This is a genomic window from Hymenobacter psychrophilus, from assembly GCF_900107135.1.
Lineage (GTDB): Bacteria > Bacteroidota > Bacteroidia > Cytophagales > Hymenobacteraceae > Hymenobacter > Hymenobacter psychrophilus.
The window spans coordinates 55,889-111,809 of record NZ_FNOV01000006.1 but is presented as its reverse complement, the minus strand read 5'-3'; the positions used below and the strand labels follow the sequence as shown (position 1 = coordinate 111,809).

At 61.9% G+C, this 55,921-nt stretch carries 57 protein-coding genes (2 of these 57 cut by a window edge); 26 read left to right on the top strand and 31 right to left on the bottom strand.

Going from position 1 to position 55,921, the window contains the following annotated elements; translation table 11 throughout:
• From prmC to BLW21_RS10460, 9 genes are all read left to right on the top strand, one after another.
• Positions 1–717 carry the 3' portion of a peptide chain release factor N(5)-glutamine methyltransferase gene (gene prmC, locus BLW21_RS10495; protein WP_092739753.1) on the top strand. It extends 159 nt beyond the left edge of the window, so 717 of the gene's 876 nt are visible here — the last part of the coding sequence; the start codon falls outside the window, past its left edge; it ends in the stop codon at positions 715–717.
• Between the two features lie 156 nt (positions 718–873).
• The gene (locus BLW21_RS10490) at positions 874–1,470 is read left to right on the top strand and encodes an acyltransferase (RefSeq protein ID WP_092739751.1); all 597 of its coding nucleotides are present in this window, start codon (positions 874–876) and stop codon (positions 1,468–1,470) included.
• A gap of 64 nt (positions 1,471–1,534) precedes the next feature.
• Positions 1,535–2,833, top strand: a complete 1,299-nt coding sequence (locus BLW21_RS10485; protein ID WP_092739749.1) for a nucleotide sugar dehydrogenase — start codon at positions 1,535–1,537, stop codon at positions 2,831–2,833.
• 100 nt (positions 2,834–2,933) lie between these two features.
• Positions 2,934–3,953, top strand: coding sequence for a UDP-glucose 4-epimerase GalE (galE, locus tag BLW21_RS10480; protein ID WP_092739747.1), 1,020 nt, complete (start codon positions 2,934–2,936; stop codon positions 3,951–3,953).
• Positions 3,954–4,121: 168 nt separating this feature from the next.
• Complete coding sequence (gene rfbB, locus BLW21_RS10475; protein ID WP_092739745.1) at positions 4,122–5,174, top strand: dTDP-glucose 4,6-dehydratase; 1,053 nt, start codon at positions 4,122–4,124, stop codon at positions 5,172–5,174.
• Between the two features lie 162 nt (positions 5,175–5,336).
• Positions 5,337–5,828: a hypothetical protein gene (locus BLW21_RS21155; protein WP_139255170.1), complete on the top strand. Its 492-nt coding sequence runs from the start codon at positions 5,337–5,339 to the stop codon at positions 5,826–5,828.
• Between the two features lie 91 nt (positions 5,829–5,919).
• Positions 5,920–6,927 carry an SDR family oxidoreductase gene (locus BLW21_RS10470; RefSeq protein WP_092739743.1) on the top strand — a complete coding sequence of 336 codons (1,008 nt, stop codon included), beginning with the start codon at positions 5,920–5,922 and terminating at the stop codon, positions 6,925–6,927.
• 152 nt (positions 6,928–7,079) lie between these two features.
• Entirely contained in the window at positions 7,080–7,952 is an 873-nt protein-coding gene (gene rfbA / locus BLW21_RS10465; protein WP_092739741.1) for a glucose-1-phosphate thymidylyltransferase RfbA, read from the top strand.
• A 253-nt stretch (positions 7,953–8,205) separates the two neighbouring features.
• The gene (locus tag BLW21_RS10460) at positions 8,206–8,742 is read left to right on the top strand and encodes a hypothetical protein (protein ID WP_092739739.1); all 537 of its coding nucleotides are present in this window, start codon (positions 8,206–8,208) and stop codon (positions 8,740–8,742) included.
• Positions 8,743–8,856: 114 nt separating this feature from the next.
• Here BLW21_RS10460 and BLW21_RS10455 read toward each other — a convergent pair whose 3' ends face one another.
• The 5 genes from BLW21_RS10455 to BLW21_RS10435 form a co-directional block, all read right to left on the bottom strand.
• On the bottom strand, positions 8,857–10,413 hold the full coding sequence (locus BLW21_RS10455; protein ID WP_092739737.1) for a hydroxymethylglutaryl-CoA reductase: 1,557 nt from the start codon (positions 10,411–10,413) through the stop codon (positions 8,857–8,859).
• Between the two features lie 92 nt (positions 10,414–10,505).
• On the bottom strand, positions 10,506–11,036 hold the full coding sequence (locus tag BLW21_RS10450; RefSeq protein ID WP_092739735.1) for an energy transducer TonB: 531 nt from the start codon (positions 11,034–11,036) through the stop codon (positions 10,506–10,508).
• A gap of 1 nt (position 11,037) precedes the next feature.
• On the bottom strand, positions 11,038–11,484 hold the full coding sequence (locus tag BLW21_RS10445) for an energy transducer TonB (RefSeq protein ID WP_092739733.1): 447 nt from the start codon (positions 11,482–11,484) through the stop codon (positions 11,038–11,040).
• Positions 11,477–12,259, bottom strand: a complete 783-nt coding sequence (locus tag BLW21_RS10440; RefSeq protein ID WP_092739731.1) for an energy transducer TonB — start codon at positions 12,257–12,259, stop codon at positions 11,477–11,479. The genes BLW21_RS10445 and BLW21_RS10440 overlap by 8 nt, the downstream gene beginning before the upstream one ends.
• A gap of 67 nt (positions 12,260–12,326) precedes the next feature.
• A complete protein-coding gene (locus BLW21_RS10435; RefSeq protein WP_139255169.1) occupies positions 12,327–13,127 on the bottom strand; it encodes a WG repeat-containing protein in 801 nt (266 codons plus the stop codon).
• Positions 13,128–13,351: 224 nt separating this feature from the next.
• On the opposite strand from BLW21_RS10435, the gene BLW21_RS10430 reads away from it, so the two are divergent.
• Both BLW21_RS10430 and BLW21_RS10425 read left to right on the top strand, forming a co-directional pair.
• Complete coding sequence (locus BLW21_RS10430) at positions 13,352–14,167, top strand: phytanoyl-CoA dioxygenase family protein (RefSeq protein ID WP_092739727.1); 816 nt, start codon at positions 13,352–13,354, stop codon at positions 14,165–14,167.
• Between the two features lie 153 nt (positions 14,168–14,320).
• The gene (locus BLW21_RS10425; RefSeq protein ID WP_092739725.1) at positions 14,321–15,100 is read left to right on the top strand and encodes an SDR family NAD(P)-dependent oxidoreductase; all 780 of its coding nucleotides are present in this window, start codon (positions 14,321–14,323) and stop codon (positions 15,098–15,100) included.
• A gap of 133 nt (positions 15,101–15,233) precedes the next feature.
• Here BLW21_RS10425 and BLW21_RS10420 read toward each other — a convergent pair whose 3' ends face one another.
• Complete coding sequence (locus BLW21_RS10420) at positions 15,234–15,929, bottom strand: phosphatase PAP2-related protein (protein WP_092739724.1); 696 nt, start codon at positions 15,927–15,929, stop codon at positions 15,234–15,236.
• A gap of 139 nt (positions 15,930–16,068) precedes the next feature.
• Here BLW21_RS10420 and BLW21_RS10415 point away from each other — a divergent pair, with 139 nt between their 5' ends.
• Positions 16,069–17,391 (top strand): amidohydrolase, encoded by a 1,323-nt coding sequence (locus BLW21_RS10415; RefSeq protein WP_175470927.1) that lies wholly within the window; start codon positions 16,069–16,071, stop codon positions 17,389–17,391.
• Between the two features lie 142 nt (positions 17,392–17,533).
• On the top strand, positions 17,534–18,409 hold the full coding sequence (locus BLW21_RS10410) for an ATP-grasp domain-containing protein (protein ID WP_092739722.1): 876 nt from the start codon (positions 17,534–17,536) through the stop codon (positions 18,407–18,409).
• 69 nt (positions 18,410–18,478) lie between these two features.
• On the opposite strand, the gene BLW21_RS10405 is transcribed toward BLW21_RS10410, so the two are convergent.
• Entirely contained in the window at positions 18,479–19,270 is a 792-nt protein-coding gene (locus BLW21_RS10405; protein WP_092739720.1) for an SDR family oxidoreductase, read from the bottom strand.
• A 298-nt stretch (positions 19,271–19,568) separates the two neighbouring features.
• Here BLW21_RS10405 and BLW21_RS10400 point away from each other — a divergent pair, with 298 nt between their 5' ends.
• Positions 19,569–22,037, top strand: a complete 2,469-nt coding sequence (locus BLW21_RS10400) for a M4 family metallopeptidase (protein ID WP_092739718.1) — start codon at positions 19,569–19,571, stop codon at positions 22,035–22,037.
• 161 nt (positions 22,038–22,198) lie between these two features.
• On the opposite strand, the gene BLW21_RS10395 is transcribed toward BLW21_RS10400, so the two are convergent.
• Both BLW21_RS10395 and BLW21_RS10390 read right to left on the bottom strand, forming a co-directional pair.
• The gene (locus tag BLW21_RS10395) at positions 22,199–22,966 is read right to left on the bottom strand and encodes an outer membrane beta-barrel protein (RefSeq protein ID WP_092739716.1); all 768 of its coding nucleotides are present in this window, start codon (positions 22,964–22,966) and stop codon (positions 22,199–22,201) included.
• Between the two features lie 186 nt (positions 22,967–23,152).
• Entirely contained in the window at positions 23,153–23,863 is a 711-nt protein-coding gene (locus BLW21_RS10390) for a tetratricopeptide repeat protein (protein ID WP_092739714.1), read from the bottom strand.
• A 233-nt stretch (positions 23,864–24,096) separates the two neighbouring features.
• On the opposite strand from BLW21_RS10390, the gene BLW21_RS10385 reads away from it, so the two are divergent.
• Positions 24,097–24,987, top strand: coding sequence for an alpha/beta hydrolase (locus BLW21_RS10385; protein WP_092739712.1), 891 nt, complete (start codon positions 24,097–24,099; stop codon positions 24,985–24,987).
• A gap of 30 nt (positions 24,988–25,017) precedes the next feature.
• Here the strand turns inward: BLW21_RS10385 and BLW21_RS21950 are convergent, their stop codons facing one another.
• Positions 25,018–25,548 carry a methylated-DNA--[protein]-cysteine S-methyltransferase gene (locus tag BLW21_RS21950; protein WP_092739710.1) on the bottom strand — a complete coding sequence of 177 codons (531 nt, stop codon included), beginning with the start codon at positions 25,546–25,548 and terminating at the stop codon, positions 25,018–25,020.
• A gap of 220 nt (positions 25,549–25,768) precedes the next feature.
• Here BLW21_RS21950 and BLW21_RS10375 point away from each other — a divergent pair, with 220 nt between their 5' ends.
• A complete protein-coding gene (locus tag BLW21_RS10375) occupies positions 25,769–27,367 on the top strand; it encodes a PA14 domain-containing protein (protein WP_139255167.1) in 1,599 nt (532 codons plus the stop codon).
• 92 nt (positions 27,368–27,459) lie between these two features.
• On the opposite strand, the gene BLW21_RS10370 is transcribed toward BLW21_RS10375, so the two are convergent.
• From BLW21_RS10370 to BLW21_RS10360, 3 genes are all read right to left on the bottom strand, one after another.
• Entirely contained in the window at positions 27,460–28,218 is a 759-nt protein-coding gene (locus BLW21_RS10370; protein ID WP_092739706.1) for a phospholipase D-like domain-containing protein, read from the bottom strand.
• A 114-nt stretch (positions 28,219–28,332) separates the two neighbouring features.
• Complete coding sequence (locus BLW21_RS10365) at positions 28,333–29,529, bottom strand: type 1 glutamine amidotransferase family protein (RefSeq protein WP_092739704.1); 1,197 nt, start codon at positions 29,527–29,529, stop codon at positions 28,333–28,335.
• 116 nt (positions 29,530–29,645) lie between these two features.
• Positions 29,646–30,608 (bottom strand): cation diffusion facilitator family transporter, encoded by a 963-nt coding sequence (locus tag BLW21_RS10360; RefSeq protein WP_245711868.1) that lies wholly within the window; start codon positions 30,606–30,608, stop codon positions 29,646–29,648.
• A gap of 154 nt (positions 30,609–30,762) precedes the next feature.
• Here BLW21_RS10360 and BLW21_RS10355 point away from each other — a divergent pair, with 154 nt between their 5' ends.
• Both BLW21_RS10355 and BLW21_RS10350 read left to right on the top strand, forming a co-directional pair.
• Positions 30,763–32,130 carry an APC family permease gene (locus BLW21_RS10355; RefSeq protein ID WP_092739700.1) on the top strand — a complete coding sequence of 456 codons (1,368 nt, stop codon included), beginning with the start codon at positions 30,763–30,765 and terminating at the stop codon, positions 32,128–32,130.
• Between the two features lie 33 nt (positions 32,131–32,163).
• The gene (locus BLW21_RS10350; protein ID WP_139255166.1) at positions 32,164–32,745 is read left to right on the top strand and encodes a hypothetical protein; all 582 of its coding nucleotides are present in this window, start codon (positions 32,164–32,166) and stop codon (positions 32,743–32,745) included.
• Between the two features lie 5 nt (positions 32,746–32,750).
• On the opposite strand, the gene BLW21_RS10345 is transcribed toward BLW21_RS10350, so the two are convergent.
• The 5 genes from BLW21_RS10345 to rocD form a co-directional block, all read right to left on the bottom strand.
• Positions 32,751–33,269 carry a GNAT family N-acetyltransferase gene (locus BLW21_RS10345; protein WP_245711867.1) on the bottom strand — a complete coding sequence of 173 codons (519 nt, stop codon included), beginning with the start codon at positions 33,267–33,269 and terminating at the stop codon, positions 32,751–32,753.
• Between the two features lie 86 nt (positions 33,270–33,355).
• Entirely contained in the window at positions 33,356–34,348 is a 993-nt protein-coding gene (gene hemB / locus BLW21_RS10340) for a porphobilinogen synthase (RefSeq protein ID WP_092740097.1), read from the bottom strand.
• 625 nt (positions 34,349–34,973) lie between these two features.
• Positions 34,974–35,504, bottom strand: coding sequence for a hypothetical protein (locus BLW21_RS10335; protein ID WP_092739694.1), 531 nt, complete (start codon positions 35,502–35,504; stop codon positions 34,974–34,976).
• Between the two features lie 89 nt (positions 35,505–35,593).
• A complete protein-coding gene (locus BLW21_RS10330; protein WP_139255165.1) occupies positions 35,594–35,824 on the bottom strand; it encodes a hypothetical protein in 231 nt (76 codons plus the stop codon).
• 275 nt (positions 35,825–36,099) lie between these two features.
• A complete protein-coding gene (gene rocD, locus BLW21_RS10325) occupies positions 36,100–37,371 on the bottom strand; it encodes an ornithine--oxo-acid transaminase (protein ID WP_092739690.1) in 1,272 nt (423 codons plus the stop codon).
• A gap of 107 nt (positions 37,372–37,478) precedes the next feature.
• Here rocD and BLW21_RS10320 point away from each other — a divergent pair, with 107 nt between their 5' ends.
• The 4 genes from BLW21_RS10320 (at position 37,479) to BLW21_RS10305 (ending at position 40,312) form a co-directional block, all read left to right on the top strand.
• On the top strand, positions 37,479–37,868 hold the full coding sequence (locus BLW21_RS10320; protein WP_092739688.1) for a Rid family detoxifying hydrolase: 390 nt from the start codon (positions 37,479–37,481) through the stop codon (positions 37,866–37,868).
• Positions 37,865–38,065, top strand: coding sequence for a C1orf53 family protein (locus tag BLW21_RS10315; RefSeq protein ID WP_092739686.1), 201 nt, complete (start codon positions 37,865–37,867; stop codon positions 38,063–38,065). The genes BLW21_RS10320 and BLW21_RS10315 overlap by 4 nt, the downstream gene beginning before the upstream one ends.
• Before the next feature lie 97 nt (positions 38,066–38,162).
• Positions 38,163–38,402, top strand: a complete 240-nt coding sequence (rpmB, locus tag BLW21_RS10310) for a 50S ribosomal protein L28 (RefSeq protein WP_019946872.1) — start codon at positions 38,163–38,165, stop codon at positions 38,400–38,402.
• Between the two features lie 287 nt (positions 38,403–38,689).
• Positions 38,690–40,312: an aminopeptidase P N-terminal domain-containing protein gene (locus BLW21_RS10305; RefSeq protein WP_092739684.1), complete on the top strand. Its 1,623-nt coding sequence runs from the start codon at positions 38,690–38,692 to the stop codon at positions 40,310–40,312.
• A gap of 10 nt (positions 40,313–40,322) precedes the next feature.
• Here the strand turns inward: BLW21_RS10305 and BLW21_RS10300 are convergent, their stop codons facing one another.
• Positions 40,323–40,751, bottom strand: coding sequence for a thioesterase family protein (locus BLW21_RS10300; RefSeq protein WP_092739682.1), 429 nt, complete (start codon positions 40,749–40,751; stop codon positions 40,323–40,325).
• A gap of 145 nt (positions 40,752–40,896) precedes the next feature.
• Between BLW21_RS10300 and mnmD the strand changes: the two genes are divergently transcribed.
• Complete coding sequence (gene mnmD / locus BLW21_RS10295) at positions 40,897–41,577, top strand: tRNA (5-methylaminomethyl-2-thiouridine)(34)-methyltransferase MnmC2 (RefSeq protein WP_092739680.1); 681 nt, start codon at positions 40,897–40,899, stop codon at positions 41,575–41,577.
• 20 nt (positions 41,578–41,597) lie between these two features.
• On the opposite strand, the gene BLW21_RS10290 is transcribed toward mnmD, so the two are convergent.
• Positions 41,598–42,011, bottom strand: coding sequence for a rod shape-determining protein (locus BLW21_RS10290; protein ID WP_092739678.1), 414 nt, complete (start codon positions 42,009–42,011; stop codon positions 41,598–41,600).
• Positions 42,012–42,101: 90 nt separating this feature from the next.
• On the opposite strand from BLW21_RS10290, the gene BLW21_RS10285 reads away from it, so the two are divergent.
• Entirely contained in the window at positions 42,102–43,349 is a 1,248-nt protein-coding gene (locus BLW21_RS10285; protein WP_092739676.1) for a DUF2157 domain-containing protein, read from the top strand.
• Positions 43,346–43,924: a GDYXXLXY domain-containing protein gene (locus BLW21_RS10280; protein WP_092739674.1), complete on the top strand. Its 579-nt coding sequence runs from the start codon at positions 43,346–43,348 to the stop codon at positions 43,922–43,924. The genes BLW21_RS10285 and BLW21_RS10280 overlap by 4 nt, the downstream gene beginning before the upstream one ends.
• Positions 43,925–44,049: 125 nt before the next feature.
• On the opposite strand, the gene BLW21_RS10275 is transcribed toward BLW21_RS10280, so the two are convergent.
• From BLW21_RS10275 to BLW21_RS10235, 9 genes are all read right to left on the bottom strand, one after another.
• Entirely contained in the window at positions 44,050–44,547 is a 498-nt protein-coding gene (locus tag BLW21_RS10275) for an ExbD/TolR family protein (protein WP_092739672.1), read from the bottom strand.
• Between the two features lie 117 nt (positions 44,548–44,664).
• Positions 44,665–45,249, bottom strand: a complete 585-nt coding sequence (locus tag BLW21_RS10270; protein WP_092739670.1) for a 5-formyltetrahydrofolate cyclo-ligase — start codon at positions 45,247–45,249, stop codon at positions 44,665–44,667.
• A gap of 44 nt (positions 45,250–45,293) precedes the next feature.
• The gene (locus BLW21_RS10265) at positions 45,294–46,178 is read right to left on the bottom strand and encodes a carboxypeptidase-like regulatory domain-containing protein (protein WP_175470926.1); all 885 of its coding nucleotides are present in this window, start codon (positions 46,176–46,178) and stop codon (positions 45,294–45,296) included.
• 75 nt (positions 46,179–46,253) lie between these two features.
• Positions 46,254–47,846: a bacillithiol biosynthesis cysteine-adding enzyme BshC gene (gene bshC, locus BLW21_RS10260; RefSeq protein WP_092739666.1), complete on the bottom strand. Its 1,593-nt coding sequence runs from the start codon at positions 47,844–47,846 to the stop codon at positions 46,254–46,256.
• Between the two features lie 169 nt (positions 47,847–48,015).
• Entirely contained in the window at positions 48,016–49,329 is a 1,314-nt protein-coding gene (gene rimO / locus BLW21_RS10255; RefSeq protein WP_092740095.1) for a 30S ribosomal protein S12 methylthiotransferase RimO, read from the bottom strand.
• 217 nt (positions 49,330–49,546) lie between these two features.
• Positions 49,547–50,524, bottom strand: a complete 978-nt coding sequence (gene ftsY / locus BLW21_RS10250; protein WP_092739664.1) for a signal recognition particle-docking protein FtsY — start codon at positions 50,522–50,524, stop codon at positions 49,547–49,549.
• Between the two features lie 242 nt (positions 50,525–50,766).
• On the bottom strand, positions 50,767–50,928 hold the full coding sequence (locus BLW21_RS10245) for a DUF4295 domain-containing protein (RefSeq protein ID WP_019946887.1): 162 nt from the start codon (positions 50,926–50,928) through the stop codon (positions 50,767–50,769).
• An 8-nt stretch (positions 50,929–50,936) separates the two neighbouring features.
• Positions 50,937–51,119, bottom strand: a complete 183-nt coding sequence (gene rpmG / locus BLW21_RS10240) for a 50S ribosomal protein L33 (protein WP_019946888.1) — start codon at positions 51,117–51,119, stop codon at positions 50,937–50,939.
• Positions 51,120–51,333: 214 nt separating this feature from the next.
• Positions 51,334–53,097, bottom strand: a complete 1,764-nt coding sequence (locus BLW21_RS10235; protein ID WP_092739662.1) for an LIC_10190 family membrane protein — start codon at positions 53,095–53,097, stop codon at positions 51,334–51,336.
• A gap of 124 nt (positions 53,098–53,221) precedes the next feature.
• Here BLW21_RS10235 and rlmN point away from each other — a divergent pair, with 124 nt between their 5' ends.
• The gene (gene rlmN / locus BLW21_RS10230) at positions 53,222–54,298 is read left to right on the top strand and encodes a dual-specificity RNA methyltransferase RlmN (RefSeq protein WP_092739660.1); all 1,077 of its coding nucleotides are present in this window, start codon (positions 53,222–53,224) and stop codon (positions 54,296–54,298) included.
• A 97-nt stretch (positions 54,299–54,395) separates the two neighbouring features.
• On the opposite strand, the gene BLW21_RS10225 is transcribed toward rlmN, so the two are convergent.
• On the bottom strand, positions 54,396–55,103 hold the full coding sequence (locus tag BLW21_RS10225) for a hypothetical protein (RefSeq protein ID WP_092739658.1): 708 nt from the start codon (positions 55,101–55,103) through the stop codon (positions 54,396–54,398).
• 31 nt (positions 55,104–55,134) lie between these two features.
• On the bottom strand, positions 55,135–55,921 hold the 3' portion of the coding sequence (locus BLW21_RS10220; protein ID WP_092739656.1) for a YihY/virulence factor BrkB family protein. 185 nt of this gene lie beyond the right edge of the window; 787 of the gene's 972 nt are visible here — the last part of the coding sequence; its start codon lies beyond the right edge, outside the window; the stop codon is at positions 55,135–55,137.

Sequence of the window (55,921 nt, the reverse complement as noted above, 5' to 3'; positions counted from 1 at the left end):
GACATCCGGTTGGCTGCGCTGCCCGGAATGCAGGCGCGGCTGCTGCGCCACGAGCCGCTGCAGTACGTGCTGGGTACGGCCCATTTCGCCGGCCTGGAACTGGAAGTAACGCCCGCCACCCTCATTCCGCGCCCTGAAACGGAGGAGTTGGTGGAGTTGATTGCGCGCGAGCAGCAGGAGGGGCGCACCGGTCTGCAGGTGCTGGATGTGGGCACTGGCTCGGGCTGCATCCCGCTGGCGCTGGCGGCGCGCCTGCCCGGTGCTCGGTTCACGGCCGTCGATGTATCCGCTGAAGCCCTGGCGGTGGCCCGGCGCAATGCGGTGCGCTGCGGCGTAACTATCGATTTTCAGCAGGTGGATATTCTGGCTGCCGTGCCTGTTCTGGCCGGGCCGCTGGATGTGCTGGTGAGTAACCCGCCCTATGTGCTGGAGAGTGAGCGGGCCCTGATGCGGCCCAATGTGCTGGCCTATGAACCCGCTACTGCCCTGTTCGTTCCCAACCACGACCCGCTGCTGTTCTACCGTCGCATTGCCCAACTGGGCCGGGCGCTGCTGGGGCCCGGTGGGGTGCTCTACTTTGAAATCAACGAGCAGTTTGCCGCCGAAACCGAGGGGCTGTTGCGCGGGCTGGGCTACGCGGCTGTAGTAAGCCACGAGGATATTTTCGGCCGGGCCCGCCTGGTGCGAGCCACCTGGACGGGGGCACTTACAGGCTAGAAAATGGAGCAGCCGGGGTATGAGACGCCCCTTTGGCGACCTGCTTTCGGTGCCTGACCCGCTGAGCTGTAAACCGCTCAGGTTTTTAAGGTAGAAAACTTCCCCGCCCAAAGCCTTACCTTTGCCGGCTCAATTATTGCCGGCCCCGCCTGCCCTATGCCCGAAACGCCACCCGCCTACTACGCCCACCCGACTGCCATCCTCGACGAGGGGTGTCGTATCGGGGCAGGGTGCCGCATCTGGCACTTCTGCCACGTAAGCGCCGGGGCAGTGCTGGGCGCAGGTTGTAACCTGGGCCAGAACGTTTTCGTAGCCGATGGCGTGCGCCTGGGCCGTAATGTAAAGGTACAGAACAACGTGAGCCTCTACGCCGGTGTAGAGTGCGCCGACGACGTATTTGTGGGCCCTTCCGTAGTGTTTACCAACGTGCGCAACCCTCGCGCCGCCGTACCCCGCCGCGGTGATGCCCACTACCAGCCCACCCGCCTCGGACGAGGCGTGAGCATCGGGGCCAACAGCACCGTGGTATGCGGCGTGGTGTTGGGCGAGTATGCCTTCGTGGGGGCCGGCTCGGTAGTAACGCGCGACGTACTGCCCTATGCCTTGGTGTATGGTAATCCGGCCCGCTCCCGCGGCTGGATGAGCACGCACGGTCACCGGCTGGCCTTCGATGACGCCGGCCGCGCCACCTGCCCCGAAAGCCAGCAGCAGTATCAGCTTACCGATGGCCACGTTTCGCTACTCAGCAATTAGTGCCCGTTGTCAGAAAAACAGATAGCACCTCATTCCAGACCTCAAGTCCCCAAGACCCTATACCGTGTACGACCAACTAGTTAACAAGCAGGCCAAGCTGGCCGTTATCGGCCTCGGGTACGTGGGCCTGCCCATTGCGCTGGAGTTTGCCCGCAAAATCGAGGTTATTGGCTTCGATATCAACGCCAAGCGGGTGGAGATGATGCGCAACCACGTGGACCCGAGCGGCGAACTGGTGGCCGCCGATTTCGACGGTTGCGACATTGCCTTCACTGACTCGCTCGACGTGCTGCGCGAGGCCACGTTCTTCATTGTCGCCGTGCCCACGCCCATCGACGAGCACGCCCAGCCCGACCTGCGGCCGCTACTCGGCGCGTCGTCGTCGGTGGGCAAGGTGCTGAAAAAGGGAGACTATGTGGTGTTCGAAAGCACTGTATATCCCGGCTGCACCGAGGACGACTGTATTCCAGTGATGGAAAAACACTCCGGACTGAGCTTCGCCAACGGCGACTTCAAGGTGGGCTACTCACCCGAGCGCATCAACCCCGGCGACAAGGAGCACACGCTCAGCAGCATCGTGAAGGTGGTAGCTGGCTGCGACGCCGAGTCGCTGGAGGACATTGCCAAAACCTACGAGCTGGTGGTAAAAGCCGGCGTACACCGGGCCAGCAGCATCAAGGTGGCCGAGGCCGCTAAAATCATCGAAAACACCCAGCGCGACGTGAACATTGCGCTGATGAACGAGCTGTCGATGATTTTCGACCGCATGAACATCAACACTTACGAGGTGCTGGAAGCAGCCGGTACGAAGTGGAATTTCCTGAAGTTCTCGCCCGGTCTGGTGGGTGGCCACTGCATCGGCGTCGACCCGTACTACCTTACCTACAAGGCCAAGGAGCTGGGCTACGATGCCAAGGTGATTCTGAGTGGCCGCACCACCAACGACAACATGGGCGCCTACATCGCGCGCAAAACCGTGCAGATGATTATCAAGAAGGGCAAGGACGTGGCCAAGAGCCGCGTGCTGGTAATGGGCGCGACCTTCAAGGAAAACGTGGAAGACATTCGCAACTCCAAAGTCGCCGATGTGATTCAGGAGTTGAAGAACTTCTCGGTGAATGTGGACATTGTAGACCCGCACGCTGACTCCGACGAGCTGTTTCACGAGTACGGCTTCCGCCTGACGCCCGCCGCCGACGTGCGTACCGACTACGACGCCGTAGTGGTGGCCGTGAGCCACCAACCCTACACCGAGCACGACGAAGCCTACTTCCAGTCCATCACGTCGGACAATGCCGTGCTGGTCGACATCAAGGGCCTGTTCCGCGGCAAGGTGCAGGAAATGCAGTACTGGAGCCTGTAAATATTCAGCTGTTAGCTGAGAGCTATCGGCTGTTAGCTTCCGTGGGGAGGCCCAGCCGATAAGCCAACAGCTAAGAGCTCTCAGCTAACAGCTAAAGACAATGCAAAAGATACTGGTAACGGGCGGAGCAGGCTACATTGGTTCGCACGCGGTGGTTGAGTTGTATCAGGCCGGTTTTCAGCCGGTCATTGTGGATAACTTCGTCAACTCCCAAGAGTCGGCCCTGGCTGGCGTGGAGGAAATTCTGGGGGTGAAAGTGCCGCTGCACCGCATCGACTGTAATGATGCGGAGGCGTTGCGCGCCGTGTTTGCCGAGGAAGGCAGCCTGCGCGGTGTCATTCACTTTGCAGCCTACAAAGCTGTGGGCGAGTCGCTGGAAAAGCCGCTGGAGTACTACCAGAACAACGTGGGCTCCTTGCTGACGCTGCTGACGGTGATGCGCGAGTTCGGCGTGGAAGCCTTAGTGTTCTCCTCTTCCTGTACCGTATATGGCGTGCCCGACGCGCTGCCCGTAACCGAGCAAACGCCCACCAAAACGGCCAGCTCGCCCTACGGCGCTACCAAACAGATGTGCGAGGATATCCTGCGCGACGTGGCTGCCGCGCCGGGTAACACGCTGCGTACCATTCTGCTGCGCTACTTCAACCCCATCGGGGCGCACGCTTCGGCTAAGATTGGGGAGCTACCGTTGGGCGTGCCTCAAAACCTGATTCCGTACGTGACGCAGACGGCCGCCGGTATCCGCGAGCAGCTAACCGTGAACGGCGACACGTACGACACGCCCGATGGTACCAACATCCGCGACTACGTGCACGTGGTGGATCTGGCCAAGGCGCATGTGGTGGCCGTGCAGCGCTTGCTCGACCAGCAGGGTGACACGGTAGAAACCTTCAACGTGGGTACCGGCCGCGGCAACTCGGTGCTGGAAGTGGTGCAGGCTTTCGAGCGGGCCACGGGCGTCAAGCTCAACTACAAAATTGGCCCGGCCCGCGCCGGCGACGTACCGGCCATCTACGCCGACGTCACCAAGTCGGTGGAAACCCTTGGTTTCCAGACCTCCACTTCCCTTGAAGAGGCGCTGGCCAGTTCCTGGAAGTGGCAGCTTGCTTTAGGTAAATAAATGAAAAAGGATGTGTCATGCTGAGCGAAGGCGGAGCCGTAGTCGAAGCATCTCGCGTGCAGTAGTAACTCTGTCGTTTTGTTACCATTGCAGAGCCTGCACGCGAGATGCTTCGACTACGGCTCCGCCTTCGCTCAGCATGACACCGTTCTATAAATCAATAAGACCATGAAAATCATCATCACCGGCGGGGCCGGCTTCATCGGGTCGCACGTGGTGCGCCTGTTCGTGACCAAGTACCCGGAGTACCAGATTCTGAACCTGGATGCGCTGACCTATGCCGGCAACTTGGAGAACCTGCGCGACGTGGAAACCGCGCCTAACTACCGCCTGGTAAAAGGTGACATCACCGACCAGGCCTTTGTGGACGAGCTGTTCGCCCGTGAGGAGCCCGACGCCGTGATTCATTTGGCCGCTGAGAGCCACGTAGACCGTAGCATTACCGACCCGCTGGCTTTCGTGAAGACCAACGTGCTGGGTACTGTGCATCTGCTGAACGCCGCCAAAAACCTGTGGAAGCCGCTGGGCTACGAGGGCAAGGTGTTCTACCACGTGAGCACCGACGAGGTGTACGGCTCGCTGGATTTCGGCCCCGAAATGTTCACCGAGGACACCAGTTACGACCCCCGCTCGCCCTACTCGGCCAGCAAGGCGGCTTCCGACCACTTCGTGCGGGCCTGGCACCACACCTACCACATGCCCATCAAGCTGAGCAACTGCTCCAACAACTACGGCCCCAACCACTTCCCCGAGAAGCTGATTCCGCTGGCCATCCACCGCATTCAGCACGGCGAGGCCATTCCGGTGTACGGCAAGGGTGAAAACGTGCGCGACTGGCTGTTCGTGAAAGACCATGCCACCGCCATTGATGCCGTGTTCCACAAGGGCACCGTGGGCGAAACTTACAACATCGGCGGCGTAAATGAGTGGGCCAATTTGGAGCTGATTCACCTGCTCTGCGACACGCTGGATGAGAAAACAGGCAAGGTGCAAGGCACCTCCCGCCAACTTATCAAGTTTGTAACCGACCGCGCCGGCCACGATTTGCGCTACGCCATTGATTCGAGCAAGATCATGAACGAGCTGGGTTGGAAACCGTCCGTTACGTTCGAGCAGGGCCTGCGTCAGACTGTCGACTGGTACCTCGAAAACGAATCCTGGCTCAACAACGTGACCAGCGGCGCCTACCAGGATTACTACCAGAAACAGTACAACCGCTAGGCCAGAAAGAGCGTCAGTATTAGAGCTTGTTGAAACAGCTCTAATACTGACGTTTGAGCCGTATTCAAAAAATGCGGTAAAGGATAAGATGAATGTGGTAAAAGCAAAGCCAACCTTTTGCTAGATGAAATATTAAATATTTAATATTTAATATTTGTTAATATGAAAAGTCAAATAAAAAAATTAATCATCTTTGCAATTTTTTCTTTTGGATGTAACAGAGCTGATTCTGATAATTCACAAGTTGATAATTCAAAATTATTTCAAACATCAAATGAATTGTCGCATAATTCGCTGGATATTCTGTTGAGTGTAGAAAATGAGAGTGTAAACAATTCCAAAATCACACTCTCTAAATGTAAAACAATTTATGATACTAATCTTAATCCTATAAAGTATATCACAATTTCAAATAATACGAGTAGATCAATAAATGGAATAGAAGCCCTTGCTGACAAAGAAGAGGAAAGAATTAAAATAAAAATACTGTTAGCGCCTAAATCTAGTAGATCAATCAGGAACTCCCTCATAAGCTGCTCTTCTTCTTTGACCGGTATTTTCTACGCAGATGGAGAGTATGAAAGTATAGCTTCCGCTGAATCCATACTTGGGATAAAAAAGAATAAACGTCCTAATACCTATCGGGTTAACTAATTTTAATGTAATTAATTGTAAGCCATTTATTTTCAATTAATTAAATATGTATTATTCTATTGATATTTGTACCTCTTAACACATTGAACTCGTGTACGAAACTCCTTTCCACGACCGGCCGCTTGATGATCTGGCGTTCCTCGTAACCGGCGGGGCCGGCTTCATCGGCTCGAACCTGGTGGAATACTTGTTGAAGTACGGCGCCAAAGAGGTGCGCGTGCTCGACAACTTCTCCAATGGCTTCCGCAAGAACGTGGCGCTGTTTGCTAACAACCCGGCTTTGCGCGTTATCGAGGGCGACATCCGGGACCGGCAGACCTGCATTGACGCCTGCCAGGGCATCGATGTGGTGCTGCACCAAGCGGCTCTGGGCTCCGTGCCGCGTTCCATCAACGACCCCATCACGAGCAACGACGTGAACGTGGGCGGCTTCGTGAACATGCTGGTGGGGGCCAAGGAAGCAGGCGTGAAGCGCTTCGTGTACGCGGCTTCCAGCTCCACCTACGGCGACCACCAAGCCCTGCCCAAAGTGGAGGACCGCATCGGTAAGCCCCTCTCGCCCTACGCCGTGACCAAATATGCCAACGAGCTCTACGCCGACGTGTTCGGCAAGACCTACGGCATGGAAATCATTGGCCTGCGCTACTTCAATATCTTCGGCCCGCGCCAAGACCCGAACGGGGCTTACGCGGCCGTTATTCCGCTCTTTATTGACGCCGTGCTGGAGGGCCGGCCGCCCCGCATGAACGGCGACGGGGGCCAGACCCGCGACTTCACGTTCGTGGAAAACTGCGTGCAGGCCAACATCAAGGCAGCGCTGGTCGACAGCAAGGAGGCCGTGAACCAGGTGTACAATGTGGCCGTGGCCGACCGCACTTCCCTCAACGACCTGTTCAACATCCTCAAGCAGGAAGCCGGCTCCAACATCGTACCCGAGTACGGACCCGACCGCGCTGGTGACATCCGCGACTCCCTGGCCGATATCAGCAAGGCCAACAACCTGCTCGGCTACCAGCCCCAGATCCGCATTCAGGAAGGTCTGCAGAAGACGCTGGAGTGGTTCAAAACCCACCAGGAGTTCATTGCGGAGCGGAATTAGTCGTTCGCCCCACCTGTCATCCTGAGCTTGCGAAGGATCTTATTGCGTTAGCACAAGTCGTTAGAACGATTGTCGTTCAGGCGTGATAGGATCCTTCGCAAGCTCAGGATGACAGACGTTATCCAATTCCCTAAGCCCCTAAGACCCTACTTATGAAAGGTATCATCCTCGCCGGCGGTTCCGGCACCCGACTGCATCCGCTTACCCTGGCCGTATCCAAGCAGATGATGCCGGTGTACGATAAGCCGATGGTGTACTACCCGCTGTCCATTCTGATGATGGCCGGCATCCGGGAAATCCTCATCATCACCACGCCCCACGACCAGGAGCAGTTCAAAAAACTGCTCGGCGACGGTTCCAAGTTGGGCTGCCGCTTCGAGTATGTGGTGCAGGAGGTGCCCAACGGGCTGGCCCAGGCCTTCGTGCTGGGCGCTGATTTCATCGGCCAGGATAAGGTGGCGCTGGTGCTCGGCGATAACATCTTCCACGGCGAAGGCATGGAAGAACTGCTCAAGAGCAACAACGACCCCCAGGGCGGCGTGGTGTACGCCTACCACGTGCACGACCCTGAGCGCTACGGTGTGGTGGAATTCGATGCCAACAATAAGGCGCTCAGCATCGAGGAGAAGCCCGCCACGCCCAAGAGCAATTACGCTGTACCAGGCCTGTACTTCTACGACAACGACGTGGTGCAGATTGCCCGCGACCTGAAGATGAGCCCGCGTGGCGAGTACGAAATTACCGACGTCAACCAGGAGTACCTGCGCCGGGGCAAGCTGAAAGTGGGCATTCTGGGCCGCGGCACCGCTTGGCTCGATACGGGTACCTTCGAGAGTCTGATGCAGGCCGGCGAATTCGTGCGCGTACTGGAGCAGCGCCAGGGCCTGAAGGTGGGCTCGATTGAGGAAGTGGCCTACCGCCAGGGCTTCATTGACGCCGACCAACTGCGCAAAATTGCTGAACCCCTGCGCAAAAGCGGCTACGGCGACTACCTCATGCGCCTGCCCGAGCAGCTGCTGATGTAGTTTTTCAGAGGTAAGCTACAAGAAGTGAGAGGTGAGATGCTTGCGCTGACGGTCCGTTTAGGCCATTAGCATAAGCGTCTCACCTCTCACTCTTACAAAGCTGTTGACAAAACACTTGCAAGCAATTAAAACGTCATACTTTCGCAAGCGGACGCCAGATGGAGCATGACGTTCTTTTGACTTTGCTTTTATAGCTCAGTTCCAAAAAACTCCGAGGCATGATTTTCGTGAGTCGCTGTTAAATCTCAATTCTATGAAAAAGCTTCTTTTTCTCGCGCCCCTGCTTGTGGCCTTTGCGCTGCTGGGCAGCTGCAAGAAAATCCTGGACCTGCTTGAATTCAACGTCGAAGACTCGCAGACGGTGGTGGTGCCCAGAACCCTGCCCCTGGGTTCGTTGGTGCCACTGCCGCCGGTTTCGGTGTCGTCGAGCAGCAAATCAACTTATGCCAACAATGGCACCACGGCCGACTACGTGCAGGACGTGACGCTCGATAACCTCACGCTCACCATCACCAACCCGGCCAGTCAGAACTTCAACTTCCTTAAGCGCATCGAAATCTATATCAGCACCGATGCCAACAGCCCCGACCAGTTCCTGCTGGCTTCCCTCGACCAAGTTCCGGCCAACGTCAGCACCATTTCCCTGACGCCCTCAAGCCAGAAGCTGGACCTGTTTCTGAGCCGGGACTCCTACACGCTCACGACCAAAGTGCAACTCAACAGCCTGCTGACCCAGGATGTGACCATCCGCGCCGATGAGCGGTTTAAAGTGAAAGCCCGCAAGCCGTAGCCTGGAAGTAAGAGGTAAGAAGTGAGAGGGTAGACTTTCGTGCTGAGGGCCCTGTTTTCAGGATGCCAGCACGAAAGCCTACCCTCTCACTTCTTACCTCTTACTTCTGAAAACCTACCGGTTGCGGCCGTACTGCTCGTGGCTGCTGACCCAGTCGGAGCTGCTGATGGCCGAGCCCAGGCTCAGCTCGCCGGCCAGCACCACGCCGGCCACTATTTCGGCGAACTTATTCACCGTGCCGCGGCCCACGCAGCCCAGCATCCGTAGGTACTCGTTCTGGGTGGCCAGGCCGGTGCCGCCGCCGTGGGTGGCCACAATAAGGCTCGGAATGGTGATGCTGATGTAGAGGTCTTTTTCGGGCGTGATTTCGGAGTAGAAAATGCCCGCCGACGATTCGCTGACATTGGCCACATCCTGGCCGGTGGCGATAAACAGGGCCGTGATGCCGTTGGCCGAGTGCGCCCCGTTGTTGTTGGCGCCCGACATGAATGCGCCCACGTTGCTTACCTGCCCGTGGTAGGCCAGCTGCTCGGGCGTCACGCGCATGCGCTGCTGCAGCAGGTTGCGCGGAATCACGGCCTCGGCTACCACGCGCTTGCCGCGGGTACGCATCACGTTTATCTGGGAAGCCTTTTTGTCGGTGGCGAAATTGGATTCGAGGTAGAAATGGCGCACCGGGGCGCCCTTGTAGTTCTCCAGAATCCAGGAGCAGGCGGCGAAGGTGGCGCGGCCCACCATGTTCTGGCCGGCCGCGTCGCCGGTGCTGTAGTTGAAGCGCAGGAAGGCAAACTTGTTGCTCAGGTAGGTGTCGATGTACTGCAGCTTGGCAATGCTGGAGGTGCTTTCGGCCTCGGGCCGGATGCGGCCGATTTCCTCCTCCACCCAGCGCCCAAAGTCGCGGGCCCCGCGGGCATCGTCGAACACGAACACCGGCGCCCGCTGCATGGCGTCGCCGATGACAGTGCATTTCACGCCGCCGCTGAGGTTGAGTAGTTGAATGCCGCGGTTGTAGCTGGCCACCAGCGTGCCCTCGGTAGTGGCCAGCGGAATCAGGAAGTCGCCCTGGGCGTGCTCGCCATTCACGTGCAGCGGCCCGGCCAGCCCCACCGGAATCTGGGCGATGCCCGTGAAATGCTCGCAGTTGCCCTGCAGGGCGTGGGCATCGAAGGAGTACTGCTTAAGGTGCTCGAACTGCTGGCCCGAGAACTCCTCGGCAAAGGCCTGACGCTTGCGGATGGCCTCGTCGGAGTAGTCGTCGTGGGCGTCGCGCGGGATCCGGGGACGGTTGTCGGGCTTGAGGATGATGCTGTCCTCCACTTCCACGTTCAGGTCGCCAAACGGATCGGCCGCAAACTGCACCTGAATGGTGTGCAGGCCCTCGGTGAGTTGCTCGGTAGCCAGATAAAACGTGGCCGACTGGCCCACTGGCAGCGTGAAGCCCGCGCTGTCGGCGTTGAACACCACGGCCGGCCGCACGTCGCCTTCGCCCAAGTCAATCGCAATTTCGCTGATGCCCAGCCGCACGTCGTCGATCTGCACGTGGTCGATGCGGGTGATGCGCACCGTATCGAGGCGGTTTTTGATGCTGAAGGCCACGCCCTCGGGCGTGTTGCGCAGGCTGCCGCGGGTGTAGAGCAGCTTCAGCAGCATGGGGCTGGGCGTGAAAACCATGGGGGTGGGCGTTAGGAGGTTGGGATTCGGAAGGGGTAAAATAGAAATGTTTTCGGTTATAAGCTTGACGGTAGCGCGGAAAGTCACGATACCTATTGTATCCAGAACGTAACGGGCACGACCATTTCGTGGGGCCGGGCTTTTCCGCTGCAGACTGCCGGAGTGAGATGACCGCTCAATAACTGCACGACCCGCAACGCCTCGGCGTCGAAGAGTGGATGCAGCTTGTTCAAGACCTTTGCCCGGTAAACCTGGCCATCGACGCCCACGATGAAGGAAACGAATAACCGCCCATCAATACACAACCGAGGGTTGGGCCAGCGTAGATTTTGCTGGATAAACAGCCCGAGGCTGTCCTTGCGGTTACGTGCTCGGTAAGTCGGCAGCTCCTCACAAATCATCACTGGCCCGCCATGCGCAATGGCCCAATAGGTTTCGGCCGTAATTACATCATAGAGGCCGTCATCTTCGTCCAGCACAACGGCAGGAGGATGGGCAGATTTGCTGTGTAGGCCGACTGTATCAATACCCGCCTGGGGCACCCGATAGGGCTCCACAACTTGCGCAGCGACGGGCAGGCCACTCAGCAGCAACAGGTACAGCAGTAACAGCCGGTTACGCATCTCACTTGACGCTGAAGGTGATGGGAATAGTCTGCTTTACAGCAATAGGCCGGCCTCGCGGGTCCAGGGCGGGGGAAAAGCGACCCAGCAGCCTGACGGCCCGTACGGCAATTGAGTCGGCCTCCGGGTAGAAAGCCTGCTGTACGATGACGTTCTGGACCTGACCGGTTTTGTCGATAGTAAACCGCACGAACACCCGACCATCTGTTTGAAGACCGGGCGGAAAGTGCAGATTTTTACCAATAGCCCGCATCATCCCATCCAGCCCGCCATCCTTATACACCGGAAACTGGCAGCTGTGGCAGTGCCACAACGGGTCGTCGCCCAAAAAGCCGAAAGGCAATGACGAATTCGTCTTTGTCGGGGCCACCTGCGCCACGGCAGACAAGCCACTCAGCAGCAACAGGCACAGTAGGTCTACAACTGTCAGCGAAGGAGGCCTACTCATCTCCGCCAAAACTGATGCGTACCGTATAGCTCACTTTCACTGTTCGTCCGTTTTGGCGGCCCGGAGTAAAAGGCGGCAGCAGGCGTACTACCCGAAGCGCCTCCGTATCGGCCGCCTCGTTTAGGCCTCTCAGAATATGAGAGTTAGTGACTTGTCCCTGCTCGTCAATCACAAACTTTACAAAGACTCTTCCTTCATAGAGAGCGTCTTTCGGTTGCCGCACTTGGCCAGCAATAAAGCGTCTCAGGTCCTCATTGCCACCACGAAAAACCGGCATCTGCTCCACATAGGTAAAGATTTCTTGTCCCGTTAAAGTCTTTACAGAGGTTTTAGGGTATTCATGCTCATAGAACACAAGGCCGCCATAGGTAATTAGTAGTGTGGGGGCTTGTTCCGGTGTATTGATAACCGGGGTCCTTGGTTCCGTCTGCACCGCCTGCCGCACCTGCGCCACCGCCTCCCGCCCCGACAGCCCCAGCCCGCATACCAGCACCAGCGCCACCAGAAACCGCCGCAGCTTCGGTCGTAGCGCGGGGCGGGCGGGCAGTGGGGCAGGCTGGTCGGCGGCCAGCTGCTCGGCCCGAAACCGGCCGCAGACCCGGCCGTCGGGGGCCGACTGAAAAGCGGCTTCCAGGTCGGCCGGGGTGGCCTGGGTGAAGTCGAGCACCGTCCGGTTGCAGTGGGCGCAGTGGCGGCCCCGGGCGGCGGGCGTCATCTGCGCCCAGTTTTCGGAGCAGGCTTGTAGGCGGACGTTGAGCAGGGGCAAGGGTAGCATGGCACGGCGACAAGTGGCTATCAATATACAACGCCGCTCCTGCTTAAGTATGCATTCTGGCGCCGGCCTATTTTGTGCTGGCCGGCTCGGTATCCTCCCAAAACTCGCGCCCCTCGGTGTCGATGTAGCCGAAGGCACCCGAGGGTGCCTGCACGCGGGCGACGCCGCCGAAGAAGGGCGCGGCCCGCAGGTAGCGCGGCTCGATGAGGCGGCGCCCTTCGGGGCCGAGGTAGCCCCAGCGGCCATTCCGGCGCACGGCCGGCAGCAGCGGGCTGCCGCCCCGGCGCACTGAATCGTACTGCACGGGCTGCACCAGCCGGCCCCGGTTATCGAGCACGCCCCATTTCGGGCCCTGGCGCACCAGCAGCAGGCCGTTGTAGTTGTCCTTTATTTCGTCGTAGATGGCCGGCACGCGGGCCGCGCCCACCGTGAAGCGGAAGCCCACCTTGCCATCGGGGCCGCGCACTACATCGCCCTGTTCGAGCGGGTCTTCATCCGTTGCTTCAAATGCCTCGGCCGGGGATAGCCGGCGGCCGGCGGGGTCGATGGCGAAGGTGTCGCCGTTGAGCTCCACGGTGGCCTGGTTGTTCCGGAAGATACCGGCCCGCGTGTACTGCACCGGCGTTACGGGGCTGCCGCTGCCATCGATGTAGCCGTACAGGTTGCCCATCCGCACCCAGGCCAGCTCGTCGGCGAAGGGGCCGGCTTCGTCGTAGTGGGCCGGCAGTACCAGCCGGCCGCGGCGGTCGGCGTAGCCCCAGCGGTTGCCCTGCCGGAAAGGCACCAGCCGGGCCTCGGCGGCCTGGGCCCAGGTCGCTAGCGGCAGTAGCAGGGCCGACACCAGCAGCAAAAGCAGCACTCGTTTCATGCGCGGGGTAAGGGATGAGCAGGCCCAGGCCTGGTCGGCTAAGATAGCTACTTTGATCAAACCAAAGCCAGCCAAACTGGTTGATTCACGCGCTCTTCACCCGTTGCGGGCCAGCTTGCCGGTTCGCGTCGGGCCAGCATCTGCCGGGCGTCGTTGAAACTAACCCGCCAGTCGGCGTATCTTTGCATCCGCTCAACTAAGCGGTGTTCAAGCCGCTTTCCCCTATGTCCTTATCCGTTCCTTACCCGCGCTTCACGCTGGCCGATAGACTGACGCCGGAGCAGCTGGCATTTTTTCATGAACACGGCTTCCTGCATTTCCGCGGCTTTGCTACCGCCGACACCGTGGCCGCCCTGCTGCGGGCATCTGAGCAGGTGCAGCAGCGCTGGCTGGCCGACGAGGTAAAGAAAGTAAACGGAGTGCCTATAAAGTATGGCCGCGACGTGGATGGCACGCCCATCGTACAGCGCTTCGCCTTCGCCTCGCACCACAACCCCGTACTGCACGAGTTTCTGCAGGACCCACGCTTTACGGCCTTGTTTTCGCTGCTGGAAACGGATGGCGGCCGGGTGGGCGAAAACGAAAAAGACGGCCTCGTTATCAACCACTACGTCAACGTCGATGGCTCGGAGTTCTCGCAGATGGGCTGGCACACCGACTCGCTGCGCGACGTGTTTTACGGCAAGAAAATCGGGCCCATGCTGAACGTAGGCGTGCACCTGGACGGCACGCCGGCTACCAACGGGGGCCTGCGGGTGCTGGCCGGCACCCACCGCCAAAACCTGCGCGACATCCTGTTCCGCAAGAAATACTACAAAGACGTGGGCCCCGACGAAAACGAGGTGGTTATCGAAACCGAGCCCGGCGACCTGACCGTGCACGACGGCCGCATGTGGCACCGCGTGGCGCGCTCGCCGCTGGTGGGCGAAGCCTCGCGCCGCCGGGTGATGTACGTGCCCATTCTGGCCGGCAAGTACGAGCCCAAGCACGATAACAGCCCCACGCCCTTCTACCTGCGTTTTCTGCACCTGGTGAAGTAAGGTGGTAAAACGGTAAGAAACGTTCTGCTGAGGACCGCGAAGAATCTCGCGTGCCAAAGTGATTCCCGGCGTTGAGTTACCATTGCAATAGTAGCACGCGAGATTCTTCGCGGTGCTCAGCAGGACGTTCTTCCATCATCTTTTCACTTCACCTTGAAAACTGCCCTTGTTACTGGTGGCTCGCGCGGCATTGGCCGGGCGCTGGCCCTGGAGCTGGCCCGCCGCGGCTACGACTTGCTGCTCACGGCCCGCTCGGCTGCCGACCTGGAGAAGGTGGCTGCCGAAGCGCGGCAGCTCGGCCGCGAAGCCCACCTCCTGCCGCTCGATTTGGCCGGCCCCAATGCCGCGGCGACGCTGGCCACCTGGGTCCAGGCCCAGCCCGGCGAGCTGACGGTACTGGTAAACAACGCCGGCTACGGCATCTGGGGCCGCTTCGAGGAGCTGCCGCTGGACGGCCAGCTGAACATGCTGCAGCTGAATATGCAGCTGCCCATAACGCTCACGCACCTGCTGCTGCCCACGTTGCACTGCGCCAAAAAGGCCTACATTCTCAATGTGGCCAGTACCGCTGCCTATCAGGCCGTGCCCACGTTCACGCTATACGCGGCCAGCAAGGCGTTTCTACTCAGCTTCAGCCGCGGCCTGCGCTACGAGCTGCGCGAAACCGGCGTTTCAGTCTGCTGCCTCAGCCCCGGCTCCACCGATACCAGCTTCACCGACCGCGCCGGCATGGGCCCCGAGCTGCAGGCCACGGCCAACCGGGTCTCCATGCTGCCCGAGCCGGTGGCCCAGGCCGGCATCCAGGCCCTGCTGGCCGGCGAGGCCGAAGTCATCCCCGGCGCCCTGAACAAAGTATCCGCCACGCTCACCCGCTTCGTGCCCAAAAGCCTGACCGAACGCATTGCCGCCGGCATCTACGAGAAGCATCTGTAAGCGGAGCAGGGAGAAGGTCAGAGCCAAAAAAAACGTGTCATGCTGAGCGCAGCGCAGCGGAGTCGAAGCATCTCTACCGCAATGGTAAACTCAAACACAGAGTTGGCATTGCGGTAGAGATGCTTCGGCAAGCTCAGCATGACTCCTTCCACGCCCACGCCCACGCCCACGCACTGCCCCGCCACGCCAGCCACACAAACAGCGGGGCGGCCAATACGTCGTAGGTGTAGTGGGCGTGTTGGATGAGGACCAGGGTGCCCACGGCCCCGGTAGCCAACAGCAGCAGCCGGCGGCGCAGGCCAGCGGGTACGGCCAGGGCCAGCAGCAGCAGCGTGGCGGTGTGGCCCGAAAAAAAGAGGTCTTTGGTGATGGGGGAGGGGGCAGCGTAGAACAGGTAGTCTACCAGCGGGTCGCGCAGCAGCACCAAGCCCGGCGGCGGCTCCAGCGGCAGCAGCCACAGCGTGGCGCAGCGCAGCAGTTGCAGCAGCAGATAGGCCCAGAGCGCCCGCAGCAGCAGCGCCGGCCGCGGCAGCAGCGTGGCTACTCCCAGCGCAATGCCCAGGTAAATAACCACAAAAGTGGCCCCCGATACATCGTGGGCCGGCAGCCAGACCAGTAGTGGGTCGGGCAGGTGGTAGCCGGGGCGCGCCTGCACCCAGGCAAAGTAGCGCGGCAGCTGGCTGGCCAGCGCCAGCAGCAGCAGCAGCACCAGCCCCAGTCGCGCCCGGAAGGCCGGCTGCCGCCAGGCCGTAGGCCAGGTAAGCGGCGCAGCGGGCCGGTTGGCAGTTGGGTTGAGGGCCGAGGCAACGGGAATATCGGGGGTGGACATGGCCGGCAAAAGTAGCGCAAAGCAGCCAGCGCCGGGTTGGTGTGTCGGGTAATTGCGTGGCTCGCACCGGGCGCTGTATATTGGCTGGTGGCCGCCAGCCCCGGACGGCCACCAGCCACCCTTACTCATTCTGCTGCCCATGAATAACTGCTACTCCATGGCCGCCGCGCTGGCCCTTACGCTTTCGGCCGCCAGCCCGGTCAGCGCTCAAAAAAGCAAGCCCGCCGCCGGCCTGACGGCCCGCGTGGCCCAGTTGGCCGAGCAGGAAAAAACGCAGGTAATTGCCTGGCGGCGCGACCTGCACGAGCACCCCGAGCTGGGCAACCAGGAAACCCGCACCGCCGCCCTGGTAGCCGCCCACCTGCGCAGCCTGGGCCTGGAGGTGCAGACGGGCGTTGCCCGCACCGGCGTGGTAGGCATTCTGAAAGGCGGCCGGCCCGGCCCGGTGGTGGCCCTGCGGGCCGATATGGACGCGCTACCGGTAACCGAAGCCTCCGGCTTACCCTTCGCCTCCAAAGTGCGCACCGACTACAACGGCCAACAGGTGGGCGTGATGCATGCCTGCGGCCACGACACCCACGTGGCCATGCTGCTCGGCGCGGCCGATGTGCTCGTCAAGATGAAACAAGACCTACCGGGCACCGTCAAGTTCATTTTCCAGCCGGCCGAGGAAGGCTCGTTGCCGGGCATGGAAGGCGGGGCGCGGCTTATGGTGAAGGAAGGCGTGCTCGAAAACCCGAAAGTCGATGCCATCTTCGGCCTCCACATTCAGGCCCAGACCGAGGTGGGCCGGCTGAGCTACCGGCCGGGCGGCGAAATGGCGTCGTCCGATGTGTTCAGCATCAAGGTGAAAGGCAAATCGGCCCACGGTGCCTACCCCTGGCTCTCGGTCGATCCGGTGGTAACGGCCGCCCAGATCATCCTGGGGCTGCAAACCATCGTCAGCCGGCAGGCCGAGCTGACCGAGGACGCCGTGGTGCTGACCGTGGGCATGGTACACGGCGGGGTGCGCAACAACATCATCCCCGAGCAGGTGGAGCTGACCGGCACCATCCGCTGCCTCAACAAAGGCATGCAGCAGAAGGTGTGGGCCGCCGTGCGCCGCACGGCCACCGGCATTGCCGAAAGCGCCGGCGCCACGGCCGAAGTCGACATCACCAACTACGCCCCCATCACCTACAACGACCCGGCCCTGACCACCCGCATGGTGCCCAGCCTGGAGCGCGCCGCCGGCCCGGCCAACGTAACGGTGCAAAAAGCCGTAACCGGAGCCGAGGACTTTGCCTTCTACCAGGAAAAAGTGCCCGGCCTGTTCGTGTTCGTGGGCGGTATGCCCAAAGGCACCAACCCCACTACCACCGCCCCGCACCACACGGCCGGCTTTTTCGTGGATGAAAGCGGCCTGACCCTGGGCGTGCGCACCCTGGCCACCCTAGCTCTCGATTATTTGAATGGAAAGTGATTTTTGAGCCGTTGGCTGACCGCTGACAGCTTCTGTTCTTTCAACCAACTGTCGTGTGCCTGCTCATTGGTTTTCATCACCATCTTTGCCTGTCAAAACCTCCGCTAATAGCTAACAGCTGTCAGCTAACAGCTCAAAATCAATGAATATTGCCCTTGTAACCTGCGAAAGCCTGGCCCAGTACGGTGCCCCGAATGTCGATGATGAGGACGCGTTACTTACCCGCTACCTGCGCGAGCAGGGCCACGAGGTGGAGCCCCGCATCTGGAGCAACCCGCTGGTGGAGTGGGGCCGCTACGATGTGGTGCTAATAAAGTCGCCCTGGGATTATTTTGATCGGGTAGAGGAGTTTCTGCACTGGCTCGATACCATGGAGCGCCAGCAGGTGCGCCTGCTCAATCCCGTGCGTGTGGTGCGCTGGAACACCAACAAGCGCTATTTGCTGGAAATGGAGCGGGCCGGCGTGCGCATTGTGCCTACCCGGCTGCTGCCCCGGGGCGAGGCCGTTAATGCTGCCGCGCTGCTCGAAGAAATGGGCCAGGAGCAGATTGTAGTGAAGCCCGCCGTGAGCGGCGGGGCTAAAAACACGTTTATCATCAGCCGCCACGAAACGGCCGTGCGCCAGCCCCAGCTCACCGAGCTGGTCGCGCACGAGGATTTTCTGGCCCAGCCTTTTCTGTCGCGTATTCAGGAGGAAGGCGAATGGTCGTTGCTTTATTACGGCGGTGAGTTCAGCCACGCAGTGCTTAAAACGCCCAAGTCGGGCGACTTCCGGGTGCAGCACTACTTAGGGGGCGCCATTGCGCCCCGCGAAGCTCCGGCCCACCTGCGCCAGGCCGCCGACCGCATCGTGCAGCAGTTCGCGCCCGGTTGCCTTTACGCCCGCGTCGATGGGCTTGACCAGGACGGCGAGCTGCTGCTCATGGAGCTGGAACTCATCGAGCCTTTCCTTTACCTCGCCTCCGACCCCCAGGCCCTGCCCCGCTACGAGCAGGCGTTGCGGCGGATGAGTGAGTAAATTAGTAAGCCGTTAAACCAGAACGGGTCATGCTGCGCATGACCCGTTCTGGTTTAACGGCTTACTAATTTACGAAAACCCGTTTACCGTGAACCCACCGTCTACGGCCAGGGTCTGGCCGGTGATGTAAGCGGCGGCGGGCAGGCAGAGGAAAGCCACGGCGGCCGATACCTCTTCGGGCTCGCCCACGCGGCCCAGCGGTGTGCGGTCGATAACACTACGGCGGAAGTCCTCGTTCTGGAGCACCGTTTCGGCCAGCGGCGTGCGGATGTACCACGGGGCCACGCAATTGACGCGGATGTTGTGGCTGGCCCACTCGACGGCCAGGTTGCGGGTGAGCTGCACCAGCGCGGCCTTGGTCATGCCATAAATGGCCCCGGTGCGCACGTGCGTGAGGCCCGCCACCGACGAGATATTGACGATGCTGCCCCCGCCTGCTGCCACCAGCCTCGGGTGCAGCCCCCGGCTCAGTTCCCAGGCCGAATCGAGGTTGGTGGCTAGTAGCTGCCGGTATTCGTCGTCGGTGTACTCGAGGGTGGGCTTACGGATGTTGGTGCCCACGTTGTTGATGAGCATATGCACCTGGGGCCAGCGTTCGGCTATTTGGGCCAGCAGGCCGGCGCGGCCGGCGGGCGTGCTCACATCGGCGGGCAACGCGTGGGCGGGCAGGCCCTGCTGCTGCCAGACTGCTACCTGCTGCTCTAGGGTAGCGGCGGTGCGGGCTACGGCTACCACGGTGGCACCCAGGGCCAGCAACTCGGCCGCTACGGCTGCCCCAATGCCTTTAGAAGCACCCGTTACTACCGCTATTTGGCCCGTGAGGCTCCAGCGAGCTTGATGAAGATTAGATGAAGTTTCCATGTATGTATCTTGAAATGTTTAAAATTCAGGGGTGGTTTACAGCTTGGCTACAGGCAAAGGATTATTCAAAAACAATGGAATAATACAGTATAAAGCTCGCTGTCAATGAATTGTGAATGATAATTAATCGCCCGGTTATTGTCTATATTTTCAATTAAAGGGAGTTAATTTAATAAATGTCATATCATAAGGTGTAATAAGTTGATAAAAGCATAATTTTGATGTCATACGAATGCCTGCATGCTTCCGTCGCTGCTGCTTCTGTTCAAAATTCCACTTTCACAACCAACCTCAACCTATGCACAACAAGTACTCGGTAGCAGCTTTATTGTTGCTAGGTGGCCTGAGCTCTTCGGCCGCCTTCGCCCAGGATTACTCGCGGGTTCAAAGCAAAAGCCTGCGTGACAACGGAACGCCTTACCTGGTGGAGTTCAAAGCCACCAGCAACGCCTACAAGCTCAGCAACGCGCCGGCCGTGCTGCGCCAGCAACTCTCGCTCAGCAGCGCCGATGAGCTGCTGAGTACCGGCACCCAGACCGACGAGCTGGGCTACGTACACGAGAAATTCCAGCAGTACTACAAAGGCATCAAGGTAGAGCACGCCATCTACTCGGTGCACGCCCGCCAAGGCAACGTGGAAAGCATCAGCGGGCAGATTGAGAAGGTGGACGGCCTGAACGTAACACCCTCGCTCGATGCCGCTACCGGTTTGCAGCGGGCCATGGCCTTCGTGGGCGCCAAGGAGTACATGTGGCAGGATGCCCGCGAAGAGGCTGGTCTGAAACAGCAGGAAGCCAACCCCGATGCCACCTACAAGCCCCAGGGCGAGCTGGTGGTAATGCACGACGACGCCACCGGCCAGCCGGCGCTGGCCTGGAAATTCAACGTGTACGCCAAAGCGCCGCTCAGCCGGGCCTACATTTATGTGGATGCCCACTCGGGCCGCGTCATTTCGCAGGACGCCATCATCAAGCACGCCGCCGCTACTGGCACTTTCGCCACGGCCTACAGCGGCACCCGCAGCATGGCTACCGGCACGACCACCGGCGGCTTCTACCTGCGCGAAGCCACCCGCGGCCTGGGCATCGAAACCTTCAACTGCAAAAAGGGCAACAGCTACACCGCGGCCACCGACTTCATCGACGCCGATAACAACTGGACCGCCGCCGAGTACAGCAACGCCAACTTCGACAACGTAGCCGGCGACGCGCACTTCGGCGCCCAGGCCACCTACGATTACTGGAAGACGGTGCACAACCGCAACTCCTACAACAATGCCGGCGCCAAAATCAAAAGCTACGTGCATTTCGATGACATTCCGGGCGGCGCGGGCTACGAAAATGCCTACTGGAACGGCTCGGTGATGACCTATGGCGACGGCGCCAGCACCTTCAAACCCCTGACGGCCCTCGACGTGTGCGGCCACGAAATCGGCCACGCCGTGTGCGAAACCACGGCCAACCTCACCTACGCCAACGAATCGGGCGCCATGAACGAGGGCTTCTCCGACATCTGGGGCGCCTGCGTGGAAGCCAAAGCGGTAACCGACTACGGCCTGACCGGCAAGAGCACCTGGGACATTGGCGAGCAGATTATGAAGGCCGGCGGGGCCCTGCGTTCGATGAGCAACCCCAACCTCTACGGCCAGCCCGACACCTACAAGGGCACTTACTGGAAGCCGACTACCACTTCGCCTTCTAACGCCAACGACCAGGGCGGCGTGCACACCAACTCGGGCGTGCTCAACTACTGGTTCTATCTGCTCAGCCAGGGAGGCTCGGGCACCAACGATATCGGTAGCGCCTACTCGGTAACCGGCCTGGGCATCAGCAACGCCGCCAAAATTGCCTACCGCACCGAAAGCGTGTACCTGACGGCTTCCTCGACGTACGCTCAGGCCCGTACGGCTTCTATTTCGGCCGCTACCGACTTGTTCGGCGCCGGCTCGGCCCAGGTAACGGCTGTTACCAACGCCTGGTACGCCGTGGGCGTGGGCGCCGCTTCGGGTGGCGGCACTACCCCGCCGCCCGCAGTAGCTTACTGCACCAGCAAGGGCACCAGCGTAGCCTACGAGTGGATCGATTACGTGAAACTCGGCACTCTTACCCGTACTTCGGGAGCCGATGGTGGCTACTACAACGGCACGGCCAGCAGCACTACCATCGCGGCCGGCTCGTCGCAAACCATCAGCTTCTCAGCTGGCTTTGCCTCGACGGCCTACACCGAAAACTGGCGCGTGTACATCGACTACAACCAGGATGGGGACTTCGGCGACGCCGGCGAAACCGTAGTATCGGGCTCCTCGGCCAGCACTACCACGCTCAGCAGCACCTTCACGGTGCCCTCTACGGCCCGTAGCGGCGCCACGCGCATGCGGATAGTGCTGAGCGACAACGCCGCCACTACCAGCTGCAACAGCTACAGCTACGGTGAAACCGAAGACTACACCGTCAACATCAGCGGCGGAACCGGCCTGACGGCGGGTGCCGGTGCCACCGTAGCTGCCCAGAGCGCCTCGTTTGGCAACAGCAGCTCCGAGAAGGCCCTGACGCTGTACCCTAACCCGGCCGCCAGCATGCTCAACGTCGTGCTCGTCGGCAAGTCTCCGGCCGTATCGGCCGTGGTTACCGACCTGCGCGGGGCCCGCGTTGCCAACGCCCGCTTCGAGAACGGCCAGCTGAACGTGGCCAACCTGGCCAGCGGCGTCTACCTGCTCACCGTCTCCGACGGCCAGAAGACGTTCCACGAGCGGTTCGTCAAGCAGTAGGTTCTGATGAGCTGTTAGCTGAGAGCCATTAGCTGTTAGCTTTCGTTCAGAAGCCCCGGTAATCCAACAAAAAGAAGGCCCCGCACTCAACCGAGTGCGGGGCCTTCTTCGTTTTCCAGCTAACAGCTAACAGCTAACAGCTAACAGCTAACAGCTAACAGCTAACGAGCCCACGGCGCGTATTCGAGCTTCAGTTCCAGTTGGCCATAGTTGTCGTTGAGCGACGACGACGAGCGGCCCAGGGCGGGACTGATATCGTCGAGCTGGTCGGTGGTGGTGAGCGAGTACGAGCCTTCGATGGTTGCGTTGAGCCGCGAGGTGAGCCGCACTGTAACGCCCACGCCCACCGGTAGCACCAGCGCCAGGGCGGGATAGTCGAAGCGTTCGGGCTCGAGGTAGGCCGGCGTGAAGTTGCCGCCCGGCCGCTCCGTGCCCTTGTAAGACTTGGGGCTGTACAACGCCAAGCCCACGCCCAGCTTCAGGTAGGGCTTGATGATGGACGACTGGCCGGCCGGCAGCGAGTAAGCGCCCGGGTCGCGGAGCGGCTCCCAGCGCACAAAGGCCGTGCCCACCCCGTTTTTGCCCTGGAAGGCCAGGTCACGCTCGGGCAGGTAATCCTTGGCCCCAAGTTGCAGGTACGATACCTCGCCGCCCACCTGCCAGTGCGGATGAAACTGGTAAAGCATGCCCGCGCTCAGGCTGGGACCCAGAAACTGGTCGGCCAGGCTGCTGGTGAGGTCGCCGTTGTAGTAGCCTACGCCGCCGCCCAGCGTAAAGCGCATGGGCCCCCTGTAATACAGGCGGCCCTGGCGGTCGTAGTGGCGGGGGCGGCGCTCGGGGCCGGGGTCAGCCGATTGGGCCACCGCCGAGTGCGTAGCGGCCGCAGTGAGGAGCAGGGCCGCGGCGGGCAGAAAGGAGCGAAGGATCACGAAGACAGAAAGCAAAATGAAGGGCCGGCCGCGCCAAAAACGCAGCAGCCCGCTCCGGCTCTAACGCAAACCGGCGGCAAATGATTGTCTTGCGGCTATTGGGCCACAAGCTTAGGGTTACCCGCCACACGCTTTCGAACGTGCTTGCCGCTTATAGCTGGCAACTGGTATCCCTGCGCTTGTCGCTTATTTGTACGTGCCCTTGGGGTCGGGTAGATGGGTAAGCAGGTCGGAAATCAGGCCGAAATCGACCGAAGAAATGCTGGTGCCCTGGCCTTTGTGCACCGCCTCCCAGGCCTGGGCGTACTGTTCCTGGTAGTAGTAGGCGCGGCCCAGCTGCTGCCAAGCCGCGGCATTGGCCGGGTCTTGGGTAGTGGCTTTTTGCAGCAGTTCGGTGCCGGTTTTCAGGTCCTTTTTCTTCTTGCCCTGCTCATACCGGATGAGGTAGCTGGAGCCCAGATCGGAGAGCAGCGGCGAGCTGGTGGGATCTAGCACTAGGCCTTTTTCCAGCAGCTGAATCGACTGTTCGGGCGAAGGGTTGCTGCTGGCTACTATAGCCAGACCATGGTAAGCCTCGGAATTGTTGGGGTCGAGTACCCAGGCTAGGTTGAAGCGGTAAGCGGCTGTGTCGCGCTGGCTTTCAACCAGATACTCGTAGCCTTTATTGCTGAAAAACTGGCTGGCTTCGGCCCGTGAGGCGAAGCTGCCGGCCAGCCCGGCCACCGTGGCCGGACCGAGTGCCTGCTCGGCCTGCACGGCCGAGAGGCCGCCGAATAGTGGCTGGCTGCGGCTGCTGAGCACCGCCTCGCGGGTGGCGCCGGCAGCGTTTTTTGCTGCTTTACCGCCCCGCTGGGCCAGTGCCGGCTGCAGTCCGGCTCCTAGGAGCAGCGCAGTCAAAAAAAGAAAAGGAGAAATCGGAAGTTTCATCGGTGGGAAGATAAGCGGTAGACAGGCCAGCGGTCCGTTTACTTGTGGAGCCGCAGCCTGCCAAAGATACGCCCACTGCCCCAACCTGTGCGCCCGCCCGGCCGTAGGGGCGGAAGCCGGCGCAATCCAGCGCCAGGGCCCCGTCGTACCTGCTCCGTTACGCTGCCCGTCCGGGTAGCGCCTGCTCGTTTCTTCCCTGCCGAATGCGTTTTCTGGTTTTTCGCCTGTTGCCTGCCCTGTTTGCTACCATACTGCTGCTGGCGGCCGCTACCGAGTACAGCGTGGCGCGCCCCAGCCGCCGCACTGCCAACGTGCCCTACGTACCGGCCACCGACTCGGCCTTCAGCGCCGGCCGGCAGCTGCTCGATGTGTACGCGCCCAAAGCCCGCGCCGCCCGGCCCTATCCGGTGGTGGTGTTTATTCATGGCGGCAACTGGAACAGCGGCAGTAAAGCGCTTTACTCGTTTGTGGGCCGGCGGCTGGCCAAGCAGGGGGTGGTGGCCGTGGTCATCAGCTACCGGCTGGCCCCGGCCGTACGCGTGCCCCAGATGGCCGACGACTGCGCCCGGGCAGTGGTGTGGGCCCGCCGCCACATTGCCGAGTACGGCGGCGACCCGGCCCGGCTGTTTCTGATGGGCCACTCGGCCGGGGGCGGCCTGGCGGCCCTGCTGGCCACCGACGACGCCCGTTTCCGGCGCTGGGGTGAGGCGACCAACCCGGTGCGCGGCGTCGTGCTCGACGATGCCGCCGGCCTCGACATGTACGACTACCTGAAAAAGCTGGCCTACCCCGGCGACGAGGAGTTTCTGGTGCCCTTCGGCCCCGATCCGGCCGTGTGGCGGCAGGTGTCGGCGCGCTATCACCTCACGCCCCAAACGCCGCCTTTCCTCCTCTTCGTGGGCGGCGAAACCTACCCTTCCATCAGTAGCAGCAGCGCTGAATTCCGCAAGGCACTGGTAGATTTAGGCCACGCGCCCTACTACCAGGTGCTGCCCGGCAAGAAGCACATTCCCATGGTGTTGCAACTGTACTGGCAGCACAACATCATCTACCAGAAACTGCTGCCGTTTGTGGGGGCAGAGGTGGTGAAGTAGAACGGCAGACGGTTCCGCGCGTCCAATTCTTCAAAACAGTCCCAGCTGCGACGGTGGGTTTTCCAGCTCCAGCAGCCACTTTTTACGGGCCAGGCCCCCGGCATAGCCCGTAAGCTGGCCGCTGGCCCCAATAATGCGGTGGCAGGGCCAGATGATGGCCAGCGGATTCTGGCCGTTGGCCGACCCCACGGCCCGTACGGCCCCGGGGTTGCCCAGCTGCCGGGCCAGGTCGAGGTAGGAGGCCGTGCGGCCGTAGGTTACGGCGGGCAGTGCCGCCCACACCTGCCGCTGAAACCCGGTGCCGGTTTCTACATCCGTAAGCACCGAAAACGTGCGCAACTCGCCCCCGAAATAGGCCCGTAGCTGCTCGTGGGCCGCTCGTAGGCAGGCCGGCACCGCGCTGGCCGGCGTAACCGCTTCCAGGCTGCCCGCCGCCAGAAAGTTCACCTCTCGCAGGCCTGCCTCGGTACCGCGCAGCTCCAGCGGGCCAAGCACGGTGGCCAGCAGCGCCCAGGCCGTCGGCTGGGTCGCAGTCAAAGCAGCAGCAGGCAGCTTGTTCATGGGGGGGGGGAATTAGATAAAAACACGGTTTTGGGGCAATTTTCAGCTGGTTTCTTGTAGTATGCCGTGGCCGGAAAAGTGAGTCGGGCGGCAACTGCCTGAGAAAAACCTGTATATTAGGCTAAGCAAAGCAGGAAAATATAAATCTACGCGTAGATTTTTGACTGTTGCTTATTTGCGCGCCTTCCCTACCGTTCCATCTTCCAAAGCCACCAATATCGTGCAACGTTTAATTCTCTGCTCTGCGCTCGGTTTGGGCCTGCTCGGCCAGTTGCCGGTGGCCGCGGCAATGCCCGTGCGGGCTGCGGCCTCGGAACCCGTTGAAATGCTGCCTGCCCAGGGTTGGGGCACGGGCCTGACGGCCTTTTACTTCGGCAACGGCTCGCTGGCGGGCCAACCCGTTCTCAAGCGCGACGATGCGGTAATTGATTTTCGCTGGGGTATGGGCGCACCTGCGCCCGGCCTGCCCGCCGATAACTTTTCGGTGCGCTGGGAGGGGCTGATAGCCGCGCCGAGTACCGGGCGCTACCGCTTCGTGGCCGTAACTACCGACGAGGTGCGCCTGTGGGTGAACGGCCGCATGTTGCTCGATACCTGGGACGGGAAAAAAGCGAACAACAACGAAGAAAACAGTATTTCGCTGGCCGCCGGCGAGAAAGCGACCATCAAGCTCGAATACAACAATGCGGCCGGTACGGCGGGCATTCAGCTCCATTGGGTGGCTCCCGGCCAGAGCCAGCAGCTGATTCCGACCGGCAACCTCTACCCGCTGGGCTCGCCCACCACGCCCGACCCAGCTGGTGCGCCCCCCGTAGCTAAGGCTGTGGTAGCGCCCGCCGCCCGGCCGGCCCCGGTTGCCGCCACCCCCAAGCCCGCGCCGGCCCCGGTGGTAGCCGCCACCCCGAAACCCGCGCCAGCTCCTAAGGTGGCCAAAGCCGCGGCTCCGGCCCCAGCCCCCAAGCCTGCCAAGCCCGCGCCAGTCGTGGCAGCAGCGCCGGCCAAAAAGGTAGCCGATGAGGATGTTGCCCCCGTCGGTGACCTGTCGGGCCTCTACGTAATTACCGTTCGCTCGACGGGCAAGCCGCTGGAGGTAACCCAGGACCGCCCGGCCACGCTCTCCGAGCAGCTGGCCATGGCCGGCGCACCGCCCGCCGCCGACGCACAGTGGCGGCTCGAGCCCGCCGGCAGCGGCATGTACCGCCTGATGGTGCCCGGCAGCAACAAGGTGCTGGAGGTACTGGGCAGCTCTACCTCCAACGGTGCCCCCGCCAGCCTCTGGACATACTACAGCGGCTACAACCAGCAGTGGAAGGTGGAGCCCACCGGCGACGGCTACTTCAAGCTGATTTCGAAAAACGGCCGCAACAAGGCCCTCACCGACAAGGATTCTACCGACGGGGGCATTCAGCAGTGGCGCTACTCGGGCAAGCTTACCCAGCAGTGGAAGCTGACGCCGGCCAAAGCCGCCGAGGAGCCCGTGCTGGCCGGAGCCACCACGGCCCGCAAAATCGGCGACAACGGCATGAGCGTGTACCCCAACCCTTCCAGTGGCGTGATGCAGATGGCTTACAGCCTCAGCGAAGCCAAGCCGCTGGGCTGGGTGCTCTACAACCAGAACGGTGTGGCCGTGCGCGTATCCGACTATCGTAAGCAACCCGCCGGTGCGCACCACCAGACCCTCAACTTTACCGGCCTCCCCTCCGGCGACTACTACCTCAGCCTAACCGTAGGGGCCAGCAATACCCGTCAGGTGGTGTCCATTCGCCGTCCCAGCTCCGTTACCCCCGAGGTGGGCGACGATGTAGCCGAGCGCCCATAGGTTCCTCCGGATCCAGCCTATCAAGCCCAAGGCCCCGTTCCAGTTGCTGGAACGGGGCCTTGGGCTTGATAGGATTTCGTGCGCTAAATGGGTTACCCGTTAAAAGCTGGTAAGGCCGCCCACAAGCGCGTAAACTCGGCGGCATAGGGCGCTATCAAGGTCGGGTCGGGGCTGATAAGCAGATTTTCCTGGTTGAACTCGGCCGCCGAGCGGGTCCAGTTATAGCTGCCGGTAAGCACCAGGGAGTCATCGGCCAGGGCAAACTTGTGGTGCATGTGGTTGTCGGTGCGGTCGATGCGCACCGGAATGCCGGCGGCCTCAATAGCCCGGATATCGGAGCCCCGGTCGGAAAGCTTGTCGTTGTCGGTGAGCACGCGTACGCGTACTCCGCGGCGGTGGGCGGCCAGCAGCTCGTCGCTCAGGCGGTTATCGGCCACGGTAAACACGCACACGTCCAGCGTGCGGCGCGCCTGCCGGATAAAGGTCTGAATGGCGCCCACGCAGTCGTCGTGGGGGCTGAAATACACCCGCGCCTGACCAGCAGCAGCAGTAGTAACGGCGGGCTCACGCTTCGGGTCTGGGGCGGCCACCGAATTTTCTGAAACTGGCAGCAGGGCGCTGGCGGCCTCCAGCCACTCCACCACTGCTTTGTCTTTAAAGGTGTTGAAATGGCTTTTGGCCAGCCCGAACAGCTGGCGGCGCAGGGATTCCAGGTTGCCATGGCGGCGCTGGAAATCGGCTAGCCGGTCGCGCAGCTCGGTGGCTTCGGCAGCCGAAAGGTTCACGTCATCAAAAGCCTGACGGAACTGGCTCAGCAGTTCGGAAACGGGCGGGGTAGTGGAATGGGCCATACCGGAAGGTACGGCAAACTGCCGGCGCCGTTGGCTACTGCCCGGATGTCAACCCATCGCCCCTTTTAAAGGGCGGACTACAGCCTGAAGCCCGGGCCACAGCCAACGCACTGTCTATCCTATGGCCAAGCTTTCCAGTAGTGCCAGCTGCCGGGCAACCCGGGCCTGTGCGGCGGCCAGGGCAGCGGCCGAAGGCTGGTGCAGGTGGCGGGTGAGGCCGGGCGTGGCGGCGGTGGGGTCGGCGTCCCAGAGGCCCGCGTGGTGCCAGGGCGTGAGGTGGTCCCAGTCGGGCCGGTCGATGATGGGGTAGAGGCAGACGCCCAGCAGCGGCACCCCGGCACGCAGGGTTTTCACGGCTTCGTCGGCCACCATCCGCAGCCAGGGGGCGCGGTCGTGGCCGGGGTGGCTGGTTTCGGTGAGCACCACCGGGCAGTTGTAGCGGTGGTAGGCTTCGGCCAGCAACGAACTCAACGGGCGAAAGCGCGGGTCGTGGTGCTCGTTGGCCCAGGGCAGGGTGTGGTAGGGTTCCAGCTGCCACTGGTTGTCGTAGTAAAAGTTGAAGCCCAGCAGGTCGAGGTATTCGGGCCGGCCGCCCAACTCGGGGCAGAGCCGGCCGGCCAGCATATCCACGCTCTGGAACTGGTTGCGGTGGGCCTCGCGGGCCCGGCGCACTTCGGCGGGCCCGGCGCCTGGCTGGGCCACAATATTGAGCAACGGTTCGGTGGTGAGGATGCGCACCCTTGGGTCGGCTTCGCGCAGGGCTGCTACGCCTTCAATGTAAGCCCGCATCAGGCCGCGCTTCACTTCCCAGCCCTGCCCCACGCAGTAGGGGGCGGTGCCGCGCACGTCGCCGCCCAGCCAGCTCATAAAGCTTACCTCGTTGATGGGCGTGATGATGAGCACCTCGTCGGGCCGTTGCTGGCGGTAGAACGCCACGAAGGCCCGGCACAGGGCGGCGAAGCGGCGGGCAAACAGCGGGTGCAGCGGCGTCAGGTCGTCGGGGTAGCCGAAGTGGCACAGGTCCCAGACTTGCTGGATGCCGTGGCGGCGGCCCGCGTCGAGCAGCACCTGCACGGTGGTCCAGTCGTACTCGTAGGGGCGGCGCTCCACCTGGCTCCAGCGGATGCCCTCGCGCACGGTGCCCAGTTGGTGCTGCCGGATAAGCTCGTAATCGGCATCGAGCAGCGGCAAATGGCCGGTCAGGTTCAGGAAATCGACCCGGTTGCCAAAGGCGTTGAGCTGATCGGTACACTCGAAACCAGCCATCCAGAACGAGGCAAAGGGCGAATCGGTGGTAGCGGGAAAGGGCATTAAGAATGGGTTGGTACAAGAAAAAAGGACGATGAAACGCCCGTTGCCGGGGATTCATCGTCCTCTATACCCCCAACAGCCGTCGGGGGTTAAGGCCGTGCCTACTACGGTCGGGCTTAGAACGGGGGCTTGAACACGGCCGCACCGGCCAGCTGGCGCTGCTTTTTGGTGATGGATTTGGCCTCAATAAAAATGCGCTGGAACTCCGGATATTTCACCCGAATGGCATCCTGTAGCTCGTCGATGGCTACCTCTACTTCCTGGGCCGAGAGCCGGTCTTCAAACTCGACATCGAGGGCCAGCATCACGTCGGTGGGGCCCAGGTACATGGTGAGTGGGGGGCGCAGGTTCTGCACGCCCGCCTGCCGGCGGCCAATGGCCTGCAGGTCGGTCAGTACCTCGTCGCTCACGCCTTCGCCCACCAGCAGGGCCCGGGTACGGCTCACCAGGAACACCGCTACCACCATCAGCAGCAAGCCAATAGCCACGGAAGCGGCTCCGTCGAGGAAAGGGTTGTTAAGCATATGGCCGAAGTACACGCCGGTCAGCGCTATCACCAGACCCGCCAATGCCGCCAGGTTTTCGAGCACCGAGGCGTAGATAGCCGGGTCGCGGCTGGTGCTCAGAATTTTCCAGAAGCTGGCCTTTTTATCGGCTATGCCCGCATAAAGTGCCTTAATAGCCAGCCAGCTGGCCCAGGTTTCGAACAGCGAGGCCACGCCCAGCACCACGTAGTTCCAGAGCGGATCGGTGAGCGGTTCGGGGTGCTCGATGTGCTTAATACCCTCGTAGAACGACATGCCTCCGCCGATAGCAAAAATCAGCACGGCCACAATCAACCCCCAGAAATACAGTTCTTTGGAGCGCCCAAAAGGATGGCGCGCGTCGGCTGGCTTCTGGCTTTGCTTTATGCCGTAGAGCAGTAATATGGAGTTGCCGCTGTCCACGAGCGAATGAATGCCCTCGGATAGCATGGCCGACGAGCCGGTGAAGAACGCGGCGACAAACTTGCTGATGGCAATGCCCATGTTGGCCGCCAGGCCGCCATACAAAGCTGATTTAGAAGAACCTCCGGCCATGAGCAATACGCTAAGGGAACGATAAAAGGGGCTGTATGAACAGCCAACGGGCTACTACTGGCCCGCCGCCTGGTACGGATCGGGCCGGGGCGAAGTTAGCGGCTCGCGTAAACAATCTGTCAGAATCCGGCTTTACCTCGCCTATCTTGCCCCCATGCCCGAACCTGCTGCTCCCGCCACCACTCCTTCCGCCCCGCTCAGCCGCCGCCTCGGGCTGGTGCAGGCCACGGCCCTCAACATGATTGACATGGTGGGCATCGGGCCCTTCGTGACGCTGCCGCTGGTGATGGGCTTCATGGGCCCCAATTTCCTGCTGGCTTGGATGGTGGGCGCGGTCTTGAGCCTGGCCGATGGCTTTATCTGGAGCGAGCTGGGGGCCGCCCATCCCGAGGCCGGCGGCTCCTACCGCTTCCTCAAGCTGGCCTACGGCGAGCATAAGTGGGGCCGGCTGATGTCGTTTCTGTATGTGTGGCAGACGCTGGTGCAGGCCCCGCTGGTAGTGGCTTCGGGCGCCATTGGCTTCGCGCAATATTTTGCTTACCTCGTGCCGCTGCCCGCGTGGTGGCAGCCCAAGCTGGTGGCCGGCACAGTGGTGCTACTGCTCATCGGCCTGCTCTACCGCCGTATCGACGACGTGGGCCGGCTGGGCGTGGCACTCTGGCTGGGGGTACTGGCGCTGCTGGGCTGGCTTATTTTTGGCGGCCTCACCCACGCGCACATTCCCGTTAATTGGCTGCCCGAGGGCGGCGTGGGGGCGCTGCCGGGCGTGCTGCTGTCGGTAGCCATGGGGCAGGCTTCGGTCAAAACCATCTACTCGTACCTGGGCTACTACAACGTGTGCCATTTGGGCGGCGAGGTGAAGAAGCCGCAGAAGCTCATTCCGCGCAGCATCTTCCTGAGCATTATCGGCATCATGACGCTGTACCTGCTCATGAACTGGAGCGTGGCCTCGGTTATTCCGTGGCAGCAGGCGCGGCACTCCGAGTTTATCGTGAGCTTGTTTATCGAGCAGCTCTACGGGGCCACGGCTGCTAAATTTGCCACGGCGCTGGTGCTGTGGGTAGCCTTTGCCTCGCTGTTTGCGGTGCTGCTGGGCTACTCGCGCATCCCCTACGCGGCGGCCGCCGACGGCGAGTTTCTGCCCCTTTTCGCCAAAACGCACCCCACCAAAAACTTCCCCCACGTGTCGCTGCTGCTGCTCGGCGGCGTGGGCTTCGTGTTCAGCCTGCTGTTCCGGCTGGGCGAGGTCATCAGCGCCATTCTGGCCATGCGGATTCTGGTGCAGTTCGTGGGCCAGGCCGTAGGGCTGGTGCTACTGCGCCGCCGGAATGGCACGGCTAAGCTACCCTTCAAAATGCCGCTCTACCCGCTGCCCGTGGTGGTGGCCGTGGTGGTGTGGCTGTGGGTGCTCGTGAGTACGGGCTGGGTTTTCGTGGTGTCGGGCCTGGCCGTTACGGCGGCCGGTGTTGTTGCCTTCCTGCTCTGGAGCCGCAAGCTCCGGCGCTGGCCGTTTGGTGGTTGAGTGGTAGCTTTAATGGCTTATTTACTCCCTACTATGCCGCGCCTTTATTATTGCCTCTTACTCTTCTTGCTTACAACAGTGGTTGCGCCGGCGCAAAGCACCACCGATTCGCCCTCCGACTACCTGTACTGGAGCGCTACCCGGCGGCTCACACCCGCCGACTTCCACCTCCGGCTTAAACAGGATGGCCGGGTGCAGGGCAGTAGCGGCATTTATGGTTTTGGGCTCAAAGGCAACGTGTATGATTTGCTGGGTAAGCGCGCCAACCAGGCCGTGCAGAATCGCATGCTACGGTCTGGTTCCTGGCTCGATACGACCGACCGCGCCGATGTTAGGCTGCAGTTGCAGTACCATCAGACTTCCTTTGATATCAGCGAAATCTACGCGCGGCGCTTGCGGCAGAAGCTGCGGTCGGTGGCTAAAAATGTGCTGTTATGGGGGAAACCTAGCCTCGAAGATGTAATCAATGAACATCTTCAAGCTTCGCAGCAGCGCCAGGTTGCCTACATCGAAGAAACGGCTTACGGCTCCGTACCCGAAAAGCAGGCCGCCTGGGAACAGCAGATTCAGCAGGAACTACGCGAGTTGGCCGCCTACGCAGTAGCAGACGAGTAGCCTGCTCAGGCCAGCCGCTTCTCGTAGCAGAAAAACCGCAGCCCCGGCCGGAACGCCAGCGTGATTTCGCCCGCAAACCGGTAGCCCAGCTTTGGAAACAGTTGTTGCGTGGCGGCGTTTTCGGAGTTGGTGTCCACCCGCAGCGCGCGCAGGCCCTGCTGCCGGGCCAGGGTTTCGGCCTGGGCGAGCAGGGCTGCCGCCACGCCGCGGCCCTGGGCTGCCGGGGCCACGGCCAGCCGGTGCGTTACGAGGGCCGGCTCGGCGAAGTCCCAGTCGGCCTGGGCATACTCGGCATCCTGGTGGTTGTGGGTGAGGGCGGCAAAGCCGGCCAACTGCCCCTCCAGTTCCGCCACCCACAAATGGCCCGCTTCCATATCAGCCCGGAACACGGCTTCGTTGGGGTAGTCGGCCGACCATTGGCGGTTGCCGGCCGCCAGCATCAGCGGCACCACCTGGGCCAGCAGGGCGAGTAAATTCGGCAGGTCGGTGGGGGTAGCGAGGCGCAGGGATACGGGGGAAGTCAAGGAGAGCAGGGAAGAAAGATCAAAAAAGAACGTCATGCTTCGACAAGCGCAGCATGACGTTCTACTATAATAAGCAGCTCTTCCCCTTACCCGCGGCGCAGCACTTCGGCGGCCTCCTTGGCGAAGTAGGTCAGGATGGCGTCGGCGCCGGCGCGCTTGATGCTGAGCAGCACTTCCATCATGGTCTTCTCGCCGTCGAGCCAGCCCTGCTGAGCCGCCGCTTTCACCATGGCGTACTCGCCGCTCACGTTATAGGCTGTTACGGGCAGGTGGGTGTGGTTTTTCACGTCCATAATCACGTCGAGGTAGCTCAGGGCGGGCTTCACCATCACCATGTCGGCGCCTTCGGCTTCATCGAGCGCCAGTTCGCGCAGGGCTTCGCGGCGGTTGGCCGGGTTCATCTGGTAGCTTTTCTTGTCGCCTTTTTTGGGGGCCGAATCCAGGGCGTCGCGGAAGGGACCGTAGAAGGCCGAGGCGTACTTGGCCGTGTAGCTCATGATGCTCACGTGCGAAAACGCGTTGCTGTCGAGCACTTCCCGAATCCAGGCTACGCGGCCGTCCATCATGTCGCTCGGGCCGATGATGTCGGCGCCGGCGCGGGCCTGGGCCAGGGCCATCTGGCCGAGCACTTCCAGGGTGGCATCGTTGAGAATCTCGCCCGATTCGGCGTCTACCACGCCATCGTGGCCGTCGGACGAGTAGGGGTCCATAGCCACGTCGGTCATCAGCACCACCTCCGGAAACTGCCGCCGAATATCGGCCACCGTCTTCAGGTACAGGCCCTCGGGGTTGGCCGACTCGCGGGCCAGCCGGTCCTTCAGCCCGTCGTTGATGCTCGGGAACGGGGCGAAGGAGTGGATGCCTAACTCCACGCAGCGCCCGATTTCCTCGATGATACGGTCGGCCGAATACCGGAAAATACCGGGCATCGACTTGACCTCGACCTGCTGGTTCTGGCCTTCGATGAGAAAGAGCGGGAATATGAAGTCGTGGGCCGTAAGGCGGGTTTCCTGCACCATGTCGCGGATAACCTGTGACTTACGGTTGCGGCGCGGACGGTGGGTGGGTACTTGGGGCATGGACATTTTCACTTGGTAAGACCGGATAGAACAACGGCCGCAAAGGTAAGGTTGCGGGGGATGGGGGCGTTAGCCATATGGCCAACCTCGTCCGGAAAAAATAATGATTAAGTACACTAAGCCCGCAGTCAGCAACCCTCCCAGCACCAGAAGGGTAACCAGCGGAAATTTTACAATCAGAAACATCAAAAGTGCGGCTCCCGCAATTATAAGCAGAGTAGAAGGCTCAATGAGCGGAGTAGATGGCTCGGACTGCTGCTTCACATGCCTTACGGCAGCAGAGCACCTGTTTCTGGCCCCCATTATAGGATGCAATACTAAAGAAGTGGGTAGTAACCGTGGAAGCAGCTTCAACACCCTTGCGTACTTCGGCCGCTTATAAGCAGCCGAAGTAACGCTGGGAGTTGCTACTACCGGTCGCGGAGCTTCGGTGGGCTTAGCAACCGATACCGAACTCAGGCAAACAGGTCTTCTGGTCTGCGGATTTTCGTCGCGCGGAGTAGAAGATTTTGATGTGAAGGACGTGGTAGTGGCCGGCTGGAACTGAAACGCCACCCGTTCGCTCCGACACCCGGCCAGCAAGCCCAACACCAACCCAAACGGTAGCAGCCAACGTCTCATCTCCTCACATATTGAAGAACTCCTGAAACACCTCCAGCCACGCCTGCTGCCCGCCCAGGGCCTTCAATATAAAGTAGTAGCCCAGCAGCACCAGCCCCGCCCCCACGCCCAGGCCCAGCCAGCCGCCGAGCAGCAGGCCGCCCACTACGCCCGCCACCACCAGCGCCGCGCCCAGTATCCAGTGCAGCGTATCGGGATGAGTGGCGCGGCTGGCAGTTTCCGGCCGGCTCACGCGCATCAATGCGGGCCGCCGTAACCGGGCAACGGCCCGCACCGGCCGTTGCAAATTGGGCCGAGCCGAAGCCAGCATTGCATTGCGCAAAGGCGCGACGATTACGCCGCCTTGTGCCACCACCGGGGCGGGTATTGTCGGGGCCGCCAGCAAGGTAGCAGCCGGTGAAACGGGGGCAACCGGAGCCGCCAACGAAACGGCCGGGGCCGCCGGCCGGAACGAGAAGGCGGCCTGTTCGCTGCGGCAGCCTATAGTCAGCAGCAGTGCCGCCAGCCACCAGCGTCCGCTTAATGTTTTTTGCATGGCCGCAAGATAAAAACAAACCGCGGCGGCCTCCGCTGCCGGAAGCCGCCGCGGCGGTTCAATAACTCAGCAACGCCCGCCTGCCCCAACTACCGACGGAACAAGGCCGCCTCACCGGCCGGCATCACTACGCGGGTAGCCTGCGGCCCCTGCGAATCGTGCAGCAACACTACTATTTCGGTCGAATCGGCTGGCGTGTACTCGGGCAACGATGCGAACACCCCAGCTGGCTGGGCCGCCAGCGCCAAGCGGCTGGTCTGGCAGCTAGCCAATGAGGAAGCAACAACACCAGCAAGCAGCAACAGGCGGAAAGGACGCATAACGGTAGTTTTGGGGGGATTTGTAGAACAAAGGTACCGGCACCGGCAGGCTGCTCGCTGGTTTCTTCGGTCAACCTTTGGTTGTACACCACCAATTCCTGCGAATTGTCGGCGGCGTCTTTGTCCGCCCGATGAACGGGCCCGCTACCACGACGAACGGCCTGCCAAAAGGCAGGCCGCAGCGGGCAGGATGTTGGCTGGAGTGGAGCAGGCAATAAAGTAAGCCGCCCGTCATGCAGAACATGACGGGCGGCTTACTTTATAATTCTTCTGCTTTAGAAAGCCAGGATTACCTCTTCGATAACGTCGCAGGCCTCGTGGAGTTGCTCCTCGTTGATGACCAGCGGGGGGGCGAAGCGGATGATGTCGCCGTGGGTGGGCTTGGCCAGCACGCCGCGCTCCATCAAACTCACGCATACGTCCCAGGCCGTGCGGCCGTCGGCGGCGGGCGTAATCACTACGGCGTTCAGCAGGCCCTTGCCGCGCACCAATTGCACTACTTCGGGCCGCTTGGCCTGTATCTGGCGCATCCGCTCGCGGAATACTTCGCCCAAAGCGCGGGCATTTTCGGTCAGCTTCTCGTCGATGAGCACATCCAAAGCGGCGCGCATCACCACCGCGGCCAGCGGGTTGCCGCCAAACGTGGAGCCGTGCTGGCCGGGCTGAATGGTGAGCATGATGTTGTCGTCGGCCAGCACCGCCGACACCGGCAGCACGCCCCCGCTCAACGCCTTGCCCAGAATGAGGATATCGGCGTGCACGCCCTCGTAGCAGATGGCCAGCAGCTCGCCGGTCCGGCCCAGGCCGGTCTGGATTTCATCGGCAATAAACAGCACGTTATGCTCGCGGCACAGCGCAGCGGCCTTGAACAGGTAGCCTTCCGAAGGTACCATTACGCCGGCCTCGCCTTGAATGGGCTCAACCATGAAGGCGCATACCTGCGGGTCCTTCAATGCTTCGGCCAGGGCTTCCAGATCGTCGTAGGGCACTACCTGGTAGCCGGGCACGTAGGGGCCGAAGCCGGTGGTCGAGTCGGGGTCGGTGCTGAAGGAGATGATGCCGGTAGTGCGACCGTGGAAGTTGTGCTCGGCCACCAGAATCCGGGCCTGGTTGGGGGCAATGCCTTTCTCCTGGTAGCCCCATTTGCGGGCCAGCTTGAGGGCGGTTTCTACGGCCTCGGCCCCCGAATTCATCAGCAGCGCCTTGTCGTACCGGAAGATGTCGCAGAGCTGCTTTTCGGCCGCCCCGAGCTGGTCGTTGAAGAAGGCCCGGCTCGTGAGCGTGAGCCGCTGGGCCTGCTCGGTGAGGGCCCCGATGATACGCGGGTGGCAGTGGCCCTGATTCACGGCCGAGTAGGCCGACAGGAAATCGAAGTAGTGTTTGCCCTCCACGTCCCACAAATGCACGCCCTCGCCCCGGCTCAGCACCACGGGCAGCGGGTGGTAGTTGTGGGCCCCATACTGGTCTTCCAGCGCCATAATTTCCTGGCTGCGGGTGAGCGTGTCGGTGGGTTGGGCGGTGGCGGTCGGGTGGGAAGTAACGGACATAAGCAGAGCGAAGGTTAAAGCGTGATATTCCCAAAGTTACGGAAAACCCGGTTTGCCCGCCGCAAGCGGCTGCGTCCTCACACCCGCCGCCGCCGTACCTTTAGCGCATGCAAATCGTTCATCATCCAGATGCTCCCGCGGCTGTGGGGCCCTACGCCCAGGCCATCGAGGCCAACGGCTTCGTGTTCTGCTCGGGCCAGACGCCCATCGCTCCCGCCTCGGGCCGGGTAGAGGCGCTGACCATTGAAGACCAAACCCGCCAGGTACTCGACAACCTGGCTACCGTGCTTTCGGCCCGCCACCTGGGCCTGGCCGATATCGTGAAAACGACGGTCTTCCTGAAGAATTTCGCTGATTTTCCGCGTATGAACACCGTGTACGACGCCTGCTTCGGCGAGCATCGGCCGGCCCGCAGCACCGTCGAAGTGTCGCGGCTGCCGCTCGATGCGCTGGTCGAGATTGAGTGCGTGGCCGTGTTGCCCGCCGCCGCCCGATGAGTGCCGCGCGCCTGGCAGCTTTCCTGGCCAAACCGTTGCAGCCCGGCGACTTTTACCTCTCGCCCGAAGGCTATATGGTGTTCACCGAGCAGTACCACCGCCGCCGGGGCTTTTGCTGCGGCAACGGCTGCCGGCACTGCCCCTGGCAGGGGGCAAAAGGCGAAAAGCCGGGGATAAATAAGAAATCTGGCGGCTAATCCGCTATTTTTCAGGGTGCAGGTTTTGTTCCTGCCGGAATATTCCGATCTTTGCGGCCCTGTTTTTCCGAATTGAAACCACTAAGTTCCTGATATCATGGCCCGAGTTTGTGATCTGACCGGCAAGCGTACCCGCGTAGGCAACAACGTTTCGCACGCCAACAACAAAACCAAGCGCAAGTTCTACCCGAACCTGCAGAAGAAGCGTTTCTACATCCCCGAACAGGATGCCTGGGTTACGCTGAAAGTAGCGACCAGCACCATCCGCACCATCAACAAGAACGGCATCATGGCCGTGCTGAAGAAGGCGAAGGAGCAAGGCTTCATCACTTACTAGCTTTCCCGTTTCTCTTCTAGAGAAATAAGCTGATTGGTTAGCACAAAGCTTCCGCAGCAGGTCCTGGTTGAATTTCAATCTGGCCCCGCTGCGGAAGCTTTGTGTGGTTGCGGGTAGGATGCAGGTAGGCCAGCGGGCCCAAGTGGTTGCGGCGGGTTTGGCGGAAGCCGCGCCGTGCAGGGCTTGGCCAATCGGGCCGAAGCCGTAACTTCCGGCCCCGCTGCCGCATTCCGCGCCGGCGGCCTTTCGTTTTGGCCGCTATGCCTGCTTTTCGCTTCCCTTCGAGTTTGAGGCCGCTATGCGTGGCGGCCAGCCTGCTGCTGGTCGCCGCCTCGGCCCGGGCCCAGCCAACCACTACCGCCGGCCCCGCCCGGCCGGCCGATGCACTGAGCCCAGGCTTTCATAAGCAGCGGCGCGAGTTGCTGCGACAGGCGCTGCCGCCGGGGTCCGTGGCCGTGCTGTTTGCCGCGCCCGTGCGCAACCGGGCCAACGATGTAGACTACCTCTACCACCAGAACCCCGATTTCTATTACCTCACCGGGTACGAGGAGCCCGACGCCGTGCTGGTGCTCTTCCAGGCGCCCCAGACGCTGAGCGGCCAGCCGGGCGTTACGGAGGCCCTGTTCGTGCAGCCCCGCGACGCCCGGCGCGAGCAGTGGACCGGCCGCCGCCTGGGCACCGAGGGCGCCAGGCAGCAGTTGCAGCTGCAGTTTGCGGCCGATAACCAGGCGTTTGCCAAGGCCGGCATCCGCTGGGCCGATTTCAGCAACGTGCTGTTCCTGGATCTGCCCACGGATGTGCGCGACAACCCCTCCGACCCGGCCGACCTTTACGACCTGCTGGCCACGTTTCGCCGGCAGGCCGCCGTACCCGCCGATTTCAACCCCCGGCAGGAGGCCCTGTACCAGACCATGCAGCAGCAGGGCGTGACCAGCGCCGACCGCACCCGGCAGATGCTCGAAAACCGGATTCGGCAGCGGCCCTCGGTCGCGCAGGATGCCTACGTGCAGCGCTACCTGAAAGCCTCGACCGATGCCGAGCGGCAGCAGGCGCTGGCCACCCGGCCCGCCCTGCGCTTCAACGCCACCATCCTCGATGGCGCCCTTAATGAGCTGCGGGCCGTGAAAACGCCCGAGGAACTAGTGCTGCTCCGGCGCGCCGTGCGCATTAGTGCCGTGGGCCAGCAGGAGGTGATGAAGGCCGCCCAAACCGGACTGGGCGAGCGGGAGCTACAGGGCATCCACGAGTTTGTGTACCGCCGGTACGGCGCCGAGTTCGAGGGCTACCCCAGCATTGTGGGCGCCGGGGCCAACGGCTGCATTCTGCATTACGAAACCAACAATAAACCCCAGGTTGGCAACGACCTGGTGCTGATGGACTGCGGGGCCGAATACCGCGGCTACTCGGCCGACGTGACGCGCACCATCCCGCCCAGTGGCAGGTTCAGCCCCGCCCAGCGCCAGATTTACGAGCTGGTGCTGGCGGCGCAGGAAGCCGGGTTTGCCGTCTGCCGGCCCGGTGCCACCTTCCAGGCCCCCGACCAGGCCGCCCGCAACGTGGTAGCCGAAGGCTTGCTGAAGCTCGGCATCATTGCCAAGGCCGAGGAGGCGCGCCGCTACTTCCCGCACGGCACCAGCCACTACCTGGGCCTCGATGTACACGACCGGGGCGGCTACGGCCCGCTGGCGGCCGGCAACGTCATCACCGTCGAGCCCGGCATTTACATCCCCGAAGGCAGCCCCTGCGACCAGAAGTGGTGGAACATCGGCGTGCGCATCGAAGACGACCTGCTCATCACGCCCACCGGCTACGAAAACCTTTCGGGTGAGGCCCCGCGCACCGTGGCCGATGTGGAGGCGCTAATGGCCCGTCCCAGCGCCCTCGACGCGTTCAAGTTGCCGCAGCTGTAGCGCCGTGCCGTTATTCACCCCGCAGTTGGGCCGCGTAATCGTCGGGTAGCAGGCGCAGCTTGCGCGTGTTGTAGTCGAAGCAGAGCATGCCGGTTTTGGCCCGCGCAATTTCGCGGCCGCTGGTGGTAGCCACGGCGTACACCAGGTCGAAACCGTACTTGCTGAGGTCGTCGGCGGCCATTCGAATGCGCAGTACGTCGCCGTGGAAGCCTTCGCCTTTGTACTCGATGGCCACATCGGCCATAATGTGGCCCAGGCGGGTAGCGGGGTCGAACTCGGGCTGGCCAAGGTGGGCCAGAAACTGCACCCGGGCCTCGTGGAGCAAACTCAGCAGCGCGTCGTTGCCGAGGTGGGCGCCGTAGTTGAGGTCGGTGATGCGGATGGGCAGCTCAACAGTGAACAGGAATTTCTCGGGCAGATTGACCTTGACGCGGGACATATTATTGGAGCTTGGTGCTTAGGGAATAGTGCTTAGGCGGGAGTAAAGAACGTCATTCAGCACATTCCACGAATCAAGCAACGATCCAGAATGACGTTCTTTACGCCCAACGAAGCTCTATCCACCAAGCACTAAGCTCTAATCCATGCACCCCGACGTGCAACTTCGCCCCACGGCCGACGGCTCCGGCACGCTCTACGTGCCGGCCCTCGATGAGCACTACCACAGCACCCACGGGGCCGTGCAGGAGGCCCGGCACGTGTACCTGGCCGCCGGCCTGGAACCCGCGCTGGCCGCCGCCACCGGCCCGGTACGGGCGCTGGAGGTCGGCTTCGGCACCGGCCTGAACGCGCTGCTGACCCTGGAACGCAGCCTTACGGCCGCCGTGCCGATTCAATATGATACCGTGGAAAAGCACCCGCTGCCCTGGGAGCTGGTGCGCGAACTGGCCACGGCCCCCGCGCTGCAGGTGCCCCCGCTGCCGGCGTTCCGGCAGCAGCTGCACGAGGCGGCCTGGGAGCAGCCGGTGGCCCTCACGCCCAGCTTCATGCTGCGCAAGCTGGCCGGCGAGCTGCAGAACCTGGCGCTGGTTACCGGGGCTTATGAGGTCATCTACTTCGATGCCTTCGCCCCCGACAAGCAGCCCGATATGTGGACCGATGCCGTGTTCGGACAGCTGTATGCGGCCGCCGCGCCGGGCGGCTGCCTGGTGAGCTACTGCGCCAAGGGCAGCTTCAAGCGCAGCCTGCGGGCCGCGGGCTGGCAAACGGAGGCCATTCCGGGCCCGCCCGGCAAGCGCGAGATGACGCGGGCGTGGAAGCGGTGATGGAATGTTCGCTGGCAGTTTCAGGTGACCAAATCAGGCGGCATAAACGCCCCGCCTTTCAATCCCATCGCCAGCTTATGAACGGCTTCCTCGGTGCTCAATTCATCGGTATGTGGCACTATGAAAACGCGCTTTGCACCGACATGGTCGGATATATCTCGCAACGCCCTTTTTTCCACTTCATATAACCCGCCGCCCAAGTCTACCATGTGCTGGATGAGCATAGTATGGGACCGCCAACGGGTAGGAAGCTCCTTGATTATGCTTTTGAGATGCTCCTCGGCAGCATGGAAATCCGCTATCAACATTCTATCGGAAGAAAATTTCTGAGAAGCTTGTCGGCGTATCGTTAGGTTATCCTTCAGATAGGTTACTTCCATTTCATCTGGATAAATCTTTACGTATAGGTTGCTACTGGCAAAAAGGTCAAGCATAGCTCTTGTGTTGATAACTGATTTATTGGATTTGGGCAAATTACGGCCTGCTTCTGCCTTCTCCCGCATCCTGCGTAAGTTGCCGCCCTTATGAGTCGAAAGTTACTGGAAATGGACGGGCCGGAGTGGGTGCGGCGGGGCGTGATTACGGAAGATCAGCGCGCGCAGCTGCTGGCTCTGTACCCCTCGGAGGCCAACGCCATCGGGCTGCTGCCGCTGCTGGGAAGCCTGCTGGTGCTGCTGAGCGCCCTGAGCGTGGTGGCGGCCAACTGGCAGAGCCTGCCCGAACTGCTGCGGCTGGGGCTGCTGCTGGCCACGCTGGTGGCTGCCTACGCAGGCGGCGAGTATTTCCGGCGGCGCGGCAACACCAGCCTGGGCATGGGCCTGGTGGCGCTGGGCCTCGTGGTGTTCGGGGTCAGTATCGTGCTCACCAGCCAGCTCTACCAGCTCATCGGCTACGACCTGACCGGGCTGCTGGCCTGGGCCGTGGCCGGCATGGGCCTGACCTGGCTGTATCGGAGCCGGCTGCTGTTTCTGCTTACGGTCATCATCAGCGGCATTGTGCAGGGCTACAACACCGGGCAGCTTGGCGCCTTCAGCTACCTCACGGCCGCCGGCACAGCCCTGGGGCTGGGCCTGTACTGGTGGCGCCGGCCCGATGCGCTGCTGGGCGGCGTGCTGGCCGGCGGTCTGCTCTGGCAGGCGGCCCTGCTGATCAACCACCTGCACGTCAAAATTACCTGGTTCTTCATCCCGGCCATGCTCGTGTACGCCCTCGGCGACTGGCAGGCCGACCGCCCCGCCGGCCGGGCCCTGCAGGGCCCGCCGCTGGCCGCCGCCTTTCTGTTCACGCTGGGGCTGGCGTTGTTTGGCGAGTCGGACTTTTACGCCGGGCAGCTGCGGGCGCCGCTGGTACCCTACCTGGCGGCGCTGGTGGCTGTGCTGGCGTTGTCGGTGGTGGGCAAGCAGCGCCGCGGCCGCCTCAGCAGCGCTACCGACTGGCTGCTGCTGCTGCCGGGCTTCTACTTCACGGGCGGGCTGCCGTTGGCCGTGGCCACGCTGGTGGTGCTGTATGCCTACTCGGGCAGCGTGCTGCTGCGCGCCCACCAGGAGCAAAACCCCGACCGCGTAACGCTGGGCACGGTGCTGTTCGTGCTCACCACCGCCGTGGCCTACTTCAAGCTGACGTGGGGCTTTTTCGATAAGTCGTTGTTTTTCCTGCTGGGCGGGTTGCTGCTGCTGAGCCTGAGCTGGTGGCTGCAACGGCGCGCCGCCCGCACCCTGGCCGCCGCCAACGCCGCTAGTGCTTCCGCCGCCTCTGCTGCCCCCAAGCCATGACCGAGCCGCTCCTTTCTCCCCTGAACCCGGTGCCGGCCGCCGCGCTGGCCCTGCCCGCCCATCACCGCCGCTGGTTGCTGTGGCTGGTAGCGGCGCAGGTGTTGTTTGTGCTGGGCGTGGCGGTGGCCGGCTATGCCACCGCCGCGCTGGGCCGCAGCATCACGCTGCAAACCGAGCCCGTCGACCCACGCGACCTGCTCTACGGCGACCATCTGCGCCTGCGCTACCAGATCAGCGAGCTGCCGGGCAGCCTGTGGCGCGGGTCCACGCTGCCCCGCCGCAAAGACGCCGCTTACGTGCTCCTCGAGCCCCAAGCCGCAGGTGTGGACTACGCGGCCGTGGGCATCTACCCCGAAGCCCCCGCCACCACCGGCCAGCAGGTGGTGCTGCGCGGCTCGGTGCAGGATGTGTGGCGGCGTGGCCTGCGCCTGCGCTATGGCCTGGAGCGCTATTACGTGCCCGAAACCATGAACCGCCAGATGCGCCAGCGTCGCCGCCTGCGCGTGCAAATCAGCATCGCCCCCTGGGGCCAGGCCCGCATCACGCAGGTCGATACGCTGGGCGCGGTGCGGTGAAGGAAGCGAAGTGCTAAGCCAACCGCCTGTCATCCTGAGCGCAGCGAAGAACCTATATAGAAGCTGACATCAGATAATAGTTTCTGTATAGGTCCTTCGCAAGCTCAGGATGACAGCCGATTTTACTACCGTGCCGCCAGCAGCTTTTTATCGGCTTCGTTCAAATCAACCAGCGCGTATTTGCGCTGGCCGGTGATGTTCATTTCGTCCAGCACATCTACCAGGTTCTGGTAGCTGGCCTGGTTGCTGGGCTTGATGAGGACTACGCCGCCGGGCTGCTGCTGAAACCCGAGCAGTACCTGGCGCAGGCCGTCGGCGGCCAGAGTAGTGCGGTGCAGCTGGTCGGTGGCCGGGCCGGGGTTGAGGCCGAAGAAGTAGCGCACCTCGCTGTTCTTATCCAGCAGCAGCGTCAGGGCCTTTTTCGGGTCTACCGAGCTTTCCGGCCCCGGCGCGGGCATGGCCAGCTCCATCACGCTGGGCTTGTTGAAGGTAGTCGTGAGCATGAAAAACGTCAGCAGCAAAAAGGCCAGATCCACCATCGGCGTCATATCGGGGTGGAAAGACCGTTTGGTAGCGCGGGGCTTCCCGGATTTGGGAGCGGCAGTTGGTTGAATGCTGGCCATGCTGACGGGGTTTTAGTGAAACATAGCCCCTCAACGATACAGATAAACGCAATATTGCGCGGGTCCTATCTCCCACAGACGGACGCGGAGGATTGCGGAACGCTTCGCCGAGCCATTCTACAACTCAAACTGCCACAGCCGCTCCGGCGTCAGGCAGGCACGCAGGCGCACGTCGCCGGCCCAGGCGTCGGCAATGTGCGGTACCGGTGGCTCCAGGCTCACGCCAATCCGCAGCGTATCGGGGCGGCATTGGGCCAGAAACTGGTCGTAGAAACCCTTGCCGTAGCCCACGCGGTGGCCGGTTTCGTCGAAGGCCAGCAGCGGTACCAGCACTGCATCCAGGGTTTCGGAAGCCACCTGCGGCGCATCAGCGGCAGGCTCCGGGATGCCCCAGCGGCTGGGCGTCAGCGGCGTATCGGGGGCCAGGGCGTAATGGCGCAGGGTGCGGCCGTCGGGCTGCACCACCGGCACGGCCAGCTGCAACTGCGGGTACTCGGCCCACAGCTGCCGGATGAGTGGCCAGGTATCGGGCTCGTGCTGGCGGGCAATCGGTAGAAATACGTGCAGCCCGCGCCACTGCGCCACCGGGAAACCGGCCAGCAGCTGCGGCCACAGCGCGGCGCTGCGGCGAGCTACTTCGGCTTCGGGCAGGGCCTGGCGGCGGGCCAGGGCGGTATGACGTAGGTCGGCTTTATTAATCACTGATTTTCTGACCGTTGATTACGTCGGATTTTCGCTGGTACTGGTTAGTCCAGGGCAGTTACGTTGAACCCTATTTTGAATTGCATGCCGGCCAGCCGGGCACCGAGCGACATCGTTTCCCAGGCTCCCTGACTGGTTTTGCGGATGTAGGGAGGCTTGCTGAAATAGCCCAGCGCCGCGGAGAAATAGACGTTCTTACGCAACTCATGCATCTTCTGCGTCTTCGCCATGTTTCCGCCGGCCACCCATTCCAGCGTCAGCAGAAAATCTTCATCCAGCACCAGGTTATCCGCCGTCAGGTCTACTACCAGGGGGCCGGCGTTGTTCGGGCGGCTGGAGCTGTGCACGATAATGTCGCGGCGGTTTAGCTTCTCGTTGGAGGGCTGGCCGTCGGGCAGCAGCCGGTACAGATTTACGCGAAACGTTAGGTCGGTGCTATCCTGGTACAACAGGTTGAATCGGGCCTGCTGCACCTTGGTTGGCTGGTGCCGGAGGTTAATGATGACGCCCACTTCCGCGCCGTGCCCCTCCACCGCCATGCCGGCAATTATCACCTCTGAATTGCTTGTGTTGCCCAGCGTCAGGCGGCGCTTGAACAGCCCTGGCGCCTGCACTCGCACGTCGGCTAAGGCAACGGCCGCGGGTGCCAGCGCCGTGGCCGGCCGGGCCAGCAGTTCGCGCAGCAGCACCCGCCGCGGCTCAAAGCCAATGCTGGAAAGGCGCACCGTATCGGTTAGGTTGGCGGCGGTGTAGGTCAGTTCGTAGTGGCCATGCTCGTCGGCCACCGTGCCCACGCTCTTACCGGGAATCCCGATGTTCACGTAGGGCACCGGCTGGTTCGTGCTGGCTTCCGTAACGGTGCCCGTCAGGGTTTGGGCACGAGCCACTGACCCGAAGGCCATCAGCAAAAAGAATCCGACAGTTTTCAAAAGGTTGGTTACAGCCATCAGCAAGAGGAAACAAAGGTTCTTCTCCCTGATACCTAAACCGGCCCGGCGGTTGCCTTATACTTCTTCCAGCAGCGTAAACTCCAACGCCAGTGGGTCGAAGACTTCGAGGAGCTGGTTGATGAAATCGGGGTTGTTGATGAGGATGTTGAGCACGTTGTCGGAGCGCTCCTGCAGGCCGCCGCCGGGCAGCAGCTTGTCGCGCAGGCCGCTGAGCTGCTGGTAGGCCGTTTCGTGCTTGGCTTCGGCGGCTTTGCTGAGGCGCTTTTCCAGGTTGCTGAGGATGCCGCTGGCCTTCTGTTGCTCGGCGGCTACGGCCTTCACCAGCGAGGGGTCGAGGCGCTGGGCCAGCGCGGCTACCTGCTCGAAGGCGGCAGCCAGCTGTTGCTGCTGCTCGCGCAGGTCCACTTCCTCCTGGCCCAGATGCGCGGCCAACTGCTTTTTCAGCTCCGGCAGCTGCTCGAAAACGGCGGTGTTGGCCAGCCCCAGCTTGCGCAGCTTGCCGGCGTTAGCCTTGCTGATGAACTGGGCCGAGTTGCGCAGCAGCACTATCGGAAACGGCACGCCGTTCTGCTCGAACACGCCCTTGAGCTGGAACCAGTAGGCCACCTCGGCTCCGCCCCCAATGTAGCACAGGTTGGGCAGCAGCAGCTCCTGGTACAGCGGCCGCAGCACCACGTTGGGGCTGAACTGCTCGGGGTGCGCGGCGGCCAGCGCCAGCAGCTCGGGCCGCCCCAGGGTCTGGGGGGCGCCGTCCACGGTCAGCGTCACCGAGTCGGTGGCCTGGTCGTATTCCAGCCGCTCGCGCTGGCCTTCTTCAGTGATGAAGAACAGGTTGAAGGGCCGGGCGTACACCTGGGGCTTGTAGCCGGCGGCCTCCAGGCGGGCGTCGGCGGCCTGCACGGCCTGGTACGAGGCCTGCTCGCGCAGCTCCTGTTCCAGCACCGGGGCCAGGGCCTGCTTGAGCGCCGGCACATCCGCATCGAGGCTCACCAGCCCGTACTCGCCAAACAAACCCATGGCCAGCCGGTGGGTGGCCTCGGCCAGCGTCTTCGACTGCGCGTAGGCCTCGCGGAATAGGGCCGGCACATCGGCCGGCAGCTGGTCGAGCACCTGCTCAGTCAGGCCATCCAGTGCCATGCGGCCCACCGGCTGGCCGGTTTCGGGCGCGTTCCACTCGTAGGTCTTGCCGAAAAGGCTGAAATTGTTGATTTCGGCGAAGTCATGGTCCTCAGTGGCCAGCCAGTACACCGGCACGAAATCGTACTGCGGATACGCCTGCTTGAGCTGCCGGGCCAGTTTAATGGCCGACACAATCTTGTAGATAAAGTACAGCGGCCCGGTAAACAGGTTGAGCTGGTGGCCGGTGGTTACGGTAAACGTCGTGTCCTTTTCCAGCAGCGCCAGGTTGGCCTGCACGGCGGCCAGGGCTTCGGGCAGGCCGGCGTACTGCTGTTGCAGGGCCGACACCAGCCGCTGCCGGGCCTCGGGCGAGTAGGCCGCCTGCTTTTCCTTTATCTGCTCATCAAAAGCCGACAACTCCGGGAAACGGTGATAAAAGGGCTGCAGGGCTTCTTTCCGGGCCAGGTAATCAACGAGCAAAGAAGAAAACGCGCCGGTTTCGGCGTAGGGAAGCGTAGTTACGGTCATGGGCGGGGAGGGTAATCCGGCTATAACCGGCCAGACGCCACAAAGTAACGGGGAGTTTTTGTAGCAGCCCGGAAAACGCCCCAGGGCTGAAGCCCTGGGCTACGGAGCGCGCCAACCGGAACGCTGAGTAGCCCAGGGCTTCAGCCCTGGGTAAGAGGAACAAATGGGCCTACACCAGCCGGCCGTACAAATCGAAATCTGAAGCCTCCGTAATTTCCACCTGGGCGAAGTCGCCGATGCGCACGAACGTGTCGTTGTTGGCGGGCACCAGCACTTCGTTGTCGACCTCGGGCGAGTCGTACTGGGTGCGGCCCACGAAGTAGCCGCTTTCCTTGCGGTCGAAGAGCACCTTATAAGTCTGGCCGATTTTCTGCTCGTTGAGCTCCATCGAAATGCCCTGCTGCAGCTCCATAATCTGGTCGGCGCGGTCCTGCTTCACCTCGGCCGGCACGTCGTCTTCGAGCGTATAGGAGTGCGTGTTGTCCTCGTGCGAGTAGTTGAAAATGCCCAGCCGGTCGAAGCGGGTATCTTCCACGAAGCGGTAGAGGTCCTCGAAATCAGCCTGGGTTTCGCCGGGGTGGCCGGCAATCAGGGTGGTGCGCAACGCAATGTCGGGCACGCGCTGGCGGATGGTGTCGACCAGCTCGCGGGTGCGGCGCTGGCTGATACCCCGGCGCATGCTCTTGAGCATGTTGTCGGAGATATGCTGCAGCGGCATATCGAGGTACTTGCACACGTTGTCGCGCTCGTTCATCACGTCGAGCACGTCGAGCGGGAACTGCGAGGGGTAGGCGTACTGCATCCGGATCCAGTCGATGCCTTCCACGTCGGAGAGGTGGCGCACCAGGTCGGCCAGCTTACGGGTGCCGTAGTGCTCCAGGCCGTAATACGTCAGGTCCTGGGCGATGAGAATCAGTTCCTTGGTGCCCATGCTGGCCAGGCGCTTGGCCTCCTTCACCAGGTCCTCGATGGGGCGGTCGGTGTGCTTGCCGCGCATGAGCGGGATGGCGCAGAACGAGCAGGGCCGGTTGCAGCCCTCGGCAATCTTGAAGTATGCGTAGTGCGCGGGCGTGGTCAGCAGCCGCTCGCCCACCAGCTCGTGCTGGTAGTTGGCCTCCAGCTTCTTCATCAGCTGGGGCAGCTCCAGGGTGCCAAAGTAGGCGTCCACCTGTGGAATCTCGCGCTCCAGATCGTCCTTGTAGCGCTGCGAGAGGCAGCCCGTCACGTAGAGCTTCTCCAGGCGGCCGGCCTCCTTTTCGTCGGCGTAGCGCAGAATCGTGTCGATGCTTTCCTGCTTGGCGTTATCAATAAAGCCGCAGGTGTTGATGATGACGATGTTGGCGTCGCTGGTGTCGGCTTCGTGCGTTACCTCGAACTGGTTGGCCCGGAGCTGGCCCATGAGCACCTCCGAGTCCACGATGTTCTTGGAGCAGCCGAGGGTGATGACGTTGACTTTATTGGCCTGCTGGCTTCTTACTTTCATGCTGGGTTGGGAAGGCGGGCGGCCGGGCAATTTCTTCTGAGTGAGAAACTTGCCCGCTTTCAGCCCGCGGCGAAATTCGGACCGCAAAGGTACACACCCGGCAACGCCTTTTCCTAAGCAGAAGGTTTCTTTGTAGAGAAGTGGTGCAGATGGACAGCAAAAAAAGCACGTCATGCTTCGGCTGCGCTCAGCATGACGGTTTTAATGGTCGTTCTACCTATTTCTTGAACAGCGAATTCACGAACGTGGTCCTATCAAACAGCTGCAAATCGGTCATTTTCTCGCCCACGCCGATGTAGCGCACCGGCACCTGTAGCTGGGCCGAGATGCCGATAACCACGCCGCCCTTGGCTGTGCCGTCGAGCTTGGTAATGGCCAGGGCCGATACGTCGGTGGCTTTGGTGAACTCCTGGGCCTGGAGGTAGGCGTTTTGGCCGGTGCTGCCATCGAGCACCAGCAGCACCTCGTGGGGCGCGCCGGGAATCACCTTCTGCATCACGCGCTTGATTTTGCTCAGCTCGTTCATCAGGTTCACCTTGTTGTGCAGGCGGCCGGCCGTGTCGATAATCACCACATCGGCGCCCATTTCCACGCCTTTCTGCACCGCATCAAAGGCTACGGCGGCCGGGTCGGTGTTCATGCCGTGCGAAATGACTGGTACGCCCACCCGCTCACCCCAGATGATGAGTTGGTCGACGGCGGCAGCCCGGAATGTGTCGGCCGCGCCCAGCACCACCTTCTTGCCCGCCGAGTGGAAGCGGTGGGCCAGCTTGCCGATAGTCGTGGTTTTGCCCACCCCGTTCACGCCCACCACCATAATCACGAAGGGCGAACCGGGGCTGTCGGGCCTATCCAGAATGGCCCGCGAGCCGGTGGCGCTGCTGTTGGCGTCGAGTAGCGCCACAATTTCCTCCCGCAGAATCACGTCGAGGTCGGCGGTGCTCACGTACTTGTCGCGGGCCACGCGCTGCTCAATGCGCTCAATCACCTTTACTGTCGTATCAATGCCCACATCGGCGTGTACGAGCATGGTTTCGAGGTCGTCGAGTACGGCCTCGTCTACGGTATTGCGGCCGGCTACAGCCTTGCTGAGCTGGTCGAAGAAGCTGGTTTTCGTCTTCTGCAACCCCTCATCGAGGGCCTGCTGCTGCTCCTTGTTTTCCTTGTCCTTCTTGAAAAAATCGAAGAGGCCCATAGGGGTCAGGGGTCTGGGTTGGTGAGGATATGAGGGACTAGGTTAGCAAAGAACGTCATTCTGCGCAGAGCGACGAATCTCGCGTGCTACGGTAGCCCTGTTGTCAGGAGTTACCGTAGCACGCGAGATTCGTCGCTCTGCGCAGAATGATGTTCTGGATTCTCAAAACCTCTCTATGCAAAAAAGTCCCACGCTGGCGGGACTTCTTCACTTCGTATCAGGTAGCCCCAAGGGGCAACCGGCTACTTAACGCCGGTGGTGATGTAATCCTGTACTTTATCAACAGGTACCATTTCCTCGCGGAAGGTGTAGGCACCAGTTTTCTCCGACTTCACCGCGCGAATTACCTTCGCCCAGTCTTTGCCGGTAGCGGTCTTCAGGGTTGCTACTACTTTCTTTGCCATGACGCGGGTTACTTAATTTCCTTGTGAACGGTCATCTTACGCAGCACATTGTTGAATTTCTTCAACTCGATGCGCTCGGGCGTGTTCTTACGGTTCTTGGTGGTGATGTAGCGCGAGGTGCCCGGCTGCCCCGAGTTCTTATGCTCAGTGCATTCAAGGATTACCTGCACCCGGTTGCCTTTCTTAGCCATCTCGACGGGGTTTTTGGATTAAGGACTGCAAAGGTACAAGGGAAATCGGCATTGACAAATACTTTGTTGATAATTGGGGCTTTACAGCCTTCCGCCAGCCATAAGAAGCCCAACGCAGGCTTCAAGCCGGACAAACAAACCGCTAAAAAGCCGCCCCACCGCGGCTTTTCGGCCCGATACGCCCAACCTAAAGTGGCGCTTGTGCCCGTTGCTGCTATCGTTGCGCGGCCGGCGGCCGCACCCGAAAACCCTCGGCCAGCGAGTTTCCCCGGAACTCCAGGCCCGGCACAATGGCGTGCGTGCAGGGCAGCGGGGTTTCGCCGCAGGGGCCCAGCTCCCCGACGGCAACGCGCACCACTTGGCCCCCAGGCAGGCGCACCGGCCGGCTGGGCAGCAGTGGCGGCAGCGTGGGCCAGAGCAGGCCCGCCACCGCGCCGGGCCGGGGGTGGCGCAGGCCGTACACCGGGTCGCGCATCAGCTGCAAGGTGCCGACCACAACCGCCGTCAGCATTAGTGTGCCCAGCCAGCGGGGCAGCGGTAGTGGCAGCCAGGGCCAAAAAGCCAGCACCAGCAAAAAGCCCGCGCCGAAACGGTAGTCGGGGGCCAGTGTGAACCAGAACAGACCCCCAGCCAGGGCCACCAGCCAGCTGCTCAGCCATCCGGGCTGGCTGAGGCTGAGCTTGCGCAGGCCCGCCGACCGCCAGGCCTGCCAGAGGGCTACGAGCGGCGCCACGGCCGCCAGCACGAGCAAGACTGTGGTTATGGGTGAATTGTGCGCCTCATACTGCCACCAGCGCGGCAGCCATTGCTGCCAACTCGTTTCCACCGGGCCGTAGCGGGCGGCCGGCAGCACGTCGCGGGCTATGTTGGTAACGAGCCGCTGCTCGATCAGCACCAACTCGGGCGGCATCCGCCAGTCAACGGGCAGGCCCGGCAGGCCCGGCAGCGGATACACGGGGTAGCCCGAAAGCACCAGGTTGCGGATCAGCCAGGGCAGAAAGACCACCACGCCCAGCCCCAGCAGTGTCGGCCAGACCCGGTTGGCTGGCCCGCTGGCTGTTGGGACGTGAGCGGCCCGGTGGGCCACCCACCAGCCGTGCAGCGGCAACAGCAGGATGGGCAGGGCCGAAAGCTTGATGGTAACGGCTACGTAGCTCAGCAGCGTTAGTAGCAGCAGCCGGGGCCGGCCGGCGGCGCCGCGCACCTCATATGGGCCTAAAAAACCACTGTAGAGCAGGAAAATAAAGCTCAGAAAGATAATTAGCGCGCAGTCGGGAGCAGGACTGGGAAGGTGCGACCGGAACACGTAGAAATACGTGCCGAATAGCAACAGGGCGGCCCCGGCACTCACTGTGCGGGCGGCTTTGTCGGCATGTATGCCGCGCGCTACCCCGCGGGCCGCCGCGGCCGCCAGCAAAACACTCAGGTAGGTTGGCAGCGGGTAGTAGGTGCCGGTGGGGGTTGGGATGGCAAATACGGCCGTGCCCAGAAACAGGTGCGAGTTGAAAGCCAGCCGCCCGTGCAGGTTGCCCAGGCCCGGCACCACTGCAAACCGCTCCAGCCAGTGCAGGGTTTGCAGGTAATACAGCTGCTCATCGTAGTTGTGGCTGCGGCCCTGCTGGTAGAGCAGCAAAGCCAGCAGCAGCAACCCCAGCAGGCCCGCGCCCGCCCACCAAGCCACCGGGTGCGGGGCCGCCCACCAGCGGCGCAGCTCCGCTGCCAGGGCCCGCCGCTGCCCCAGCAGCAGCGCCGTTACCAGCAGGGCCAGTCCGCCGCGCACGGCCCCGCTGCCCAGCGGCAGCACCAGCGACACGGGCGCCAGCCCAACCAGCAGCAGCGCCACACCCGCCAAGCTCAGTACTTCCAGTGGCAGCGGCAGCACGGCTGGGCGGTTATCCGCCAGCGCCCGCCAGGCCGACCAGCCCAACGTAGTCGTAACAAGGGCCAGCAGCAGCCAGCTTCCCAGGATAAGCAGCATAGGAGGAGAATTTTACCGCCAAAGTAAGCGCTTTGGCCGCGGCCCCGTTCGGCCGGACCGGCCCGCGCCGCAAAACTGCCCCGCCACAGGAACCCAACTGCCTTGCGGGTTGTATCTTTGCGCTATGATGATGCTAGACCTGCCCGTAATTTCCAAGCGCGACATCCGTAAACTCAGCCCCGACGACCTGAAGGCGTTTATGGTGGAGAACGGCGAGAAACCCTTCCGCGCCAAGCAGGTGAGCGAGTGGCTGTGGAAGAATACGGCCGGCACGTTCGAGGAAATGAACAACATCAGCCTCGCCACCCGCGAGTTGCTGGCCCGCCACTTCGTTATCAACGGCGTGCAGGTGCAGAACCAGCAGGTCAGCAACGATGGCACCATTAAATCGGCCTTCCGGCTGTTTGACGGCAACATTGTGGAGGGCGTGCTCATCCCGCACGATACCCGCATGACGGCCTGCATCAGCTCGCAGGTGGGTTGCTCGCTCACGTGCAAGTTCTGCGCCACCGGCTACATGGACCGCAAGCGCAACCTCGACGCGGCCGAGATTTACGACCAGGTAGTGCGCATCCGGGAGCAGTGCGAGGCCCAGTACGGCACGCCGCTCACCAACATCGTGTACATGGGCATGGGCGAGCCGCTGCTCAACTACGCCAATGTGGTCAAAAGTATTGAGCGCATCACGGCCCCCGACGGCCTGAATATGGCCCCGCGCCGCATTACCATCAGCACGGCGGGCATCGCCAAAATGATTAAAAAGCTGGCGGATGATGGCGTGAAGGCCAATCTGGCCCTGAGCCTGCACGCGCCCAACGACACGAAGCGCAACGAAATCATGCCCATCAACGAGGCCAACTCGCTGGCGGCGCTCGAAGAGGCGCTCAAGTACTACCACCAGGCCACCGGCCGCAAGGTCACCTACGAGTACATCGTATTCGAGAGCTTCAACGACACGCTACAGGACGCCGAGGAGCTGTTTCAGATTTCGAAGTGGCTGCCCTGCAAGGTCAACCTCATCGAGTACAACCCCATCGAAAACGCCGACTACCGCAACACCGGTGAGGCCAAGCTGCTGGCCTTCCACAAGTACCTGGCCGACCGGGGCGTGCAAACCAACCTGCGCCGCAGCCGCGGCAAAGACATTGACGCCGCCTGCGGGCAGCTGGCCGTGAAGCAGCCGCAGGAAACGGCTGCATAAGCAGGCGGCTTAACGCGTATTGCAAGAACTGAACAAGCGCGTGGCCCGGTGCATATGCATCGGGCCACGCGCCGTTTATGGGTGATTACCAGGCTTATTACTGGTCCACTTTATCGAAGTCAGCGAATAGAATCAGTACCTCAGGGCACTGTGGAGCCATCAGGGCGAAAATTTTGCTGCCTAGCTTCTCTATTTCCCCGTCAAGAAAAACACTGGTTCCGTAGAATTTATTGAGCTGCTTGGCACGGGGTTTCATAGTGCTGCCCAGTGCCTGCGTTACCAGTGCCATGCGTTGCGCCGGAGCAAGCTGCTGCATTTCGGTTACCCGGGGGCTAAGGTCGCGGCACATGGCCGCCGCAAGTGGTTGCAATAGCTTGGTTTCTTCGGGCCGCAGCCCTAGTTGCTGGTTGAGCTGCTCGCCACCCAAGCGCATAAAAAGTTGCTGGCCCATGGGGCACTCCTGCATCAGCAGCAGGCCCACGCGTCGGCCCAGCTGCTCGCCCTCTGCGCGCGCGCGCCGTTCGCCTATGCTGGTCAGGAGAGCGGCCAACTCTGCGTTACGGGTAGCGGCCTGCAAGAACAGACGGCCAAACAGTTGCTCGGCTTCTGTTTGCGAGAGCCTAGCAAGGGGATTTTTCTGGTTTTCCAGTTTCAGCTGCTGGCATATATCAGCACTAGCCTGCTGAATTAGCCGCCGCTCAGTGGCGCTGTCGGCCGCGCCGCCGGGGGTGGTTTGGGCATAGCCGCAGAGGGGGGCAATAGCGAAGATGAACAGGATAATAACTCGTCGAATAGCGTTTTTCATAGCGCCGAAAATACGCTGAAATTCCGGTGGCTTACTTGTGCCATTTGCCCTCGGCGGGCGGGCGGCCGGTGGCTTTTTCGGCGGCGCTTTCACCGGGCGGAACTACGCGGGTTTCGATGCGCACGGCGTGGGCCTTGGGCTGGACTTTCTGGCCGAAGGCGTCGGCGAATTCCTGGGTGAACTCTGCCCCGAAAAACACAATGAGCGAGGAGTAGTTGATCCAGATCAGCAGCACAATGGCCGAGCCCGCCGCGCCAAAGGCCGAGCCGGGGCTGGCTTTGGAGATGTAGAAGGCAATCAAGAATTTGCCCAGCACGAACAGCAGGGCCGTGATAAAGGCGCCCACGCCCACATCCTGCCAGCGGATAATGGCATCGGGCAGGAAGCGGTAGATGAGGGCGAACAGCAGCGTGGTAACGCCAACGGAAAGCAGAAAATCGACCAGTTTGATGGCAAATACGCCAATGGCCGGAAACCAATCCTTCAGTTGGTCGGTGAAAACGCTGAGCACGGCACTGATGACGAACGACACCAGCAGCAGCAGAGCGATGCTCAGAATCAGGCCAAACGAAAGCAGGCGCTGCTTCAGGAATTGCCCGATGCCCATGCCGTCGGTTTCGACGCGCAGGTTCCAGATGTCGTTGATGCTGTTTTGCAAGGTGACGAAGAAGGTGGTAGCGGCAAAAATTAGCGTGCCCAGACCGATAACCGTCGAAATCAGCCCTTGCTGCTTGACGGTGAACTCGGCAATGCTGTTTTGCAGAAACTCGGCCGATTCGGGCCCGATGATCCCGCGCAGCTGCCCGTAAATCTGACCC

Bases quoted from the DNA above. Each gene is read 5' to 3' on its own strand.
- BLW21_RS10490 (WP_092739751.1), top strand. From the start codon at position 874: ATGCCCGAAACGCCACCCGCCTACTACGCCCACCCGACTGCCATCCTC.
- galE (WP_092739747.1), top strand. From the start codon at position 2,934: ATGCAAAAGATACTGGTAACGGGCGGAGCAGGCTACATTGGTTCGCAC.
- rfbB (WP_092739745.1), top strand. From the start codon at position 4,122: ATGAAAATCATCATCACCGGCGGGGCCGGCTTCATCGGGTCGCACGTG.
- BLW21_RS21155 (WP_139255170.1), top strand. From the start codon at position 5,337: ATGAAAAGTCAAATAAAAAAATTAATCATCTTTGCAATTTTTTCTTTT.
- rfbA (WP_092739741.1), top strand. From the start codon at position 7,080: ATGAAAGGTATCATCCTCGCCGGCGGTTCCGGCACCCGACTGCATCCG.
- BLW21_RS10460 (WP_092739739.1), top strand. From the start codon at position 8,206: ATGAAAAAGCTTCTTTTTCTCGCGCCCCTGCTTGTGGCCTTTGCGCTG.
- BLW21_RS10455 (WP_092739737.1), bottom strand. From the start codon at position 10,413: ATGGTTTTCACGCCCAGCCCCATGCTGCTGAAGCTGCTCTACACCCGC.
- BLW21_RS10450 (WP_092739735.1), bottom strand. From the start codon at position 11,036: ATGCGTAACCGGCTGTTACTGCTGTACCTGTTGCTGCTGAGTGGCCTG.
- BLW21_RS10445 (WP_092739733.1), bottom strand. From the start codon at position 11,484: ATGAGTAGGCCTCCTTCGCTGACAGTTGTAGACCTACTGTGCCTGTTG.
- BLW21_RS10440 (WP_092739731.1), bottom strand. From the start codon at position 12,259: ATGCTACCCTTGCCCCTGCTCAACGTCCGCCTACAAGCCTGCTCCGAA.
- BLW21_RS10435 (WP_139255169.1), bottom strand. From the start codon at position 13,127: ATGAAACGAGTGCTGCTTTTGCTGCTGGTGTCGGCCCTGCTACTGCCG.
- BLW21_RS10430 (WP_092739727.1), top strand. From the start codon at position 13,352: ATGTCCTTATCCGTTCCTTACCCGCGCTTCACGCTGGCCGATAGACTG.
- BLW21_RS10420 (WP_092739724.1), bottom strand. From the start codon at position 15,929: ATGTCCACCCCCGATATTCCCGTTGCCTCGGCCCTCAACCCAACTGCC.
- BLW21_RS10415 (WP_175470927.1), top strand. From the start codon at position 16,069: ATGAATAACTGCTACTCCATGGCCGCCGCGCTGGCCCTTACGCTTTCG.
- BLW21_RS10410 (WP_092739722.1), top strand. From the start codon at position 17,534: ATGAATATTGCCCTTGTAACCTGCGAAAGCCTGGCCCAGTACGGTGCC.
- BLW21_RS10405 (WP_092739720.1), bottom strand. From the start codon at position 19,270: ATGGAAACTTCATCTAATCTTCATCAAGCTCGCTGGAGCCTCACGGGC.
- BLW21_RS10400 (WP_092739718.1), top strand. From the start codon at position 19,569: ATGCACAACAAGTACTCGGTAGCAGCTTTATTGTTGCTAGGTGGCCTG.
- BLW21_RS10385 (WP_092739712.1), top strand. From the start codon at position 24,097: ATGCGTTTTCTGGTTTTTCGCCTGTTGCCTGCCCTGTTTGCTACCATA.
- BLW21_RS21950 (WP_092739710.1), bottom strand. From the start codon at position 25,548: ATGAACAAGCTGCCTGCTGCTGCTTTGACTGCGACCCAGCCGACGGCC.
- BLW21_RS10370 (WP_092739706.1), bottom strand. From the start codon at position 28,218: ATGGCCCATTCCACTACCCCGCCCGTTTCCGAACTGCTGAGCCAGTTC.
- BLW21_RS10365 (WP_092739704.1), bottom strand. From the start codon at position 29,529: ATGCCCTTTCCCGCTACCACCGATTCGCCCTTTGCCTCGTTCTGGATG.
- BLW21_RS10360 (WP_245711868.1), bottom strand. From the start codon at position 30,608: ATGGCCGGAGGTTCTTCTAAATCAGCTTTGTATGGCGGCCTGGCGGCC.
- BLW21_RS10355 (WP_092739700.1), top strand. From the start codon at position 30,763: ATGCCCGAACCTGCTGCTCCCGCCACCACTCCTTCCGCCCCGCTCAGC.
- BLW21_RS10350 (WP_139255166.1), top strand. From the start codon at position 32,164: ATGCCGCGCCTTTATTATTGCCTCTTACTCTTCTTGCTTACAACAGTG.
- hemB (WP_092740097.1), bottom strand. From the start codon at position 34,348: ATGCCCCAAGTACCCACCCACCGTCCGCGCCGCAACCGTAAGTCACAG.
- BLW21_RS10335 (WP_092739694.1), bottom strand. From the start codon at position 35,504: ATGCAAAAAACATTAAGCGGACGCTGGTGGCTGGCGGCACTGCTGCTG.
- BLW21_RS10330 (WP_139255165.1), bottom strand. From the start codon at position 35,824: ATGCGTCCTTTCCGCCTGTTGCTGCTTGCTGGTGTTGTTGCTTCCTCA.
- rocD (WP_092739690.1), bottom strand. From the start codon at position 37,371: ATGTCCGTTACTTCCCACCCGACCGCCACCGCCCAACCCACCGACACG.
- BLW21_RS10320 (WP_092739688.1), top strand. From the start codon at position 37,479: ATGCAAATCGTTCATCATCCAGATGCTCCCGCGGCTGTGGGGCCCTAC.
- BLW21_RS10315 (WP_092739686.1), top strand. From the start codon at position 37,865: ATGAGTGCCGCGCGCCTGGCAGCTTTCCTGGCCAAACCGTTGCAGCCC.
- rpmB (WP_019946872.1), top strand. From the start codon at position 38,163: ATGGCCCGAGTTTGTGATCTGACCGGCAAGCGTACCCGCGTAGGCAAC.
- BLW21_RS10300 (WP_092739682.1), bottom strand. From the start codon at position 40,751: ATGTCCCGCGTCAAGGTCAATCTGCCCGAGAAATTCCTGTTCACTGTT.
- mnmD (WP_092739680.1), top strand. From the start codon at position 40,897: ATGCACCCCGACGTGCAACTTCGCCCCACGGCCGACGGCTCCGGCACG.
- BLW21_RS10290 (WP_092739678.1), bottom strand. From the start codon at position 42,011: ATGCTTGACCTTTTTGCCAGTAGCAACCTATACGTAAAGATTTATCCA.
- BLW21_RS10285 (WP_092739676.1), top strand. From the start codon at position 42,102: ATGAGTCGAAAGTTACTGGAAATGGACGGGCCGGAGTGGGTGCGGCGG.
- BLW21_RS10280 (WP_092739674.1), top strand. From the start codon at position 43,346: ATGACCGAGCCGCTCCTTTCTCCCCTGAACCCGGTGCCGGCCGCCGCG.
- BLW21_RS10275 (WP_092739672.1), bottom strand. From the start codon at position 44,547: ATGGCCAGCATTCAACCAACTGCCGCTCCCAAATCCGGGAAGCCCCGC.
- bshC (WP_092739666.1), bottom strand. From the start codon at position 47,846: ATGACCGTAACTACGCTTCCCTACGCCGAAACCGGCGCGTTTTCTTCT.
- rimO (WP_092740095.1), bottom strand. From the start codon at position 49,329: ATGAAAGTAAGAAGCCAGCAGGCCAATAAAGTCAACGTCATCACCCTC.
- ftsY (WP_092739664.1), bottom strand. From the start codon at position 50,524: ATGGGCCTCTTCGATTTTTTCAAGAAGGACAAGGAAAACAAGGAGCAG.
- BLW21_RS10245 (WP_019946887.1), bottom strand. From the start codon at position 50,928: ATGGCAAAGAAAGTAGTAGCAACCCTGAAGACCGCTACCGGCAAAGAC.
- rpmG (WP_019946888.1), bottom strand. From the start codon at position 51,119: ATGGCTAAGAAAGGCAACCGGGTGCAGGTAATCCTTGAATGCACTGAG.
- BLW21_RS10235 (WP_092739662.1), bottom strand. From the start codon at position 53,097: ATGCTGCTTATCCTGGGAAGCTGGCTGCTGCTGGCCCTTGTTACGACT.
- rlmN (WP_092739660.1), top strand. From the start codon at position 53,222: ATGATGATGCTAGACCTGCCCGTAATTTCCAAGCGCGACATCCGTAAA.
- BLW21_RS10225 (WP_092739658.1), bottom strand. From the start codon at position 55,103: ATGAAAAACGCTATTCGACGAGTTATTATCCTGTTCATCTTCGCTATT.